The 57671-nt window shown below is 68.4% G+C and carries 42 protein-coding genes (1 of these 42 running past the window's edge); 21 read left to right on the plus strand and 21 right to left on the minus strand.

From position 1 onward, the window contains the following. The 3 genes from F8M74_RS06710 to F8M74_RS06720 form a co-directional block, all read left to right on the plus strand. Positions 1-795 (plus strand): EI24 domain-containing protein (locus tag F8M74_RS06710; protein WP_228565859.1); only part of this gene is annotated, 795 nt, incomplete at its 5' end. 214 nt (positions 796-1009) lie between these two features. Further along, positions 1010-4228 (plus strand): MXAN_5808 family serine peptidase, encoded by a 3219-nt coding sequence (locus tag F8M74_RS06715; RefSeq protein ID WP_141258288.1) that lies wholly within the window; start codon positions 1010-1012, stop codon positions 4226-4228. 179 nt (positions 4229-4407) lie between these two features. Continuing rightward, positions 4408-5304 carry a hypothetical protein gene (locus tag F8M74_RS06720; RefSeq protein WP_163884345.1) on the plus strand — a complete coding sequence of 299 codons (897 nt, stop codon included), beginning with the start codon at positions 4408-4410 and terminating at the stop codon, positions 5302-5304. Positions 5305-5307: 3 nt separating this feature from the next. On the opposite strand, the gene F8M74_RS06725 is transcribed toward F8M74_RS06720, so the two are convergent. Continuing rightward, positions 5308-6033 carry a glycerophosphodiester phosphodiesterase gene (locus F8M74_RS06725; protein WP_011555761.1) on the minus strand — a complete coding sequence of 242 codons (726 nt, stop codon included), beginning with the start codon at positions 6031-6033 and terminating at the stop codon, positions 5308-5310. A 69-nt stretch (positions 6034-6102) separates the two neighbouring features. On the opposite strand from F8M74_RS06725, the gene F8M74_RS06730 reads away from it, so the two are divergent. Further along, positions 6103-6372, plus strand: coding sequence for a twin-arginine translocase TatA/TatE family subunit (locus F8M74_RS06730; protein ID WP_011555762.1), 270 nt, complete (start codon positions 6103-6105; stop codon positions 6370-6372). A gap of 30 nt (positions 6373-6402) precedes the next feature. Here F8M74_RS06730 and F8M74_RS06735 read toward each other — a convergent pair whose 3' ends face one another. Then, positions 6403-7197, minus strand: coding sequence for a hypothetical protein (locus tag F8M74_RS06735; protein ID WP_141258286.1), 795 nt, complete (start codon positions 7195-7197; stop codon positions 6403-6405). A gap of 6 nt (positions 7198-7203) precedes the next feature. Further along, positions 7204-9342, minus strand: a complete 2139-nt coding sequence (locus F8M74_RS06740) for a zinc-ribbon domain-containing protein (protein ID WP_141258285.1) — start codon at positions 9340-9342, stop codon at positions 7204-7206. A gap of 166 nt (positions 9343-9508) precedes the next feature. On the opposite strand from F8M74_RS06740, the gene F8M74_RS06745 reads away from it, so the two are divergent. After that, positions 9509-10186, plus strand: coding sequence for a polyhydroxyalkanoate synthesis regulator DNA-binding domain-containing protein (locus tag F8M74_RS06745; protein ID WP_141258284.1), 678 nt, complete (start codon positions 9509-9511; stop codon positions 10184-10186). 10 nt (positions 10187-10196) lie between these two features. On the opposite strand, the gene F8M74_RS06750 is transcribed toward F8M74_RS06745, so the two are convergent. Together F8M74_RS06750 and F8M74_RS06755 are read right to left on the minus strand one after the other, a co-directional pair. Next, the gene (locus F8M74_RS06750) at positions 10197-10997 is read right to left on the minus strand and encodes a ParA family protein (RefSeq protein WP_141258283.1); all 801 of its coding nucleotides are present in this window, start codon (positions 10995-10997) and stop codon (positions 10197-10199) included. A 50-nt stretch (positions 10998-11047) separates the two neighbouring features. Beyond that, the gene (locus tag F8M74_RS06755; RefSeq protein ID WP_020478456.1) at positions 11048-11353 is read right to left on the minus strand and encodes a hypothetical protein; all 306 of its coding nucleotides are present in this window, start codon (positions 11351-11353) and stop codon (positions 11048-11050) included. Between the two features lie 168 nt (positions 11354-11521). Here F8M74_RS06755 and F8M74_RS06760 point away from each other — a divergent pair, with 168 nt between their 5' ends. From F8M74_RS06760 to F8M74_RS06775, 4 genes are all read left to right on the plus strand, one after another. Further along, entirely contained in the window at positions 11522-12436 is a 915-nt protein-coding gene (locus F8M74_RS06760) for an ArsA family ATPase (RefSeq protein WP_090490363.1), read from the plus strand. After that, positions 12433-13548 (plus strand): ArsA-related P-loop ATPase, encoded by a 1116-nt coding sequence (locus F8M74_RS06765; RefSeq protein WP_141258282.1) that lies wholly within the window; start codon positions 12433-12435, stop codon positions 13546-13548. The genes F8M74_RS06760 and F8M74_RS06765 overlap by 4 nt, the downstream gene beginning before the upstream one ends. A 278-nt stretch (positions 13549-13826) precedes the next feature. After that, a complete protein-coding gene (locus F8M74_RS06770; RefSeq protein WP_171410527.1) occupies positions 13827-14939 on the plus strand; it encodes a tetratricopeptide repeat protein in 1113 nt (370 codons plus the stop codon). 60 nt (positions 14940-14999) lie between these two features. After that, positions 15000-16193: a M48 family metalloprotease gene (locus F8M74_RS06775; RefSeq protein WP_141258280.1), complete on the plus strand. Its 1194-nt coding sequence runs from the start codon at positions 15000-15002 to the stop codon at positions 16191-16193. 160 nt (positions 16194-16353) lie between these two features. Here the strand turns inward: F8M74_RS06775 and F8M74_RS06780 are convergent, their stop codons facing one another. Both F8M74_RS06780 and F8M74_RS06785 read right to left on the minus strand, forming a co-directional pair. Next, positions 16354-16875, minus strand: a complete 522-nt coding sequence (locus tag F8M74_RS06780; RefSeq protein WP_141259090.1) for a tetratricopeptide repeat protein — start codon at positions 16873-16875, stop codon at positions 16354-16356. A 6-nt stretch (positions 16876-16881) separates the two neighbouring features. Further along, positions 16882-18354, minus strand: coding sequence for a hypothetical protein (locus F8M74_RS06785; RefSeq protein ID WP_141259091.1), 1473 nt, complete (start codon positions 18352-18354; stop codon positions 16882-16884). Positions 18355-18556: 202 nt separating this feature from the next. Here F8M74_RS06785 and ruvX point away from each other — a divergent pair, with 202 nt between their 5' ends. Beyond that, entirely contained in the window at positions 18557-19012 is a 456-nt protein-coding gene (gene ruvX / locus F8M74_RS06790; protein WP_141259092.1) for a Holliday junction resolvase RuvX, read from the plus strand. Between the two features lie 31 nt (positions 19013-19043). Here the strand turns inward: ruvX and F8M74_RS06795 are convergent, their stop codons facing one another. Then, on the minus strand, positions 19044-20714 hold the full coding sequence (locus F8M74_RS06795) for a glycosyltransferase family 39 protein (RefSeq protein WP_141607858.1): 1671 nt from the start codon (positions 20712-20714) through the stop codon (positions 19044-19046). Next, positions 20711-21556 (minus strand): hypothetical protein, encoded by an 846-nt coding sequence (locus tag F8M74_RS06800; RefSeq protein ID WP_228565781.1) that lies wholly within the window; start codon positions 21554-21556, stop codon positions 20711-20713. Before F8M74_RS06800 ends, F8M74_RS06795 begins: the two co-directional genes overlap by 4 nt. Positions 21557-22365: 809 nt before the next feature. Here F8M74_RS06800 and F8M74_RS06805 point away from each other — a divergent pair. From F8M74_RS06805 to F8M74_RS06820, 4 genes are all read left to right on the plus strand, one after another. After that, positions 22366-24429, plus strand: coding sequence for a PrkA family serine protein kinase (locus F8M74_RS06805; RefSeq protein ID WP_141258866.1), 2064 nt, complete (start codon positions 22366-22368; stop codon positions 24427-24429). A gap of 22 nt (positions 24430-24451) precedes the next feature. Then, complete coding sequence (locus tag F8M74_RS06810) at positions 24452-25561, plus strand: DUF444 family protein (RefSeq protein ID WP_090490373.1); 1110 nt, start codon at positions 24452-24454, stop codon at positions 25559-25561. A 35-nt stretch (positions 25562-25596) separates the two neighbouring features. Further along, positions 25597-27090: a SpoVR family protein gene (locus tag F8M74_RS06815; protein WP_141258865.1), complete on the plus strand. Its 1494-nt coding sequence runs from the start codon at positions 25597-25599 to the stop codon at positions 27088-27090. Between the two features lie 217 nt (positions 27091-27307). Continuing rightward, on the plus strand, positions 27308-28486 hold the full coding sequence (locus F8M74_RS06820; RefSeq protein WP_171410214.1) for a M23 family metallopeptidase: 1179 nt from the start codon (positions 27308-27310) through the stop codon (positions 28484-28486). Between the two features lie 47 nt (positions 28487-28533). Here the strand turns inward: F8M74_RS06820 and F8M74_RS06825 are convergent, their stop codons facing one another. After that, positions 28534-29118 carry a DUF2378 family protein gene (locus F8M74_RS06825; protein ID WP_141258863.1) on the minus strand — a complete coding sequence of 195 codons (585 nt, stop codon included), beginning with the start codon at positions 29116-29118 and terminating at the stop codon, positions 28534-28536. Between the two features lie 225 nt (positions 29119-29343). Between F8M74_RS06825 and F8M74_RS06830 the strand changes: the two genes are divergently transcribed. From F8M74_RS06830 to F8M74_RS06840, 3 genes are all read left to right on the plus strand, one after another. Beyond that, positions 29344-31848 carry a glycogen/starch/alpha-glucan phosphorylase gene (locus tag F8M74_RS06830; protein WP_141607777.1) on the plus strand — a complete coding sequence of 835 codons (2505 nt, stop codon included), beginning with the start codon at positions 29344-29346 and terminating at the stop codon, positions 31846-31848. After that, positions 31845-32321, plus strand: a complete 477-nt coding sequence (locus F8M74_RS06835) for a nuclear transport factor 2 family protein (protein ID WP_141254055.1) — start codon at positions 31845-31847, stop codon at positions 32319-32321. The genes F8M74_RS06830 and F8M74_RS06835 overlap by 4 nt, the downstream gene beginning before the upstream one ends. Positions 32322-32683: 362 nt before the next feature. Continuing rightward, on the plus strand, positions 32684-33754 hold the full coding sequence (locus tag F8M74_RS06840; protein WP_141254056.1) for a hypothetical protein: 1071 nt from the start codon (positions 32684-32686) through the stop codon (positions 33752-33754). A gap of 15 nt (positions 33755-33769) precedes the next feature. Here the strand turns inward: F8M74_RS06840 and F8M74_RS06845 are convergent, their stop codons facing one another. The 3 genes from F8M74_RS06845 to F8M74_RS06855 all read right to left on the minus strand — a co-directional run bounded on the left by F8M74_RS06845 (position 33770) and on the right by F8M74_RS06855 (position 42407). Next, the gene (locus F8M74_RS06845) at positions 33770-35722 is read right to left on the minus strand and encodes a M3 family metallopeptidase (RefSeq protein WP_141254057.1); all 1953 of its coding nucleotides are present in this window, start codon (positions 35720-35722) and stop codon (positions 33770-33772) included. Positions 35723-35871: 149 nt separating this feature from the next. Then, positions 35872-41436: a lamin tail domain-containing protein gene (locus tag F8M74_RS06850; RefSeq protein ID WP_141254058.1), complete on the minus strand. Its 5565-nt coding sequence runs from the start codon at positions 41434-41436 to the stop codon at positions 35872-35874. A gap of 167 nt (positions 41437-41603) precedes the next feature. After that, positions 41604-42407: an SDR family oxidoreductase gene (locus F8M74_RS06855; RefSeq protein WP_141254059.1), complete on the minus strand. Its 804-nt coding sequence runs from the start codon at positions 42405-42407 to the stop codon at positions 41604-41606. Between the two features lie 118 nt (positions 42408-42525). Here F8M74_RS06855 and F8M74_RS06860 point away from each other — a divergent pair, with 118 nt between their 5' ends. Then, complete coding sequence (locus F8M74_RS06860; protein WP_141254060.1) at positions 42526-45162, plus strand: U32 family peptidase; 2637 nt, start codon at positions 42526-42528, stop codon at positions 45160-45162. A gap of 18 nt (positions 45163-45180) precedes the next feature. On the opposite strand, the gene F8M74_RS06865 is transcribed toward F8M74_RS06860, so the two are convergent. The 5 genes from F8M74_RS06865 to dnaE all read right to left on the minus strand — a co-directional run bounded on the left by F8M74_RS06865 (position 45181) and on the right by dnaE (position 52209). Beyond that, a complete protein-coding gene (locus F8M74_RS06865; RefSeq protein ID WP_141254061.1) occupies positions 45181-46218 on the minus strand; it encodes a prephenate dehydrogenase/arogenate dehydrogenase family protein in 1038 nt (345 codons plus the stop codon). An 81-nt stretch (positions 46219-46299) separates the two neighbouring features. Beyond that, positions 46300-47127, minus strand: a complete 828-nt coding sequence (locus F8M74_RS06870) for a crotonase/enoyl-CoA hydratase family protein (RefSeq protein WP_141254062.1) — start codon at positions 47125-47127, stop codon at positions 46300-46302. A 5-nt stretch (positions 47128-47132) separates the two neighbouring features. Continuing rightward, the gene (locus tag F8M74_RS06875; protein ID WP_141254063.1) at positions 47133-47861 is read right to left on the minus strand and encodes a double-CXXCG motif protein; all 729 of its coding nucleotides are present in this window, start codon (positions 47859-47861) and stop codon (positions 47133-47135) included. Between the two features lie 6 nt (positions 47862-47867). Continuing rightward, complete coding sequence (locus F8M74_RS06880; RefSeq protein ID WP_141254064.1) at positions 47868-48611, minus strand: TIGR02269 family lipoprotein; 744 nt, start codon at positions 48609-48611, stop codon at positions 47868-47870. 40 nt (positions 48612-48651) lie between these two features. Beyond that, positions 48652-52209, minus strand: a complete 3558-nt coding sequence (gene dnaE / locus F8M74_RS06885; RefSeq protein ID WP_141254065.1) for a DNA polymerase III subunit alpha — start codon at positions 52207-52209, stop codon at positions 48652-48654. Positions 52210-52435: 226 nt separating this feature from the next. Here dnaE and F8M74_RS06890 point away from each other — a divergent pair, with 226 nt between their 5' ends. After that, entirely contained in the window at positions 52436-52879 is a 444-nt protein-coding gene (locus tag F8M74_RS06890; protein WP_228560107.1) for a Spy/CpxP family protein refolding chaperone, read from the plus strand. A gap of 93 nt (positions 52880-52972) precedes the next feature. Continuing rightward, complete coding sequence (locus tag F8M74_RS06895; protein WP_141254067.1) at positions 52973-53770, plus strand: M14 family metallocarboxypeptidase; 798 nt, start codon at positions 52973-52975, stop codon at positions 53768-53770. Positions 53771-53797: 27 nt separating this feature from the next. Here F8M74_RS06895 and F8M74_RS06900 read toward each other — a convergent pair whose 3' ends face one another. Then, on the minus strand, positions 53798-55000 hold the full coding sequence (locus F8M74_RS06900) for a substrate-binding domain-containing protein (protein ID WP_171410215.1): 1203 nt from the start codon (positions 54998-55000) through the stop codon (positions 53798-53800). 170 nt (positions 55001-55170) lie between these two features. On the opposite strand from F8M74_RS06900, the gene F8M74_RS06905 reads away from it, so the two are divergent. Continuing rightward, the gene (locus F8M74_RS06905) at positions 55171-56013 is read left to right on the plus strand and encodes a hypothetical protein (RefSeq protein WP_228560105.1); all 843 of its coding nucleotides are present in this window, start codon (positions 55171-55173) and stop codon (positions 56011-56013) included. A 67-nt stretch (positions 56014-56080) separates the two neighbouring features. On the opposite strand, the gene F8M74_RS06910 is transcribed toward F8M74_RS06905, so the two are convergent. Together F8M74_RS06910 and F8M74_RS06915 are read right to left on the minus strand one after the other, a co-directional pair. Continuing rightward, complete coding sequence (locus tag F8M74_RS06910) at positions 56081-56941, minus strand: WGR domain-containing protein (RefSeq protein ID WP_141254070.1); 861 nt, start codon at positions 56939-56941, stop codon at positions 56081-56083. Positions 56942-56944: 3 nt separating this feature from the next. After that, positions 56945-57671, minus strand: partial view of an NAD-dependent epimerase/dehydratase family protein gene (locus F8M74_RS06915; RefSeq protein ID WP_141254071.1) — the 3' portion only. The gene runs 269 nt beyond the window's last position; the window shows 727 of its 996 coding nt (coding positions 270-996); its start codon lies off the right edge, out of view — the gene reads right to left on this strand; its stop codon occupies positions 56945-56947.

Raw genomic sequence — 57671 nt, forward strand, 5'->3', positions numbered from 1 at the left:
ACCATCTCCCCCCAGCCCCGCCTGTCCGATTTCTTCCAGGGGATGGGGCTCCTCGCCCGGGCCTTCTCCCTCATCCTGCGCGACCGCCGGCTGTTCCTGCTGTCCGCCCTCTGTGCCGCCGTCACCGCCGCCGCCCTCGTGGGGCTCGTCTGGCTGCTGTGGCGCTACGCCCCCGGTACCCTGGAATCCGTCTGGACCCGCCCGGAGAGCTGGTACGGAAAGGCCGCCTGGACCACGGTGCTGGTGTTGTCCGGCCTGGTGCTCTGGGTCGTGGGCGCCAACGTGCTGCCACCCCTGCTGTTGGCCCCGCTCCAGGATCCGCTGTCCGAGCTCACCGAGGAAGCCTGTGGCGGCGGCCCGGGCACCCCCTTCACCCTGTCGGGTTTCATCCGGGGGCTCGTCACCGGCATCGCCCACACGCTCGCGCGGCTGTTCTTCCTCCTCGCAGGCCTGGCTGTGCTCCTGCCCCTCCACTTGATACCGGGGGTGGGCAGCGTGCTGTGGACGGTCCTCGCCAGCCTCTACACGATGACGTGGATGGCGGGTGAGTACCTGGCCGCCCCCATGACGCGTCACATGTATCCCTTCGCCGAGGTGCGCCGGATGCTGCGCGAGCGCCGGGCGCTCTGCCTGGGCCTGGGCGCGGGCATCTACGTGCTGCTCTGGGTCCCCATCCTCAACGCCTTCTTCCTCCCGGTGGCCATCGTCGCCGGCACCCTGCTCTATGGCGGGCTGCGCGAGGCCCGACTGCTGGCGCCCCCTCCTGGGGAGTCCACTACCGCTGCGTTGAAATAAACGCCCGAGCCGGGTGTCCAACCCGGGGAACCGGGAACGCAATGCCCGCCAGGGACGTTCTGCTCCACCAGCAGAGAGGCGATGCCTTGAAGCACCAGGAGCCCGTGATTAGGCTTGCCCGGCCGCTTACAGTGTTCGCCTACTCGGTATAAACGGTCGAAATCTCAAGGCTTCTCGCCACACCCGGGGTGCCGGACAGCGCGCCCCAGCTTGGATGAACCAAATGCCGCGTTTCCTCCGCCGAATCACAGCCGTTGCCGTGCTCCTCGGCGCCTGGGCCCTGGTGGGCAGTGACCGGGCTCCCTTGCCGCTGACCATGGGTGCAGCCGAGGCCGGGCAAGGCTCGTGGGACGGCAGTCTTCCTACCGTCAAAGGCGAGAAGGCCCCGCACGACCTCAACAGCCTGCGCGTCCTGACGAAGGTCATCCTCTACGTGAAGGAGAACTACGTCGACCCCAAGCGGGTGAAGCCGAAGGAGATGATGATCGCCTCGCTGGAGTACGTCGAGAAGAGCGTTCCCGACGTGCTCGTGGACGGCAACGCGGAGACGGGCAAGCTCAACGTCAACGTGAACGGCAAGCAGCGCGAGTTCGACATCGCCCACGTGGACTCGCTGTGGAAGATGTCCTTCGCGCTCAAGGACGTCTTCGACTTCCTGTCGAAGAACATGCGGCCCATCGAGGACACGCGCGACGTGGAGTACGCGGCCGTCAACGGCATGCTGTCCACGTTGGATCCGCACTCGGTGCTGCTGCGCCCGGAGCTGTACCGGGAGATGAAGCTGTCCACCAAGGGTGAGTTCGGCGGCCTGGGCTTCGTCATCCAGATGCGCGAGGGCAACCTCACCGTGGTCAAGGTGATCCCGAAGACGCCCGCGCACCGCTCCGGCATCCAGAAGGACGACCGCATCAAGAAGATTGGCGAGGAGTCCACCGTCAACATGGACCTCAACGAGGCCGTGTCGAAGCTGCGCGGCCCGGTGGACAGCCGCATCACCATCACCGTGGAGCGCGACGGCTGGGACAAGCCCCGCATCATGACGCTCTCGCGCGCCATGATTTCCATCGAGAGCGTGCAGCACAAGATGCTCTCCAACAACGTGGGCTACATCCGCCTGAAGAACTTCCAGGGCAACACCACCCGCGACCTCGAGGCGGCGCTGACGCAGCTGCGCAAGCAGGCGGACGCGAAGGGCGGCTTCAAGGGCCTGGTGCTCGACATGCGCGGCAACCCGGGCGGCCTCTTGGAGCAGGCCATCCAGGTATCCGACACGTTCCTGTCCAGCGGCACCATCGTCGCGACGGTGGGCCTGTCCGACAAGCTGCGCGAGGAGAAGCGCGCGCGCGCCACGGACGGAGAGGACAGCTACCCCATCGCCGTGCTGGTGAACGCTGGCAGCGCCTCCGCGTCCGAAATCGTCGCCGGCGCGCTGAAGAACCTCGACCGCGCGACCATCATCGGCCGTCAGACGTTCGGCAAGGGCAGCGTGCAGGTGCTGTACGACTTCCCGGATGACAGCGCGCTGAAGCTGACCATCGCCAAGTACCTGACCCCGGGCGACGTCTCCATCCAGGAGGTCGGTATCGTCCCGGACATCCAGCTGGTCCCCACCCGTGCCACCGATGAGCGCGTGGACGTGTTCGCGCCGCGCCGCTCCATGGGCGAGGCCGACCTGGACCAGCACTTCGGCAACCCGGACTCCAGCACCGTCGCCAAGAAGCGCGAGGACGTGCTCAACCGCGAGAAGCCGCTGGAGAGCCTCAAGTACCTGAAGGTGGACGAGAAGCTGGCCCAGGCCACCGCCAAGAAGGAAGAGAGCAAGGCCCCGCCGAAGACGGCCGCCAACGCCAAGAAGCACGGGGACAAGGACCCGCTGCTGGACGTGGACGTGGCCGGCATGGGTGAGGACCTGGACGACCAGCTCGACGCCGAGGCCCAGGAGGAGATCAAGGAGGACTTCGAGGTCCAGTTCGCCCGCGACTTCGTGCTGCGCGCTCCGGCCACCACGCGCAAGGAGCAGCTCAAGCAGGGCAAGGCGTTCATCGACCAGAAGCGCGCCGAGGAGGAGTCCCGCATCAACGCCGCCATCGCCGCGCTGGGCGTGGACTGGAGCGCGGGTCCCACGCCGAAGAACGTGCAGATGGCCGTATCGCTGACGCCGGGCCCGGACGCGAAGATTCTCGCGGGCGAGGTGATGGAGATGGCGCTGACCGCGGAGAACCGTGGCACCGAGCCGCTCAAGCGCGTGCGCGCCTGGACGGAGAGCGACAACGCCTTCCTGGACCGCCGCGAGTTCCTCTTCGGTGCGCTGGCGCCGGGTGAGAAGAAGACGTGGAAGGTGAAGGTGCGCCTGCCCAAGGACCTCACCAGCCGCCGCGACGACGTGACGGTGCGCTTCTTCGATGACCACGGCGCCCTGCCTGAGACGCGGGTGGCCGAGCTCAACTTCGTGGAGCTGCCCCGCCCCGCCTTCGCCTTCAACTGGCAGGTCATCGACGACTGCGCCACCTGCAACGGCGACGGCACCGTGCAGCGCGGGGAGACTGTCTCGGTGCTGCTCGACGTGACGAACGCGGGCACCGGCACGGCGCTCGACTCCTTCACGCAAATCAAGAATGGCGGCGACGCCAACATCTTCATCGAAAAGGGCCGCTTCAAACTGGGCGAGCTGAAGCCCGGTGAGACGAAGACGGCGCGCTTCCAGTTGGAGGTGAAGAAGGGCTTCAAGGGCAACACCTTCCCGCTGAAGCTGGCCATCATCGACGAGCCGCTTGAGGAGTTCGTGATGGAGAAGCTGGAGCTGCCCGTCACCGACGCCGCGGTCGCCACGATGGAGCCGAAGAAGGGCCTCGTCCGCGTGGGCGACAAGGTGGACCTGTATGGCGCCCCCGCGCAGGGCGCGCGCGCGGTGGCGAAGCTGAGCGGGACAACGGTGCTGCCCGCCGAGGCGGTCACCAAGGGCTACTACCGCGTGGAACTGGAGAAGGACCGCTTCGCCTTCGTGCGCAGCCAGGACGCGAAGGAACTGAAGACGGGCAAGGCCACCACGCCGAAGGCCACGCTGGTCACCAACCACCGCCCGCCCGACATCCGCCTGGACGTGGATCCGGCCGCTGGCGGCATGGTGGCCAACGGGGACAAGTTCACGCTCTCCGGCGTGGTGACGGACCCCCACGGGTTGCTGGACGTCTACGTGCTGGTGAACGACCAGAAGGTCTACTTCAAGGGCGTGGACCCCAAGGGCGCCGAGCCGAACACGCTGAAGTTCTCCACGGAGTTCGCGCTGAAGGAGGGCAACAACAACGTGCTGGTGGTGGCGCGCGAGGACAACGACTTCGCCAGCCGCCGCACGCTGGTCATCCGCCGCCGTCCGGCCGAGGTCGCCCAGAAAATGGCCTCGCCTGCCGGTAGCCCCGCCAACAAGCCGCAGTAGGCGCCCCGCGCCCACCTGGCGCGCCGCCTCCTTCCGGGCGGCCTTTCCAGCGGGACTCCTTGAGAGGAGACCGCGGGAGGGGCCGCCCGTTTTGTTGACGCTCCTCGCGAGCAGGCGTTACCGTCCGGCGCGGTGGGCGCCTTACCGGCCGGTCGCGCGCCCTGGAGGCGGTGACTCGAATGCGGACGTTCAGTCGGTGGGTGGCCCTCGCGGCCTGGGCGTCAGGTGCGTCCGTTGTCGCGGCGCCCAATGACCTGCAGATCGCGCGGTTCGGCAACCCCACGGGTGACAACCCAGTGGCGTCCGCTGACGCGGATTTCCAGGCCTTCGCCCGCATCATGGGCGCGGCCATCACCTCCGTGAACCTGATGCCCCCGGAGACGACGGGCCACTCGGCCTGGGCCATCAACGCGGAGCTCTCCGTGGTGTCCCTGCCCGGCAGCGTGAACATCCCCACGCAGAACGAGCAGCCCTCCACGGTGCTCATCCCCTCCTTCCACGCGCGCAAGGGCCTGCCCTTCTCGCTGGAGCTGGGTGGGCGCGTCGGCTGGGTGGAGAAGAGCAGCCAGGTGGTGGCCACCGGCGAGCTGAAGTGGGCCGCCAACGAGGGCTTCACCTACCTGCCCGACTTTGGCGTGCGCGGACACGTGACGAAGCTGTTCGGCGCCCGGGACCTGGGCCTCACCGTCATGGGCCTGGACTTCGGCGTGGGCAAGCAGTTCCCGCTGGGCGGCATGGTGACGCTGACGCCCTACGGCGGCCTGGACCTGGGCTTCGTCGGCGCGACGTCCAGCCGCATCGACTTCAACCCGGACCGCAGCTTCGATGACACGACGGGGGACGATTCGCGCGCGGCGCTGACGGATACCGCCGCGTACCGGAAGGTGTCCTTCGGCAGCAACATCAACCAGCGCGTCTACGGCGGCGTCCGCTTCATTGGCGGTGTGCTCCAGCTGGGCGCGGAGCTGTCGCTGACGCGCACGGGCAGCGTCTCCTACGAGGAGAACGGCAGCACCGTGGACCGGGGCCTGCCGGCCGTCTTCGCCTTCAACACCACGCTCGGCCTGGACTTCTGAGCGCTACGCGGCGGGGTGCAGGGCCTGACGGACCGCCCCCGGCCGGTTGGTGATGAGGTAGCTGACCCCCATCCGCTCCAGGACATGGGCGCGCTGGGGGTCGTCCACCGTCCACGCCGCCACGCTCATCCCGGCTGCGCGCCACGCGGCCACCCGCTCCGGGGTGCAGGCCTCGTGGAAGGGGTGGACCGAGTGTGACGACACGAGCGGGCTCACCCCGTAGGCCTGCAGGGCCCAGGACTTGTCCGGGTCGATGAGCAGCCCCCGGCGCAGTTCCGGTGCCGCGGCCGCCAGGCGGAAGAGACACAGCGGGTTGAAGCTGGAGATGACGACCCGGCCCGCCAGCCCGCGCCGGCGCACCAGCCGCGCCACCTGCTCCGCCAGGCCTCCGTCGTCGGCGCGCTCGCACTTGAGCTCGATGTTGACCAGGAACTGCGGCGGCAGGGCCTCCAGCACCTCTTCCAGCAGCGGGATTCGGGCGGGGGCGAAGCCCAGCGGCGAGCCGACGTCCGCCCGCTGGAGCTTCCACCACGGCGTGAGGCGAACCTCCCAAGGCAGCCGCGCGAGGCGCTCCAGGCGCTCATCGTGGCAGACGACGACCTCGCCCGAGCCACAGAGCATCGCGTCCAGTTCCACACCATCCGCGCCTTGGCGGACCGCCTCGGCGAAGGCTTCCAGGGTGTTCTCGGGGGCATCGGCGCTGGCGCCACGGTGGGCAAGCAGGAGCATGCCCTCCAGTCTGCGCGGGTGGCCGCCGCCGTGCATCAGAAGTCCAACCGGGCGTGCGGCGGTGGACGCATGGCTTGCCTCCCCCCGCCCTTTGCTGCACTGTGCTCCATCATGCTGGGCCTCGGCCTCGGAGAAATCATCGTCCTCGGCTTCATCCTGCTGGTGGTCTTCTCGGCCGCCCGCATGGGTCAGCTCGGCAATGCCGTGGGCAAGTTCGTGTACTCGTTCCGCAAGGCGTCGCGCGGCGAGGACCTGGTGGATGCGAAGCCGCTGCCTCCGGGCCGCCGCAGCACCACGGACGCCGAGTTCACGGAGCCCGAGCAGCCGCGCCGCCGCTAGGCCTCTCCCCTCCCCAGGATGTGAAGCCCATCAGTCGCGGCCGCGATGCCCGGGGATGAGTGATGCGGCCGCGAGCCCTGTTCCATTCCCTTCGGCGAGCAGCCGGGAGGCCTGCGCGCGCAGGGCGGGATGGAGGGCGGCGTTCGAGACGAGTTCCCTCAAGTCCGCCGTGTTGAGCAGCGGGACGATTTTCGCGCCCGTCTCCGGCGGCAGGTAGGGGTTGAAGACGAGCGCGCGCCGGATGGCGTGGCGCACGGACCAGCGCGGTGACTTCCAGATTTCGATGAGTGGCTCGGGCCGGGCCGGGCGGCGCGCGGCGATGCGGACCACCAACTCCTCGGTGAGCCGGGGGTTGATGAGCACGTTGCGCAGGACGGTGGGATTGCTGACGGTGGCCAGGCGGGACAAGGTGTCCGGGTCCCTCGTGAGGCGGGCCTGCTGCTTCAGGTGCCCGAGCGACTGGGAGAAGGCGTTGGCGTCCGCGCGGGCGGCGGCGTCCGGGTCCATCTCCAGCTTCGCGGGGCCCTGGGCGAACAGGTCCGCCACGGTGTCGAGCGACTGGACGTGCGCGAGCCGCCGCAGCGACTCCACATGGGGGATGTGTTCGGCCTCCTGCTCCAGCGCGGCCATGAAGTCCGACAACGCGCAGGAGGCGGGCCCCCACCCCGCGCGCGAGAGGGCGATGAGGTGGCCCACCAGCTCGTTGGAGTCGAGCGGATCTCTCCAGGCGAGCTCACGCGCGGCGGCCTTGCGACGGACCTCCGCCCCACCGCTCAAGGCATGAATGAAGCGCGCGACGGTCCGGGCATCCTCCTGCGTGGGCATGGTGGCTCACTCCGTCCGGGGGGCGGCCTCCGCCGTCTTGGAGCGCTCGGGCTCCAGTGTCAGCTCCAACCGGTAGCCCCCCGGGTCTGCGGGGTGCTCGGGGAAGATGACGACGAAGGGGGCCTTGGCGCCGGGCGCCACGGAGACGGCGGCCTCGTCGACGCGCTGGCGCAGGGCCACCGCCGCGTCGGGTGAGCCCACGCCGTAGAGCTCCTCGGGCGTGGGGACCCTGCCCGCGAGCGCATCGGCGGAGGCCACACGCTGGCTACCGTCATACAGCGCGGCGCGCACGCGGATGCGGGTGGCGGTGTCCGAATGGTTCGCCGCGTCCCCGCGGACGTAGAAGAGCGACCGGCCCTCGCGCGTCTCGTACAGCCCGTTCGTCACATCCACGACCACGAGCGGCTTCGGCGCGGGCACGAAGAGCGCGCGCAGGGAGTCCAGCGACAGGGCCGACACGTCGAGGCGGCCCTCGCGCAGGTACACCCGGCCGACCGTGCCCAGAACGGCCACCAGGGCCGCGGCCAACACGAAGTTGACGGTGAAGCCCAAGGCCTTGCGAAACCGGCTCGACGGCCGGCTCTGCGGGATGCCCACGTCCTCGGGACGCGCGGTGGGCTTGGCCACGGTGACCACGGGCTTCGACGGCAGCCCGTCCATGTCCAACACCTCGCGCTGGACGCCGCTGGGTGCCCCAACCCGGCCCAGGGTGACGCCAAAGGCCTCCGCGTCATCCACGGCGGGGGGGACATCGCCAAGCAGGGAGGCATCGGAGGCATCCGAGGTCCCGAACAGCGCGGCGCGGCCCGTGTCCGTGGGCAGCAGACCGGAATCCTCGCCGTGCCCGCCCACGTCCGAGCCAAGGTCGAACAAATCCCGGGGATTCGCGGAAGGCGGTATCGCGGCCGAGGAGTCGGCGTGGAGGTCGACGGACGCGAACGGGTCACTCCCGCCTGGAACAGGTCCGCTGCCAGACGCGGCGGAAGCGTCGGCATGGATGTCGATGGATGCAAACGGGTCGCTTCCGGCAGGCGGCGGCGCTGCCTTCCGAGTCGACGCGGCAGGTGCCCGCAGGTCAATGGCGGCGAAGGGATCGTTACTGCCCGCAGCGGCTGGCGACGACGCATGGATGTCGACCGCCGCGAACGGGGCGCTGCCCACGGACCGAGGCAGGCCGGGAGCCGCCGACGGAACCGTCGCATCGTCGATGTCGATGGACGCGAACGGGTCGTTCTCCACCGGTGGCGGCGCCCCCGATGCCATCGATGGCATCGCCGCCGCATCATCGATGTCGATGGACGCGAACGGATCGTCCCCGCCGTAAGCGGGCGGGGCAGCGGGAGGCTGAGCCGCCCTCGGGCGCATCGTCCCAAGCGCCACGGCGCCCGCGGGCGCGCCCCCCGGAGGCGGCGGCACCGCGCTTCGACGGAGCGCATTCGCAGCCGACGGCTCGGCAGGCGAAGGCGGCCCCAAGAGCTCTGAGAACGGGTCGGCCACTGGCGGCGGCGCGGCGGCGCGGCGAGCACTGGCCGGGGACACGGAGGGCCCAGCTGTCTCGGGGACGGGAGGCACCGAGCGGTCCTCCATGCCAGCGGGGCCACCCGCACCTCGGGCCCCCGCCGCTCGCGCAGGTGCGCTTCCCGGGCCAGGGGGCGCAGGCACCGCGGCGGGTGGACGCCCCGAACGCTCAGGACCTGGAACCACGAAGGCGCCCGGCGGTGGCGCGCGGCCAACCGGCGCATCGGGCGGACGCGCGGCGGGAGGCAGCGGCAGCGACGTGATTCGCGTGGGCTCCCGGAAAACGCCGTCTTCCGAGCCCAGGTCCCCGTCCATGCTGTTCCAGCTCGGCCCGGGAGGACTGGGGCGAGCAGGCATTGGCTTGCTCGCCTCGACGCCCAGCTCGAAGTAGCCCGGCTTGGTGACGTCCACCGACGTGGGGTCTGGCGCGACCCCAAATTGAGCGAAAGGGTCCACCTGCCCGTCCGTTGAGGGGGCTGGCGGCTCGCCCGGAGCGCCGGCAGCGGCCTCGCGGGTGACCCGGAACGTGTTCTGGCATTTGGTGCAGCGGACCTTGACCCCCTTCTCGGTCACCTTCTCGTCGGGGATCTTGAACCGCGTCTGGCACCGCTCACACTTGACGATCATTCAGCAGGCCCGGCTGGAAGCACGAGTATAGGACGACGGGGTAGGCACGGCGAGCCGGGTTCACGTTGCTTGCTCGCCCCCACCCCCTCTGCTACGAGAAACGCCCCTGCGAGACTCAGGCGGGGCACGTGGCTTGATGTCGAGCCCAAAAGGGGCGGAGAGACACATGAGCGAGGCTGAGCAAGCAGGCGCTCCGAGCAAGGAGCCGAAGATCATCAAGCGGTACACGAACCGGAAGCTCTACGACACCGTGGAGAGCCGATACGTCACCCTTGATGAGATCGCAGCGATGATCAAGGAGGGCACCGAGGTACGGATTGTCGACAATCGTACCAAGGAGGACCTGACCTCCGTCACCCTCGCTCAGATCATCTTCGAAGAGGAGAAGAAGAAGAACCAGATGCCGCTGTCGGTGCTGCGGGAAATCATCCGCCACCCCGGCGAGTCCATCTCCGGGTTCATCCAGAAGGAGGTCTCCCCGCGAGTCGCCTCCATCCGCGAGGAGGCCGAGTCCCGTCTCGACAAGCTCCTGCGCCGGGATGAGAACGCCCCCCGGGCAGAGGGAGAGCCCGAGGCCCCCGTCGCCACCGCCGAGGAAACCACCGCCGCGGACACCGCTGCCGCCGCGGGGCTCAGCCCGGCCGACCTGCTCAAGGCCAGCCAGCGCGCCTTCGAGGAGTGGCAGCGCCGAATCGACGAGCGCGTGAAGCACGTCGTGGAGAACCTCACCGGCAACCTGCCCGCGCTCGGCCGCGACATGGCTTCGCTCACCCAGCGCCTCGAGGAGCTGGAGAAGAAGCTGGAGCAGGCCGAGCAGCAGAAGGGCCCGCCGAAGCAGGAGTAGCCGCGCGGCTTCAGTCCTTCTGTGAGGCCCGCCTCCGCTTGGGGGCGGGCTCTCCGTGCAACTCCGCGGCGATGGCGGCCAGCATCTGCGCGCCCCGGCTGCGCGGCGCGTACTCCCAGATGGTCTGCCCGTGGCTCTGGGCCTCGTCGACCTTCACGTCGTAGCCCAGTGGCGTGGCCGCCAGCGCGTCCGGGAAGTAGGCCTTCAGGCGCTCCAGAATCGCCGTGGCCAGCGCCGTCTTCCGGTACAGCGTGGGCACCACCTTCGTGACGCGGAGGTCCGGCCGCCCTTCCGCCTCGCCCACCTGGCGCACGGTGTCCGCCACCTCCGCGCAGCCATCCAGCGCCAGGTACGTCAGTGCCACCGGCACCACCACCTCGGTGGCGGCCACCAGGATGTTACGCGTGGTGGTCCCCATGGAGGGTGGCGCGTCGAAGACGATGGCGTCGTAGCCCGCCGCTTCCGCCGCGCGCAGGCGGTCCGCCAGCCGGTGGGCCCGGCGTTCATCCGCGGCCACCACGACGGGAAAGTCCGCCATCTCCTTGTAGGCAGGCAGCACGTCCAGGCCATCGAGGGCCGAGCGCTGGACGACGTCCTCGAAGCGCACCGACGTGTCCGTCAGCAGGTGAAACACGTTGCGAGGCAAGGTGCGCACGTCCACGCCCAGGGCTTTGCCCGCGTGGCCCTGCGTGTCCAGGTCCACCAGCAGCACCCGCAGGCCGCGCTCCTTGGCCAGCCAAGCGGCGGTATTCACCGCCAGGGTCGTCTTGCAGGTCCCGCCCTTCTCATTGATGAACGCGATGCGCCTCATGCCTGGGCACTCCTCATCCACCGAGAAGGTGGCGGCTTCCGACGTGCGGACTACTTCTTCGGGGACTTCGCCGCCAGCAGCGTGTCGACCTTGCCCTCGACGGACGAGAGCAGACGCTCCAAGTCGTCCACCTTCGAACGAAGCTGCTCCAGGTCCGCGGTGGACGGCAGGTTCGCGGCGGACAGGGCCGTGCGCAGCGCGCTGTCCAGGGTGCCCTTCGCCGCCAGGGAGCGCGACACCAGCGTCTGCACCGCCGCCACGAACTTCTCGTTCGAGAGCAGTTGCTGCGCCAGCTTGCCGATGCGCTCCTCGCCCGTTTCCACGAGCTTCTTCATCACCGGGTTGTTCTTGAGCATGAAAACGCGCGTCCTCGCGAGCAAAGCCCTACCGGGCCATCTGGAAGTCTTGAAGAAAACGCCGCACTCTGCGAGGGGGCAACGCGACGTGTCAAGCAGAGCAACAAGCCGAGGCCAAACGCGTTGACTCCTGTGAACACGATTCCTACGGTTCGCCGCTCTCAACCTATGGCCGGACTACTCGACAAGCGCCTGTGGATCGTCTCCGGCAAGGGCGGAGTCGGCAAAAGCACCGTTGCAGCGGCCCTGGCCCTGCGTTCGGCGCGCGCGGGCAAGCGCACACTGGTGTGCGAAGTGAACACCCAGGAGCGCGTCAGCCGCTTCCTGGAGCGCCCCGAGGCCGGGCCCGAAGTGGCCCAACTGGAGCAGAACCTCTGGGCCGTCAACGTGCGGCCCCAGGAGGCCATGCGCGAGTACGGCCTCATGGTCCTCCGCTTCGAGACCCTCTACAAGACGGTCTTCGAGAACCGGCTGGTGCGCCAGTTCCTCCGCTTCATCCCGTCCCTGCAGGAGCTGGTGCTGCTGGGAAAAATCATGTTCCACCTGCAGGAGAAGCTCCCGGACGGGCGCTGGCGGTTCGACACCGTCATCATGGACGCGCCGGCCACGGGCCACGCCATCTCCTTCCTCAGCGTGCCGCAGGTGCTGATTCAGACGGTGCCGCCGGGGCCCATGGCCCGCGAGGCCCAGAAGATGCGCGACCTCCTCGTGGACCCGGCGGTGACGGCCGCCGTGCTGGTGGCGCTCCCCGAGGAGATGCCGGTGAACGAGGCGCTGGAGCTACACGCGGCGCTGCGGGACAAGGTGAGCCTGCGCACGCATGCGGCGGTGCTCAACCAAGCCTTTCCGGAGCGCTTCACCGAAGCGGACCTGGAGGCCCTGGGGGGCCATCCGGAGCTGCTCGCCGTGGCCCAGGCGCACCACGACCGCGCGGCACAGGCGGTGCTCGCCGGGACGAAGCTGGAGCGCAACCTGCACGCGCCCGTCTACCCCGTCCCCCGGCTCTTCACGCCCGAGTTCGGGCGCAAGGCGATTGAACAGGTCATGGAGCACCTCGAACCTCTCGTGACGGGGGCGGCGTGAGCACGACGGCCCTGTCGCCCGCGCTGGCGGGCAAGCGCGTCCTCATCTGCGTGGGCTCCGGCGGCGTGGGCAAGACGACGGCGGCGGCCGCATTGGCCCTGCGCGCGTCGGTGGATGGGCGCTCCAGCCTGGTGTGCACCATCGACCCGGCGCGGCGGCTGGCCAACTCGCTGGGCCTCACGGCGCTGGGCAACGCGGAGACGCGCGTCCCCGCCACCGCGCTGGAGCCACTGGGCGTCCAGCCCCGCGCGTCGCTGTACGCGATGATGCTGGACATGAAGCAGACGTGGGACGATCTCATCACCCGCGTCGCTCCGCCCGAGCAGCGCGAGCGCATCCTGTCCAACCGCTTCTACCAGTCGCTCTCCACGGCCCTGGCGGGCAGCCAGGAATACATCTCCATGGAGAAGCTGTGGGAGCTGCGCCGCAGCAGCAACTACGAGCTCATCGTCCTGGACACGCCGCCCACCGCGCACGCGCTGGACTTCCTGGATGCGCCCAACCGCGTGCTGGACTTCCTGGACAACGACGCGGCGAAGTGGCTCCTCACCCCGGCGCTCAAGGCCGGCAAGCTGGGGATGTCCCTGTTCAACCGCGGCGGCTATGTCATGCGGGGCCTGGCCAAGTTCACCGGCACGGAGATGCTCCAGGAGCTCTCCAACTTCATGCTCGCCATCTCCTCGCTCAACGAGGGCTTTCGCGAGCGCGCCCGGGGCGTGCGCCAGCTGCTGGAGGACCGGAACACCGGCTTCGTGCTGGTGACGAGCCCCCACCCCGAGCGAATGGACGAAGCCATCCACTTCCACAAGATGCTCAAGCAGCACCGCATGGAGGTGGTGTCGCTGGTGGTCAACCGCGTGCACCCCATGCCCACTGAGGCACTGTGGGCGGACGCGGCCACGCTGACGCCCAGCCGCCGCGCCAAGGTGGAAGAGACGCTGCGCGAGCAGCAAATCCTGGCCGAGCAGGACCGCACCGGCATCAACCAGCTCCAGGCCGCCTGTCCGGGTGTCCCCATCGTCCAGGTGCCCCGCTTCGCGATGGATGTGCACGATATCTCCGCCCTGTGGCGTACCGGACGCTACCTGGTGGGCGACGAGACACTCGGCTGACCACGGCCTGGGGCCCACACGCTTCGGGCCCACCGCCGCGTTTCCCTGTTTCGCACGGTGCTTGTGCGAAACCGCCACACTTCTTCAGTCCAGCCGTCCGCGGGAAGCAGGCGGCCGAGGAAGCGCGCACAGGTCGCGCGCATTAAGCTGGCGGACCCGATGACGGTGGTGGGAACCCCGCGGTGCCCGGTGCTGTCCGGGAGGGGGAGCCGGTCCAGGAGGATGATGTGGTGAACGGGAGAGCGCTGAAGCAGAAGCATGTCAGCCGGTGGTGGTGGATGGCCGCGCTGGGCGTCGTCGTGTCCGGGTGCCGGACGACGGGCTCCGCCGCGCGGGAGGAGCCGCAGGCGAAGGTGCCCAAGCAGGAGCTCCACTTCGACGCGGTGACGGTGACGGCGGACCTGGAGCTGGACAAGCTCAACGACGAGGAGCTCTTCGCGGGCGGCACGTCGGCCTTCGCCGCGAACGACTTCCAGCAGGCGGCGCGCTACTTCGGCCGGCTCGTGGACTTCTTCCCCGACAGCCGCCACCGTCGCGCGGCGCTCTACAACGCGGGCCTTGCCCACCAGCGCCTCAAGGAGTGGGAGGAAGCCGGCCACCGCTTCTCCGAGCTGTCGGACCCGACCAGGGGCCAGGGGGACGCGTTGGACGCGGCCTTCCGCGTGGCGGAGGTGGACTACCACCTGGAGCGCTACGAACAGGCCTCGAAGCTGCTGGGCATCATCGCCGCGCGCGAGGACCTCCCCCTCAATCGCCGCCTCGAAGCGCAGGTGCAGCAGGGCATCTGTCAGTTGGAGAGCGGCTCGCCGGAAACCGCCGAGGTCACCCTGCGCAAGGCGCTCTCCACCTATGACGCCCTTGAGGACAAGGGCGAGGTGGACGACTACTTCCCCGCCCAGGCCCACTTCTTCATCGGCGAGCTGTACCGGCTCCACTATGACGGCGTGAAGCTGGACCCGGCGAAGGGCGCGGACAAGCTCGCCCAGGACCTCAACTACAAAGCCGAGCTGCTCCTGTCCGCGCAGGGCCACTACCTGCGCTCCATCCGCGTGGGCAACGGCTACTGGGCCACCGCCGCGGGTACGCAGATTGGTTCGCTGTACGAGAACCTCTACGAGCACATGGTGAACTCGCCCGCCCCCGCTGAGCTGGATGCCAGCGAGGCGGAAATCTACCGGCAGGAACTCAGGAAGAAGATTCGGGTGCTGCTCACCAAGTCCATCAACATCTACGAGCGCACGCTGGAGACGGCCGAGCGCATCGGCTCGCAGAGCACCTTCGTGGACCGCACGCGTGAGAGCCTGGCCAAGGTGAAGGCCCTGCTGCTGGCGGACGCGGAGGGCGAGCCCGCGTCGGCGGCGCCTTCCTCCGAGAGAGAGCCGCATACCTGAGCGCGGCAGTAACGCCCCTGGCTGGGCAGGCCGGGGCGCACGGCGTAGCCTGGGGCTTCCATGGAGCCCCTCTTCACGCCCGAGCAACTGGCGGAGATTCACGCCTTCCACCAGCCCTATTACATCCGGGCCGCGGTGGGGCCTTTCGCCAACTTGGCCCTGATGCTGCTCATGTTGGGCGTACTCGTCCAACCGCTCCACCGTCTGGCCGTGGCGGCCGCTGCGGGCCTGGAGCGGCGGCTCGGCTTCCTCCGGACGGCGCCGGTCAGCCGCGCCTTCTTCCACGCCATGGACCGGCTGTGGGGCGAGCCCGGCTGGGGCGCGGCGGTGCTCTTCGCCCTCTTCACGGACCTGTTCGTGTCGCTCGTCTACCTGCCGGTGGACGTCTGGTTCAGCTACACGCTGGAGCACCGGCACGGCATGTCCACGCAGACGCCCGCCACCTTCGCCTATGACATGGTCAAGGCCCAACTGCTGGCGGCCTTCGCCATCTCCGCGCTCGTCATCGGCATGTTCGGCCTGGCGCGCAAGCTGCGCCACTGGTGGCTGGTGCTGGGCGTGCCCGTGGCCCTGCTGCTCCTCGTCTCCGGAACGCTGGACCCGTACCGCAGCCGACTCTTCTTCAACCAGAAGCCGCTGCCCGAGGGGCCCCTGCGCACCCGAATCGTGGACCTCATGGGACAGGCGGACATCACCTTCGCCGACGTCCTCGTGGAGGAGACCTCCGTCTCCTCGCGCCGGCTGCAGGCCTACTTCGCCGGGCAGGGCCCCACGCGCACCATCGTCCTCAACGACATCATCCTCAAGGAACTCTCCGAGGACGAAGTGCTGGCCGCAGTGGCCCACGAAGCAGGCCATGTGAATGAGTCGAAGTGGCCCGCCCGCATCGCCTCATCGCTGATGCTGGTGGCCCTGCTCTTCGCGCTCGACCGCCTCTTGCGCCTGTCCGCGTCGCGGGGCTGGTTCGGCGCCACCCACTTCGCGGACATCCGCAACCTGCCCCTCATCTCCCTGCTCTTCTTCCTCCTCGTGCTGACGGCCAAGCCCATCTCGGGTGCCTTCTCCCGGGAACGTGAGCGTGAAGCGGACCGCTATGCCCTGCGGCTCACGGGTGACGTGGACGCCTTTCGGCACATGCTGGTGAAGGCCGCACGCGTCAACAAGATGGACCCCGAGCCCCCCCGCTGGGTCGTCCTCAAGGGCATGAGCCATCCGCCCATCGGCGAACGGATTGCGTCGCTTCCCACGCCCTGAAACAGCGGTCGACAGGTGGGCTCCCCCCTCCCCTTCCGGCCACGCCTCTTCCCCGAGCCCACCCGCCGACTGCCTCCACCCGGCGACTCCCCGCCAGCCGGGTGGCCCCACTCCCCCCGACTCCGGCACTACGGCACTACGGCACTACGGCACTACGGCACTACGGCTGCGAGTCCTCCTTCAGCTTCTCCACCGCCACCAAGGTGATGGCCTTCACCAGCGCCCGCGCCCGGCGGCCGCCCGCCGTCTCTCCATGCGGGTCCGCCTCCACCGCGTTCGCCAGGTCGGTGAAGCCCTGGCGCTCTCCCTTGCGGAGGTAGAGCTCACCCCGGTTGGCCAGCGCCACCGGGTTGTCGGGCTCACGCTCCAGCGCGACGCTGTACTCGGCGATGGCGTCTTCCAGCTTGCCCAGCTTCTGGTACACGGTGCCCAGCGCCGCCCGCGCCGCCGCGTCCTTCGGGTTTCCCTCCACCAGGCCTTCGAAGAGGATGCGGGCTTCCTCCAGACGTCCCGCCGCCGCCAGGTCACAACCCACCTGGGCAATGGCCTTCGCTTCCTCGAAGGTCATCCCCTCCACTTCGGCCCACGTCGCCTCTCCCCGGGCGAACGCCTTCAAGCCCTGCACCGCGCCGCGCTGCATCCGCATGGCCACCGCTCCCTCGTGTTTGATGATGCGTCCCATGACGGCTCAGGCGCTCCGCAGGTTGGAGATGGCCGTCTTCGCCATCTCGTGGAACTTCGAAGACATGTTGCTCATCAGGTCGAACATCGCCTTGCGCTTCTCCACCAGCCGCTGAAGGCGCAGCTCCAGCTCCTGCATGCTGCTCTCCAGCTTCGCGCCGGCCTTCCGGTCCGACTCACCGTTGCCCAACGAGGCCCGCTGCTCGCGCACGTTCGCCATCTGCTCCATCACGTCGAGAATCTCCTCGTCCGTGTCGCTGGAGATGGACATCAAGATGGCTTGAATCTTGTCCTCGATGCTCATGTTGGGGTTGTCGACGATGCTCCGCACATTCGACGAAGCGCCGCCCACCGGCCGGCTTCCGCCAGAGCCACTCGCGGGCTGCGTTCCGGATGACGCCTGCGCCGTGTCTGCCTGTCGCAGCGCGGCCGTGACATCCGGCCGGCCCACGATGCCATCCCGCGGCCCCACGCCCGCGGCCATCTCCAGCCGGTCGTAGTAGGCGGGGTGGTCCTTGAAGAACTGCGCGGCGCGCTTCAGCGTCGACGATGCGGCCGGGCTGTTCAGGATGGCGTCCAGATTGTCGCGCGTGAGCACGTTGTCCCGGGCCCCCACCGCGGTATCGAAGGTGTCCCAGTTCGCGTTCAGCACGCGCAATGCGTCGTGGTACTCGTGAAAGTCCGGGTCCAGCGGGCTCGCCGTCGAGGTCGGCGGACTGCCCGGCACAGGCGCGGAGCCACCGCCGCCGGACGTGCCACCCGTCCCCGGCGCCGTCGTGCCACCACCGCCGGGCGTGCATCCCGTCCCGGGAGGCGTCGTGCCACCGCTTCCAGGGCGCACGGGCCGGCCATACCGCGCGAACTCCGCATCCACCGCCGTGAGTTCGCGCTGCAGGTCCTTCACCGAGAAGGTGTCGAGGTTGTACAGCGGAGAGAAGACGCCAATCCTCGCCAGCGGCCCCTGACGGTCGAGCCGCTCGAAGAGGGCCGTGTTGTCCACCATGAAGCGGGCCGCGTCCCGCAACTGAGGTGACAGGCTGGAGTCCGTGGAGATGCGCTGCAGGTCCTTCTTCGACAGCGAGCCGCTCTTCTTTCCATCCAGCAGGTCCAACTGCTGGAAGTTCGCCTCCAGCACCTTCAGTGCGTCTGAGTAGTCGAGCATCTTCGGATCCAACGGGCTGCTGCCCGGATTCAGGATGGGCGACGAGGACGCGGAGGGCGCGTAGCCGCTGCCAGCCTTCGAGCTGCCCGAGGAGGACGCGTGGTACTCCGTCTTCGCGGGCGGGTTCTTCGACAGCTCCTGCGCCACGCCCATGGCGCCACTGGCCGCCAGCATGACGTTGCCCGTCGCGGCCCCCGCCGCGGCCTTGATGGAGTTGGTGATGAGCGGCGGCAATCCCAGCGCGTTGCCCGCGAAATCCACCGCGGTGGACATGGGGCCAGCCAGCAGGTTGGCCGCACCTTTGAGGAAGTCGAGCATGAACCCTCTCGCGCGACGGGGTTGAAGTGGACGCCGCGCAGTCGTCCTTCGGACGGGACCGCTGGATTGCAGCGGCGGTGCCGTCCGTGGGCGTGGGAGGCACCCAGCGAATTCCGGCGGTTAGCACGCACCGAAGCAGGGGCACGTCCCCAGGCGCGGACGGAGCGGTCCACGACGAAGGATTGCGGTTAAGTTCCGCGGCATGCGCACCATGGGCCTGGACCTGGGCACCAAAACCATTGGAGTGGCCGTCTCGGACGGCCTGGGCCTCACGGCTCAAGGCGTCACCACCGTTCGCCGCACGTCGCTCAAGGCGGACCTCGCGGCGCTGGCCACCGTCGCGAGCGAACACGAGGTGACCCACGTCGTGCTGGGCCTGCCGCTCAACATGGACGGCAGCGAGGGCCCGCGCGCCGAGGCGTCCCGGAAGTTCGCGGACACCCTGGCCCAGTCGCTGGGGGTGACGGTGGAACTATGGGACGAGCGGCTGTCGACCGTGGCCGCCACACGGACCCTGCTTGAGGCGGACGTCAGCCGGGCCCGTCGCCGGGAGGTCATCGACCAGGTGGCCGCGCAGTTCATCCTCCAGGGATGGCTGGACGCCCACCGGCCGCCTGTTACCGACTACCACCCCGACGACTACGACTCGGAGCCCTGAGGGGGCTTGAGGGCCCCTCCAGGCACCCGCGCTACGGCTGACGCCGATACACGTGCAACGGCGCGGTGAAGCCATCCAGCTTCTGGTAGGCCACGCCGTCCAGCACCAGCGAGCGCTCCTCCAGCTTCACGCCCGCGTCATTCGCCAGTGCTCCACCGTCGAAGCGGACCAGCACCTCCGGACGGGCCTCCTGCATGCGCTGGCGGAAGGTGTCCCAGCGCACGCGCGCCAGCCGCTCCTCGGGAAGACCGGAGAAGAAGGCCAGCTGCAGGTCCATGTAGTCCGGGTCGATGTCGAGCGCGGCGGCCCCACCCTTGGCGGCGACCTCCGCCTTCAGGAACTTCGCCACCTGCATCAGCGCCACGGGATTCGTGGACGTGGGGCTGATGGGGCGCATCGTGGTCTGCAGCGGCCCGTCGGCACGGAACGTATAGACGCCCATCGCCACCGGCACGGCCACGGCGACCAGCACCGTCACGCCCGCCAGGGCCTTGCGCAGCACGGGCCCTCCACGCGTTGCCACCAGCCCGGCGAAGCCGAAGGCCACGAAGACGGGGACCAGCGCGACCTGCGTCACCGTGAAGCGGCCCAGCGGAACGAAGGTCAGCAGCACCGCCGCCCGGAAGGTGAAGTAGGCAGCGGGAAGCACCGCCGCGGCCACCAGCCAGCGCGTGTCCGGACGCGAGCGCCACGCGCGAACCATGCCCGCCATGCCCAGCAACGCGACGAGAGGCGACAGCGTGAGCAAGGCGATGCCGGGCCAGAACCCCAGCTGCTGCAGCCGCCAGAGCACGTTCGAGCCCGAGCCCAGGGACGACTTCACCCAGTTGCGGTGGAAGTCCTCCACCGCCGCCACCGGGAAGAACGGGTTGCCGTGCATCAGCTCATTTCCCTGCATCCACAACAGGGGGAACGGCAGGCACACCAGGCCGAAGCCCACGGCCCGGGTCAGCGACACCACCTTGTCCTGGCTGCTGAAGCACAACGCCACCGTAAGCAGCGGGATGTACATCCACGCGTCGTAGCGAAGCGCGCACGCCAGGTTGAGCATCAACGCCGCCTGGAACAGGGGCAGGAAGCGGTTGTCGTCTACGCCTTCCGCGTACAGCGCGAAGGTGGCCAGCATGAAGAAGAGGGACACCGCCTCGCTGCTGGCCGTGGTGGAGAACTGCATGTGCATGCCCCACGCCGCGAAGGACAGGCCAGCCACCACGCCCGCGCGCCAGCCGAAGAGCCGGCGCGTCAGCGCGAACAGCGGCACCACCGACAGCACGCCGAACAGCAGGCTCACCACACGGCCCGCGACCTCCCGGTCGAACACCGACAGCGCCGCGCCCACCAGGTACATGTGCAACGGACCGAACTGGTAGGCCCCGTCCCCATAGGCGGTGATGATGTGCGGCGCCCGCAACCAGCGCTCCGCCAGCTCCGTGCGCACCACCGCGTCACCGAAGAGGTTTTCGTTGACGAAGAACACGCCCAGCCGCGGCACCAGCGCCGCCACCAGCAACAGCCCGACGAGCAGCCAGGTGCCTGGCTCGTGCTGAGGGGCAGGCACCGCCGACAGGCCAGGTGCGTGGGGAGGCGAAACGGAGAGGGGGGCGGGGGCGGTGGCCATGACGCGCGGCAGGATACGCAGGCACGGCCCAAAGCCAAGCCAACGCCCATTGTTCCCTTGCTCGGGGAGCGCGGCCGATTTCACGGTGCGCGAACCTGCTCCCCTTCCGATATCCAGGGGGCTGCAATCATTTCAGGGTGCGCCGGGGCCAAGGGGCTGCCGGACTCCAGCGTCACCCGCGTGCGGCGGACCACCTCCAGCCGCCGGGCGCCCTGCGTCCCCAGTTCGGCGCGCGACGTGTAGCTGACCTCCAGCCGCTCGGGAAATGGGCGGCTCAGGTCGAAACGCAGCTCGCCCTCGGCCCTGGGGGTTGGAGGGCCGTCCGCGCCCTGGGACAGAAGGAGGAAGCGCACCCGGCCGCGGGCTCCATCCAGCTCCACCAACTCGTATCTGACAACGGCCAGCCCTCCCTCCATGGCTCGCGCCACGACCCAGCGCGCTCCTGCTCCCACGGGCTCTTCTGGAAACCGCGGGGTGACGAGCCAGTCCGAGGACAGCGCCGCCCGCACCAGGGTGCTCAATGCCGCGGAAGCCCCTTGCCCCAGTTGCATCCATGCCTGAACCGGCGTCCCCCGGTCGGAGAGCACCACGGCGCCATCCCGGCCACTCACCGCGCCCAGTTCCTCCGCCAACCGCCACGCGGGCTCCATCCCCTCATCGTCCACGGCGCGGACCTCGGGACGCCCCACCCGCACCTGGTAACGCGCCTGTCCCCGTCCCGCCCCCGCCTGCCATTCCACGTAGAGCGGCACCGCGACCTCGGGGCCGTACTCCGTTCGCAGCTCGCTGCTGGCCCCCGCGCCCAGCACCGTCTCAACCTCAGGTGACACCGACACCACCAGGCCCTGGCCCCACCCTGGCCGCTGCGCCAGCCGCAGCGCGCGGCGTGGTGCGCGCCCCGCATCGAGCAGCGCCGTCGCCACCACGTCTCCCTCCGCATGAGGGACTGTTGCTTGGACCCATGCGCCAAGAAGACAGGTTGCAACGAGCAGGACAGGCACCAGGAGACTCCGAGGAAGGACAGGCGCCGCGCCCCGTTGCATACGCCATGCTCAGAGGCCCTCCCTCCCGTGCACGCCCTTGCACCGTCCAGAATGGGAGACGCTGCAAGTGAAGCAGAGGCTGCACCGGGCCGGACACGGATGAACCGTGTCGCGTTTCATTCAGTGGAGGGCGCGCCAACGGCGAGCCCCCTTCCTGCACGCCCTGATGTCTCATCCGGTATGCCTGGTTGCGGCGAGCCCTTGGACTGCGGGCCCCTTTCCCGCGCGCCCGATAGGTACCCGACGCCCATCCCGCATGGCCGCTCGCCTGCTTTCATGCATGCGACGCCAGCCTCGTCCGTGAAGGCTCCGCGCCGACATGTCGAGTGAAAGGGCACGCTGCCCCACAACCCACACGAGCATTGCTGCTGCCGGGCGCCGAGGAAATAACCGTTCAGGCGTTCACTACCCCTCGTGCAGCCGGTGTGCGCCTACCCCCGTGGGCGAGGGCCCTTATAATCAAGATGCCTTTTCACCCCGTGGAGGGGGTGCGCCTCCGGGCGTTCCACCCCTGACACGAGCGTAACGCGCGGTCCCACTCCGCGGCGGGGTCCCGAAGGGGCAGCAGGGCTGTCGTGCCTGGGACCTCGTCGGGGTGGGTATGGAATGGCAGTCATGCCCTCCAGGTTGACCATTTTGGCCCCCCTGTCGGCGCGGCTTTCCGCGTCCCCGGGTGGCTCCGAGGGAGAGACATGAAGGACGCTGAGAAGGGTTCGTGGGTCTCCAGAATCGCCGCGTTGCAGGACGTGAAGACCTACGCGGAGCTCAACTGGGAAGGCTCGTTCGAGGAGTACCTCGAAATCGTCCGGCAGAACCCCAAGGTCACCCGCACCGCCTTCCAGAGGATCTACGACATGATCCTCAGCCACGGAAAGACGGAGTACATCGACAACAAGAAGAAGCTCATCCGCTACCACTTCTTCAGTGACGAGAAGTTCGGCGGCCGTGACGCCATCTTCGGGCTCGATGTCCCGCTCATGAAGCTGGTCAACGTCTTCAAGTCCGCCGCCCAGGGCTACGGCACCGAGAAGCGCGTCATCCTCCTCCACGGCCCCGTGGGCTCGTCCAAGTCCACCATCGCGCGCCTGCTGAAGAAGGGCACCGAGGACTACTCCAAGACGCCGGAGGGCGCCGCGTACACCTTCTCCTGGCTCACCGACAAGAAGAGCGCGGACGGCGCCCCGGTGAAGGAGAAGATGAAGTGCCCGATGAACGAGGAGCCGCTCAACCTCATCCCCCGGGAGTGGCGTTCCAATATCTACGCCGAGCTGTCTCCGCCCGAGTCCGGCTACACCATTCCGGATGGCTCCGAGCTGTGCCCCGCCTGCCGCTTCGTCTTCAAGGAACTGATGACGCAGTACCAGGGCGACTTCGCCAAGGCCATGGGCCACATCCGCGTCAACCGGCTCGTCTTCAGCGAGAAGGACCGCGTGGGCATCGGCACCTTCCAGCCCAAGGACGAGAAGAACCAGGACTCCACCGAGCTCACCGGTGACATCAACTACCGGAAGATCGCCGAGTACGGCTCCGACTCCGACCCGCGCGCCTTCAACTTCGACGGCGAGTTCAACATCGCCAACCGCGGCATCATCGAGTTCGTCGAGGTGCTGAAGCTGGACGTCGCGTTCCTCTACGACCTGCTCGGCGCGTCGCAGGAGCACAAAATCAAGCCGAAGAAGTTCCCGCAGACGGACATCGACGAGGTCATCCTCGGCCACACCAACGAGCCCGAGTACAAGAAGCTCGAGAACAACGAGTTCATGGAGGCCCTGAGAGACCGCACGGTGAAGATTGACGTCCCGTACATCACCAAGCTGTCCGAAGAGGTGAAGATCTACGAGAAGGACTTCAACTCCCGCGCCATCAAGGGCAAGCACATCGCTCCGCACACGCTGGAGATGGCCGCCATGTGGGCCGTGCTCACGCGCCTGGAAGAGCCCAAGAAGCACAACCTGTCGCTGCTCCAGAAGCTCAAGCTCTACAACGGAAAGACGCTCCCGAACTTCACCGAGGACAACATCAAGGAGCTGCGCAAGGAGAGCAACCGCGAGGGCCTGGAAGGCATCTCCCCGCGCTACATCCAGGACAAGATCTCCAACGCCCTGGTGAGCGACAAGGGCGAGGGCTGCATCAACCCCTTCATGGTTCTCAACGAGCTGGAGGCCGGCCTCAAGACGCACTCCCTCATCAGCAACGAGGACACGCGCAAGGGGATGAAGGAGCTGCTCACGTCCGTGAAGCAGGAGTACGAGGACATCGTCAAGAACGAGGTCCAGCGCGCCATCTCCGCGGACGAGGACGCCATCGCCAAGCTGTGCGGCAACTACATCGACAACATCAAGGCCTACACCCAGAAGGAGAAGGTCAAGAACAAGTACACCGGCCTCTACGAGGAGCCCGATGAGCGGCTGATGCGGTCCATCGAGGAGAAGATCGACATCCCCGATACCCGCAAGGACGACTTCCGCCGCGAAATCATGAACTACATCGGCGCGCTCGCGGTGGAGGGGAAGACCTTCAACTACCGGACCAACGAGCGGCTCCACAAGTCGCTGGAGCTGAAGCTGTTCGAGGACCAGAAGGACAGCATCAAGCTCAAGAACCTGGTGTCCTCCGTCGTCGACAAGGAGACGCAGGAGAAGATCGACCTGGTGAAGGACCGGATGATGAAGAACTACGGCTACTGCGAGATCTGCTCCACGGACGTGCTGAACTTCGTGGCCAGCATCTTCGCCCGCGGCGACGCGAAGGAGTAACACCAGAGAGGGGCGAGCCGTCGTGACCTTGAAGATCCACCAGGACCACTCCCGCTTCAAACAGATCGTCCGGGGGAAGATCAAAGCCAACCTGCGCAAGTACGTGCAGAAGGGCGAGATGATTGGGAAGAAGGGGAAGGACGCCATCTCCATCCCCATCCCCTTCATCGACATCCCCCGCTTCAAGTACGGCCACAAGGAACAGGGTGGCGTCGGACAGGGTGACGGCGAGGTCGGCCAGCAGCTCGGCCCCGGGGCGGTGGAGCCCGGGGAAGGCAAGCAGGCCGGCCAGGGCGAAGGCGACCACGCCATGGAGGTGGACGTCACGCTCGACGAGCTCGCCCAGATTCTGGGCGAGGAGCTGCAGCTGCCCAACATCGAGCGGCGGCAGAACGAGCGCATCATCACCCAGAAGATCCGCTACACCGGCGTCAACACCACCGGCCCGGAGTCGCTGCGGCACTTCAAGCGGACCTTCAAGCAGGCCCTGCGGCGGCAGATTGCCGCTGGCACGTATGACCCGGCGCGGCCCGTCATCATCCCCACGCGCGAGGACCGCCGCTACCGCAGCTACAAGCTCCAGGACCTGCCCGAAACGAACGCGGTCATCATCTACATGATGGACGTATCCGGCTCCATGGGTGACGAGCAGAAGGAGATCGTCCGCATCGAGAGCTTCTGGCTCGATACGTGGCTGCGCCACCAATACAAGGGCCTGGAGGCGCGCTACATCATCCACGACGCGGTGGCACGCGAGGTGGACCGCGACACGTTCTTCCACACCCGCGAGTCCGGCGGGACGATGATCTCCAGCGCGTACAAGCTCTGCCGGGACATCATCCTGGCGGACTACCCGAAGAGCGCGTGGAACATCTACCCGTTCCACTTCAGCGACGGGGACAACTGGAGCGCGGACGACACGCGGCAGTGCATTGAAATGCTGCGCAACGACGTGCTGCCCAACGTCAACCAGTTCGCCTACGGCCAGGTGGAGTCACCCTACGGCAGCGGCCAGTTCATCAAGGATTTGCGCGAGGCGGTGGGGGACACGCCCAACGTCGCGCTGAGCGAAATCGCGGACAAGGACGCCATCTACGCGTCCATCAAGGACTTCCTCGGCAAGGGCCGCTGACTTCAGCGGTCCTTTCCCACCGGAGCGACTGCCCGATGCCCAAGAGCCTCTCCCCTCGCCTCGCCTCGCTCCGGGACGAAATCCATGGCTACGCCAAGGAGTTCGGCCTGGACTTCTTCGACACCCTCTTCGAGATGGTGTCCTACGATGAGATGAACATGGTGGCCGCCTACGGCGGCTTTCCCACCCGCTATCCCCACTGGCGCTGGGGCATGGAGTACGAGCAGCTCGCCAAGGGCTACGAGTACGGGCTGAGCAAAATCTACGAGCTCGTCATCAACAACGACCCTTGCTACGCCTACTTGATGGAGAGCAACCCGGAGGTGGACCAGAAGCTCGTCATGGCCCACGTCTACGGTCACTGCGACTTCTTCAAGAACAACTTTTCCTTCCGGCACACCAACCGCCGGATGATTGATGAGATGGCCAACCACGCCACGCGGGTGAGGCGCTGGGTGGACAAGATTGGCGTGGAGAAGGTCGAGGACTTCATCGACCGGACACTGAGCCTGGAGAACCTCATCGACCAGCACGCGCCGCACATCCGGCGCAACCCGGACCCGAAGAAGGCCGAGGACGAGCTCAAGGCCAACGAGCGCGTGGAGGGCTTCAAGGTGGGCCGCGAATACATGCGCGGCTACATCAACCCGTCCGAGTTCCTCGACTCACAGCGCAAGAAGGTGGAGGACGAGAAGCAGCGCGCCAAGAAGTTCCCCGAGCGCCCACAGCGCGACGTGTTGCTCTTCCTGCTGGAAGAGGCGCCGCTGGAACCGTGGGAGGCGGACATCCTGGCCATCCTTCGCGACGAGGCCTACTACTTCGCGCCCCAGGGCCAGACGAAGATCATGAACGAGGGGTGGGCCAGCTACTGGCACTCCACCATCATGACGCGCCGGGCCCTCAAGGACGACGAAATCATCGATTACGCGGACCACCACTCCGGCACCATGGGGACCCGCCCTGGCGCCATCAACCCGTACAAACTGGGCATCGAGCTGTGGCGGGACATCGAGGAGCGGTGGAACAAGGGCCGCTTCGGCAAGGAGTGGGACGAGTGCGATGATTTGCGCGCGCGCCGCTCCTGGGACAAGAAGCTGGGCGCCGGCCGCGAGAAGATCTTCGAGGTCCGCAAGCACTACAACGACATCACCTTCATCGACACGTTCCTGACGCCCGAGTTCGCGATGGAGCAGAAGCTCTTCGTGTACGGCTTCAACGACAAGCGCAACTCGTGGGAGATCCTCGACCGCGAGTTCAAGAAGGTGAAGAACAAGCTCCTCCAGGGACTCACCAACTTCGGCCAGCCCATCATCGAGGTGGTGGACGGCAACTTCGAGAACCGCAGCGAACTGCTGCTGGCGCACCGCCACGACGGACAGGACCTCAAGGGCGACTACGCCCGAGAAACGCTGCGCAACCTCCAGTCCCTGTGGCGCCGGCCCGTCAATATCCTCACACGGTACGACAACAAGGGCGCCATTCTGCGCTTCGACGGGCAGAGCCACTCCGAGCGGAAGGTGGAACTCTGAGCAGCCGAGCCCGGCCCCGGGCGGTGCGTCAAAGGTTCACCGACGGCATCGCCTGTTCGAGGTAGCCCGGGCCCGCGGACACAGGCCTCGTCGATGCGCCGGAGGCCGGGCCAAGCGCTCCTCGGTGGCTTCAAGCAGCCAGGCAGCCGAGCCCGGAAATTTCCCGGCCCTTCGCTGGGCGAGCGCCAGGGTGTCCACTACACTCGGCCGCCGCCCCATGAGAATCGCTCCCCTGCTCTGCCTGGCCGCCGCGCTGCTGGCTTCGACGTCCGAAGCCGCGGTCCATCACGTCATCAAGAACCGCCGTATCGAGCCGCGCCAGACGCTCGCGCAGGCGTTGCACGACGCGAAGCTCCCAGACGCGCAGGTGGCCGCCGTCATCTCCGCGCTGGAGGGCGTGTTCGACTTTCGCAAGTCGCGCGTGGGCGACCAGCTGCGGCTCGTCATGCGCGACGGGGAGCTGGACTTCTTCGACTACCGCCAGAGCATGGTGGACGAATGGCAGGTCCGCCGCGACGGCGAGAAGTACGTAGGCAGCAAGCGCGCCATCGAGGTGGAGAAGCAGGTCGCCGTGGTGGCGCTGGAAATCCAGTCGTCGTTGTACGAGGCGGCGGTGGCCGCCGGCGAGGACCCGGCCATCGGCATGGTGCTGGCGGACGTGTTCGCCTGGGACATCGACTTCTACCGTGACGTGCGCAAGGGCGACACGGCGCGCGCGCTGGTGGAGAAGTTCGTCTCCAAGGGCCGCCTTCTGCGCTACGGCGACGTGCTGGCGGCGACGTACGCGGGCGGCCTGGTGGGCAACAAGAAGGTGTACCGCTACGTGCTCCCGGACGGGCAGCCCAACTACTTCAACGAAGAGGGCGCCAGCGCGAAGAAGACCTTCCTCAAGACGCCCCTGAAGTACGCCAACGTCACCAGCCGCTTCGGCTCGCGCTTCCACCCGGTGCTCAAGTACCTCAAGGCCCACAATGGCGTGGACTACGGCACCCCCATTGGCACCCCGGTGTGGGCGGTGGCGGACGGCACGGTGACGCAGGCGGGCTACTCGGGCGCCGCCGGCAACATGGTGGTCATCCGCCACGCCAACGGCTTCGAGACGCAGTACATGCACCTGTCGCGCTTCGGCGAAGGCGTCCGCGCGGGCGCCCGCGTGCGGCAGAAGCAGGTCATCGCCTACTCCGGCAACACCGGCCGCTCCACCGGGCCGCACCTGCACTTCGGGCTCAAGCGCAACGGCCAGTACACCAACCCGCTCAACCAGCAGTTCCCCCGCGCGGACCCGCTGCCCAAGGAGCTGCTGCCGGACTTCCTCGCCAAGGCGCAGGAGCTGACGGGGCAGATGGAGGCCGTGTCCGTGGCCGCCGTCGCCGGGCAGGCCGCGGCGATGCCGTGACGCTGTGACGCCGTGCGCGTCCCCTCCGTGGGACGCGCGCCGCGGGTCTACTCCCAGGTGATGACGTAGTCAGCGCCCGTCACGCCGCGAGGCGTGCCCACCACCCGGCTCTTGCAGCCGACGACGCTCAGCGCCTCCTTCAAGACGCCCTCGTGGTACTGCACCGGCTGCATGTCCCCGTGGAAGGCCAGGCGCACCTGCTTGTCTCCCAGCACGGCGAATTCGCGCCGGCCGTAGTTCACCAGCGTCGAGTACGCGGTGGGCGCGTGGGAGAGGAGCCGCTTGGGGTCGCCCTTGCCGATGAGCCGGTTGAGCGTCTGCCCCACCGTAGACTGGAAGAAGTGCGTGACGGCCGCGGCCCCGCAGGCCCGCACCGCGTCCTCCATGGTGCCGTAGACGGGCGTGAGCGCTTCCGACGTCGCGTACAAGAGGCGCAGGGCATCCACGGCCGGGTAGGAGAAGAAGTCCACCGGGGAGCGCTTGAAGAAGGGCTCACGCAGGCGCGTGGCCGCCTCCGCGCCCAGCTTCTTCTCTGTCAGGTTGAACACCGCGTTGAAGACGAGCCCACGCACCGTGTCGTCGGGACGGATGACGGCCAACCGTTGTTCGAGGTCGTTCTGCGGAAAGCCCATGGCGGATTGCTCTCTACATCAATCCGTCTCCGGGTTGGCGCGCCATCCACCGGCAGGCAGTCCGCCGCCCTTCCAGGTGAGCTGTCCCGAGGGGCCGGGACGCGCTTTACCGGTGCGATGCGAGACACGGCTGCGCTAGCCTGACGCACCTTCGCGAACCCGGGAAACCCCGGGGCCCGCGAAACCATGAACCCGCAGCAACTCCGTCCAGAGATACCCAGCGCCATGGCCCCTCCTGCCTCCGCCTCCCAGCCGCCCCGCCCCGCCCAGCCGGCCACGACTGACGACAGCGGGCTCGGGCACGACGCTGCCAGCTTGCGCCGTTCCTTCCTCGACCACGTCCGCTATTCGCGCGGAAAGAACTACGAGTCGTCCACCCCCCACGACCGCTTCATGGCGCTGTCGCTCGCGGTGCGTGACAGGCTGGCGGACCGGTGGGTGAAGACGTCGCGCACGTATTACGAAAAGGACGTCAAGCGCGCCTATTACCTGTCCGCCGAGTACCTGCTGGGTCGGGCCCTGGGCAACAACCTGCTGAACCTGGGGATGTACGAAGCGGCCGCCGAATCGATGCAGGAGGTGGGAGTGGACCTCACCAACCTGCTGGAGATGGAGCCGGACGCGGGCCTGGGCAACGGCGGCCTGGGCCGCCTGGCCGCGTGTTTCATGGAGTCGCTGGCCACACTGGCCTACCCCGGCATGGGGTACGGCATCCGCTACGAGTTCGGCATCTTCACGCAGGACATCGTCGACGGGTACCAGGTGGAGCGCGCCGACGAGTGGCTCAAGTTCGGCAACCCGTGGGAAATCGTCCGGCCGGAGAAGGCGGTGCCGGTGCGTTTCTTCGGGCGCGTGGAGCACCACCAGGGCCCGGATGGCCGTCCCGTCGCGCGCTGGGTGGGCGGCAAGACGGTGGTGGGCGTTCCGTATGACACACCCATCGCCGGGTACCACAACAACACCGTCAACACGCTGCGGCTGTGGCAGGCGCGCGCCTCCGAGGAGTTCGACCTGCTGCTGTTCAACGCGGGCGACTACGAGCGCTCGGTGGTGGAGAAGAACGACTCGGAGGTCATCTCCAAGGTCCTCTACCCCAACGACGCGTTCCAGGCCGGCAAGGAGCTGCGGCTCAAGCAACAGTACTTCTTCGTCGCGTGCTCCATCGCGGACATCGTCCGCCGCTATCTGAAGAACCACACGGACTTCAAGGACTTCTCCCGCAAGGCAGCCATCCAGCTCAACGACACGCACCCGGCCATTGGCGTGGCGGAGCTGATGCGCGTGCTGGTGGACGAGAAGCGCCTGCTCTGGGACGAGGCGTGGACGATTACCCAGGAGACGTTCGGCTACACCAACCACACGCTGCTGGCCGAGGCGATGGAGAAGTGGCCTGCGACGCTCTTCGAGCGGCTGCTGCCCCGCCACCTGGAAATCATCTACGAAATCAACTCGCGCTTCCTGCGGCAGGTGCAGATTCGCTACCCGTACGACCAGGAGAAGATGCAGCGGATGAGCCTGGTGGAGGAAGGGGCCGAGAAGAAGATTCGCATGGCCCACCTCGCTGTCGTCGGCAGCCACAGCGTCAACGGCGTGGCCGCGCTGCACACCGACCTGCTGCGCCGGGACGTGCTGACGGACTTCGCGTCCATGAACCCGGAGCGGTTCAACAACAAGACGAACGGCGTGACGCCGCGCCGCTGGCTGGCATGGTGCAACCCCCGCCTGTCCAAGCTGATTACGTCCCGCATCGGCGAGGGCTGGGTCACGGACCTGGACAAGCTGACGAAGCTGGAGGCGCATGCGGAGGACCCGGAGTTCCGCAAGGCCTTCCGCGAAGTGAAGCGCGCCAACAAGGAAGACCTGGCCCGACACATCCGTGACTTGCGCTGGGTGCAGCTCAATCCGGACGCCATCTTCGACGTGCAGATCAAGCGCCTGCACGAGTACAAGCGCCAGCTCCTCAACGCGCTGCACATCGTGGCGCTGTGGATGAAGGCGCGCAGGGATCCGTCCACCATCATCCACCCGCGGGCGTTCATCTTCGGCGCCAAGGCGGCGCCGGGCTACCACCTGGCGAAGCTGACCATCCGACTCATCAACGGCATCGCCGAGGTGGTGAACAGCGACGCGGGCACCACGGGCCTGCAGGTGGTCTTCGCCCCCAACTACCGGGTGAGCCTGGCCGAGCGCATCATCCCCGCCGCGGACGTGTCCGAGCAGATCTCCACCGCGGGCATGGAGGCGTCCGGCACCGGCAACATGAAGCTGATGCTCAACGGCGCGCTGACGCTGGGCACGCTGGACGGCGCCAACGTGGAGATTCGCGACGCGGTGGGCGACGAGAACTTCTTCCTCTTCGGCCTCACGGCGGACGAGGTGATTGCTCGCAAGCGCGAGGGCTACCGCCCGCGCGACGTGTACAGCCAGCACCAGGAGCTGCGCGAGGCGCTGGACCTGATTTCCACCGGCTTCTTCTCGCCGGAGGACAAGCACCTCTTCAAGCCGCTGGTGGACAGCCTCCTGGAGGAGGACCGCTACCTCATGCTGGCGGACTTCCCGTCGTACATGGCGAAGCAAGAGGACGTCGCGCACGCCTACAAGGACGCCGACGGATGGGCGCGCAAGTGCATCATCAACGTGGCGCGCGGCGGCATCTTCTCCTCGGACCGGACCATCAAGCAGTACGCCGAGGAGATCTGGCGCATCCAGCCGACGCCGGTGGATCCGTGAGCGCAGGGCCCGCATCCCCTTCCCTCCCGTCCGGTGACGACGCCGGCCGGAGGGCGCTGGAGGACGTGGTGCGGGCCTTCACCGACGCCTTCAACCGCGACGACCTCGATGCGGTGATGGCGTACTTCACGCCGGACGCGCTGTACGAGACGTACGACGGGAAGCTGTGCCGGGGCCTCGCGCAGGTGCGCGAGGCCTTCGCCGCGCAGTTTCGCGGTGACTTCGGGCGCATTCGCTTCCTCACCGAGGACATGGTGGTGGATGCGCCCGCGGGCAAGGTGGTGCTGCGGTGGCGCTGCCAGCACGAGGTGTCCGCGCGCCGCGGCCCGCGCCAGCTCATGTACCGGCTGATGTATGGCCAGCACTTCGGCTGGTACGGGCTGGACGTCCTGCACTGGGAAGCAGGACGTCTGCGCGAGAAGCGGACGTATGCCCAGGCCGGGCTGCCCCTGGTGCGACGTGGGAGGCCTTGAGGTCAGGCCGGGATGGGCTCAGTGGATCCAGCAGGCGCCGTAGGCCGTGCGCCCGCCTCTGGAGTTCGCCACGTTCTGACAATTGCCCCAGTCGACGCCACCTGCGAACTCCCACGGAGCAGATGGCGCCAGGAGATGGGGCTCGACGACGAAGCGCTGGCAACCAAGGGCACCACACTGCCTTCGAAGCGAACAATCCAAATCAGAACATAAATACCCCACGGACTCGCCTCTCACCTGCGTTGTACGGAAAACACCCGCGGCGTCCGCTGCGCTTCAGCGGACGTCCGAGGCATCCGGCTCCGCTCAAGGGACTGGAGGGTGATTGGCATTGGAGTCGCCACGTCCGAGGACCTGGCGGCATGAGATTGCAAGCCAACCGGGTGCTGGGAGCGAGTGCGGCCATCCTGGGTCTGCTCTTGGGATGGCGGCTTCTCCCCGTGGGCCAGACTTCTGGCGTGCCCCCCGCCCCTGGCCCCTCGAGTCCCCAGGGCCGCAGCCGTCCAACGCTCGCGGGCGCCCCGGCGACCCGTCCGCCCATGCCAGGCACCGTCAACGCAGCCGGCTCAGCGGCGGAGTCCCTGGACGAGGAGTGGGAGGTGCTGCGGCTCTCACTGCTCGAGCGCTTCGGCTCGCGCCTGCACGAGCCCTCCGTCCAGCTTCGGATGCTGGAGCAGCTCATGCGGTATTTCCAGACGCGCTCGCCGGACCGGTGGCGAGAAGAACTCCAGACATTCCTCCGCAGAGCCTTTCCCGGCCAGTACGAAGCGCTGGCCGCCCTGCTGCGCGACCGTCTGGACTACGAGAAGTGGGTGAAGGACAACGACGCCTACCTGCGAGGGTTGGACTCGAAGCAGCGCCGTGCCGCCATTTCGGATGCGCGCAACCGCCTCTTCGGGAAGGAGACGGCGCAACGCCTCTGGGCTTCGGAGTTGAAACACCAGGCGCTGTTGGACGCGCTCCAGGTGATTGATGCGAGGCAGGACCTGCCTCTCTCGGAGAAGCTGTCTGACTACAAGGCGCGGCTAGGCGAGGTCTACGGAGACGGGGCACAAGCGCAGCTCGCCCGGCATCCGCAGGAGACGATGAATCGCTTCCTGGCGCTGCCCTCCGTCCAACGTGAACTGACGGGCATGACACCGGCCGAACGCGCGCGCAGCCTGTGGACCGTGCGCCAGGAGATGGGGCTCGACGACGAAGCGCTGCGGCGATGGGGCGTGCTGGACCAGACTCGGGATGCCCGCTGGGAAGCGGGCATCCGGTACATGGCGGAGCGCGCGACCCTGGCACGGACGCTCTCCGGCGATGCGCTGGAGGCCCGGCTCCAGGAGGTGCGCGCCCGCTACTTCGGCACCGAGGCGGACGTCATCGCCCAGGAAGAGGCCAGTGGCCTCTTCCGCTTCACGCGCCCCCGGCAGTGGGGGCGCAACTGAAACGCGGACGGGACGTCACGCCGCCTGATTGAGCCACTCCTCATAGGCGCGGAAGTCGTAGTCGCGCCCCAGGAAGGCATTCACCAGCCGGGCCGCGTCGTCCGAGCCACCCGGCTCCAGCACCGCGCGCCGGTAGGCCTGAGCGGGCTCCGGGGCCAGCATCCCCTTCTGCTGGAACACCGTGAACAGGTCCTTCGCGATGACGAGCGACCACATGTACGTGTAGTAGTTGGACGAGTACCCGTCGAGGTGGCCGAAGGAGAGGTGGAAGTAGGTGCCCTCCACGTACGGGAAGGGCGTGAACTTCCCCTGGAGCTCGCGCACGAGCGACACCGCGTCCACGCCCTCCGGCTTGCGCCGGTACAGCTCCAGGCTGAGCGCCGCGTAGAACATCTGCTGGCGCACCCACAGGCCCTTGCCGAACTCCTCCGCGCGACGCATGCGCTCCACCACATCCGCGGGGATGGGCTCGTTCGTCTGGTAGTGCTTCGCGAACGTCTGGAGGCTGGCGGTGTCACGCGCCCACTCCTCCAGCATCTGCGACGGCGCCTCCACGAAGTCCCACTCCGTGCGCACGCCGGACACGCCCGCCCAGCGCGTGTGCCCGCCGAAGATGTGGTGCAGCAGGTGGCCGAACTCGTGGAAGAAGGTCTCCACGTCGCTGTGCTGGAGCAGCGCGGGCTCCGCGCCAGGACGGGGGAAGTTGCAGACCAGCACCCCTTCCGGCAGCCGCCGGCCCGACTTCCCGCTGGTCAGCGTGAACTGGGCCGCGTGCTTGTACTTGTCGTCGCGCGGGTGCATGTCCAGGAAGAAGCGCCCGCGCAGCGTGGCGCCCTCGAACACGTCGTAGGCCTCCACGTCCGGGTGCCACACCGGCGCGTCCGCGACGCGGCGGTAGGTGACGCCGAACAGGCGCGCCGTCAGGTCGAGCACGCCCTGTTTCACGCGCGTGTACTCGTAGTAGGGCCGCACCACCTGCGAGTCGAAGGCGTACTGCTCCGCCTTCACGCGGTCCTCCAGGTACGCCTGGTCCCACGGATTGACGCGCTCGGCGCCAGGGACGTCACGGCGCTTGCGCTCCAACAGCGTGGCGTAGTCGCGCTCCATGCGCGCGCCGGACGCGGCGGCGATCTTCTCGATGAAGTCCGAGGCGGCCCCCTCGTCCCGAATCATCTTGTCCTCGGTCGCGTAGGCCGCCCAGTTCCGGTAGCCCAGCAGCGTGGCCAGCTCGTTCCGGCGAGACACCATGCGCTGCAGGACATCCGCGTTGGCGGGATGGCCGCGCTGGCGGAACACGCGCCACATCTGCTCGCGAGCCTGGGCATCCCGCGAGTACGTCATGAAGGGGACGATGTCCGGGTAGTCCGTGGTGATGCGCACCTTGCCGTCCGGCCCGGGCGGGTGGGCGCGCACGTAGTCGTCGGGCAGGCCCTCCAGCGCCGATGGAGCCAGCGCTTCCGTGCGCGTGTCCTGGCGGATGTTGCGGCTGAACTCCTGGCCGATGCGGACCAACTCCTCCTGGAGCGCCTTCACCCGGGCGCGGGTGGCGTCATCCCGGTCCACGCCCGCGCGGCGGAACTCCCGCCGCACCTTCTCCATCCACTTCCGCGTGGCGGCGTCCTCGCCGGACAAATCCAGCGCGGCCAGCACGTCATAGACGCCCCGGTCCATGCGGATGTCGTTGCTGAGCGTCTCCAGGGCCTGCTCGGCGGCCTCGGCGGCCTCGCGCATGGCGGCGTCCGGGTGCGCGTGGCGGGCGACGCTGGCGCGGGCTCCCGCATCGTCGAGCGCGGCCGTGGCCTCGTCGTAGATCTCCAGCACCTCGCGCGTGACGTAGGGGGGGCGGAGGGCCTTGAGCTGGGCGATTCCCGCTCGGGCGGCGGCCATGGCCTCCTCACCGGCACGCGTGAATTCGGCCGGTGGGCAGGTGACGAGGCGGGCGGCGTCGGGGACTTGGCTCTCTGACACAATCTGCTCCTGGACGTGATGACGGCGAATATACGGCCGCAAAGGTAATGCGCCGGACGCCGGGGGGCAGCAGGGATTGGCGGCGGAAATGCGAGAGGCCGCCCGGCGCATGCACGCCCGGCGGCCTCCGTGGGAAACGCGGTGCTTCCCTACGGCTGCTCTATCGGGCTCTGGGAGTTCTGTGGCTGACGACTGGCCCGGGTGACGACGTCCGCTCTGTTGTTGTTCGAGTCCCAGCCGTTGCCGAAGGACGCGTCAGCACTGCCATCCGCCATGGTGGCAGGGGTCGAGGTGCTCAGGGCCTTCCGCTCCAGGCTGCCACCCGCCGCGGGGTGATTGGGCGCGGCGGTGCCCTCGGGCGAGTTACCGGTGCCCCACGCCACCTTGTCTACCGCCACGTCATTGACGGCGTTCGTCAGGCCAGGACCGATACGAACATGGCCACCAGCCGTCGTGGACGACGAGACGTCGAACGAATAGCCCAGATCCCGCACCACGGGGCCGCTGTAGTTGGCGCCCCCCAGCAGGAAGTACCCGTGGGCGCGGATGACAGTCCCGGCGGGGATGGTGACAGTGCCGGAGTACGAAGGCCCTGTCGCAGACTTGTACTGCACCAGCCAGCCGCCGATGTTCACGTCGGCGTTCGTCGGGTTGTAGAGCTCGATGAACTCATCGGTCATCCCGGGTCCGGATCCGTTTCCGCCACTCACCTCGCTGATGACGACGTGATTGGCCACGGCCGGCGGCGGCACCACCGTCACCGTGCCGTAGTTGCCCGTGCTCCCCTCCGCGACGACGCCGTCCTGGTCGCAGTACACCCACGCCTGAGCCGCCGCGGGCCCCTGGGTGAAACGGTAGCGGAAGCCGTAGATGTAGTTGCCCGGCGCCGCGATGTTCAGGGGCGCCACCAGTTCGTCGTTGTTGCCCGGCGTGGCGAAGCCCGCGTTCGGCTCCGCCGCCACCCACGTCCACGAGGCGGGTGACGAGGCATCGGTTCCGTAGCCCAGCTCCGCCACGAGGTGCGGGAAGCCGTCGTTGCCATTCTGGTTCCGAGTGCTCGCCTGGGGCGCATAGAACTGGCTGGAGACGGACTCCGCGCGGCCCGCCCGGATGGGGGTAGCGAAGGACTTCGGATACTGAATGGCGCAGTGGTCCACCGGGCCGGTGATCTCCACACCGCAGGACGCGTTGGCGCCGCCCGGCGTGCCCCGTCCACCGCCAGGAAGCACCTCTTCCGAGTCACACCAGTACCAGGCGTGCTGGCTGGCCCGCGTGCCCACCACCACGGACGACAGGTTCATCGAGCGCCCCGTCGTCTGCGGGAAGGAGGCCGAGTACGCCACGTCATCCACCACGGTGGCGCCCATCTCGACGAAGAGGTGCCCCGAGTGGCCAAGCTCGAAGAGCGTGCTCCCGTAGCCGTACTGCGCCACCACGCCGCCGTTGGTGGCCTCATCCGTGTTGCTCGCGAGGACGAAGGTGCCCCGGCCCGGGACGACGAGCGGCCGGTCTCCGGTCGTCAGCACGCTGAAGTCCGTCTCACTGCCTGCGCCATTGTCGAAGCGGATGCGCAGGTTCGCGATGTCCCGCGGTCCGTCGACGGTGCTGGTCAGCTCGATGTATTCGGTGGTGTTCGCGTCCGGGCGGTGCATCACCTCGCTGATGACCAACTCACCCGCCACGGGCGCGGGCGCCGTGTCACACGCCCCCGCGACACAGACGCCGTCCTGCCCCGGGCAGACCTCCGGGGTGGCCGTGTACTGGCACTCCGCCAGGCCCGCCGTCACCACGCACGCGTCCTCGTAGGTCACGCGCTGCACACCGTCCTCGTCACACTCCGGCGCGCGCGGCGCGCAGACGATATCGCCGCAGGGGCCCGGCACTGAGATGGAGACGAACGCCACGGTGCTGCCGTTGTTCGCGCCGTCGAAGACGCGGAGCGCGAAGTACCAGGTGGCCGCCTGGGACGGCGGCAGCGCGTGAGTCACTTCCTCCGCCTGTCCCGGCGCCCGTGGCGCCGCCGTGGGCACCTCGCTGGCGAGCGCGAAGCTCTGCGGGTCCATGGGCCCCGCGCTGTAGCGCAGCTCGTAGCGCGCGGCGTTGCCCACGACGCCGTTGTCTCCCGTGGCCAGCCACGTCAGGCGAACCGTCGTGTTGTCCACCAGGCTGGCGCTCAAAACGGGCTCGGCGGGCGCGACGTCGTCGGTGATGGTGACCATCGTGTCGACTGATGGCAGCGACGGGTTCTCCGTGGTCGCGGAGAGGACGAAGCTGCCCGCCTGGTCCACCGTGAGGTCGCTGAAGTCGGCCACGCCCGCCACCGGCGCCACCGTCAAGGTGCCGCCCAGCGTCACCCCGACCGCCCCCACCAACTGGAGCGTCACGGACGGCGCCGTGACGTTCGAGACGTTGCCGAACGCATCCTGCAAGGCCACCCGCGTCTCGGACAGCGGCTCCAGGACGGTGCCCGGCTCCGGAGGCGCGACGAACGCGAGCTGCACGGGCGCGCCCGCCTCCACGGTGAAGTCGGACGTACCGGACACCGCGGCATCGCCGTCCGTGAACGTCACCGACTGCGCTCCCGCCGTCTCGAAGGTGATGGTGAAGGTGTGCGCTCCCTGGTCCGCCTCGGTGTACACGTGCGCCGCCAGGGGCGCAGCCTCCGGGTCCGTGGACGCGGGCGCCACCGTTCCCTGGTACGCCGTCAGCACGTTGCCGAAGCGGTCACGCGCGGAGACAGTGAAGGATTGGGGCTCGCCCGCGACGATGGACTCCGTCGGCCCCACCACGGACAACGCCGTGAGGAGTCCGGGCTGCACCGTCACAGAGGCAGTCTCCGTCAGCGTCGCCGCCGTGGTGTCCGTGACGGCGAGCTGACCAGTGCCCACTGTGGCGAACGTCACATTGAAGAGGCGCTGGCCAGCGTCCGACTCGGTGAAGGTGTAGTCCGAAGGCACGGTGGCCTGGGCGTCCCCTGGAATCTCGAAGTGGACGGTGCCTCGATAACCCGAGGCGAGGTTGCCGTGGACATCCCGCACCGACACGGTGGCCGCCACGGGCTCGCCCGCGAGGACCGTCGAGGCGGTCAACTGCACCGTCAACTGCACGGCGGGACCCGACAGGACCTGGGTGTTCACCGTCGCCGCCAGCCCCGCGTTGCCCGCATCCCGCACCGTCACCGAGCGCGCGCCGGAGGTCACCAGCGTCACCGAGAACGTGCGCTGCCCCGCATCCTGCCCGGGAACGAAGGTGTAGTTCGCGGGCAGCGTCGCCTCCGGGTCATTCGATTCGAAGTGCACCGTGCCCGTGTAGCCCGTGACGATGTTGCCGAAGCCGTCGCGCGCCGTGACGGTGAGGCTCTGCGCCTCGCCGGCCGCCACTTCCGCGGGAAGCGCGCTCAGCTCCAACTCGGCGGGTGCACCGGTGCTCACCTCCACCTCGAGCGTGTCAGTCAGCTCCGGCCGCGCCGTGTCCACCACGGCGACGCTCTGCGGCCCAGAGGTCAGCAACCTCACGTCGCTGAAGGTCCGCCGGCCCGCATCCGCCACAGTGAACGTGTAGTCGCCAGGCAGCTCCGCCTCGGCGTCAGTGGACGAGAAGCGCACCGCGCCGGTGTAACCCGTGGCCACGTTGTCGAAGGCGTCATGGGCCGTCACCACGACGCTGCCCTCGGCGCCCGCGGCCACCGGCGAGACCAGGCCCGCGAGCGACAGGCGGACGGCGTCGCCCGGCGCGATGGTGAACGCGTTGCTGGGCACCGGAGCCACCCCCGTGGCCGACGCGATGAAGCGGTGCGTTCCCGCCTGCTCCACCACCACGCCCGAGAAGGTCGCCACGCCCGCGACCGCCGCTACCTGCAACGGCGTGAAGCCGGGCTCATCCTCCAGCGTGAGCGTCACCGGCGAAGTGGCCGTGGTGACGACCTGTCCGTCGTCATCCAGCAGCGAGACGCGGATGTCCGGCTGCGTATCGCCCGCGTCACCATCCACGGGCTGCTGGGAGAAGACGAGCCGCGTGACGCCCTGCACCTGCGTCTGCACCATCAAGCTGGAGGAGCGGACCGCGTTGCCCTGGTTGTCCGCCACGCGCAGCGCCACGTGGTAGTTCGTGCCGGGCTGAAGGCCCGTGAGGACGGCGGACTCCTGCGTGCCAGCCTCCGCGGGCTCGCTCAGGCCGCCCACCGGCGTCGCCTGGTTGAAGTCCGCATCCGTCTCAATCGGATTCAGCGAGTAATGCAGGGCATGCGACGCGGCCCGTCCCTGGTCACCGTCATCCCCCACCGCCGTCCAGGACACCGTGACGCTGTCGGGCGTGGCCACGGTCGCGGCGAGGACAGGGACGGCGGGGAACACATCATCGACGATGTCGATGTCCGTGCTCGTGGCGGGCGTCAGTCCATCCGCGGTGGCCTGAAGCTGGAAGCGGCCCTCCGTGTCCACGTGCACGCTGGAGAACGACGCCAGCCCCTCCACGGGCGCCACCTCGGTGACACCACGCAGTGGCGAGCCACCCGCCGGCACCAGGGACAGCGTCACCGAAGGTGCGCCCACGGGCGTCCGGTTGCCATGCGCATCCTGGAGCACCACCTCCACGGCGGTCAGCGCGGCGCGAACGGACGCATGCGAGGGCACGCGCGCGAAAGCCAATGCCGAGGTCCGGTCCGCCGAGACGCGCACGTCCTGGCGCCCCGCCAGTCCCGCTTGCGCGGCGTCCTGCACGTCGACACGCTGGGTGCCCGCCCGCCGCAGGGTGATGCCCGTGAAACGGAAGCGGCCCGCGTTCACCTCCGTGAAGGTGTGCCCGCCCGGCAGCGTGGCCGTGGCGTCCGAGGACTGCACGCTCAGCGTGCCGCGATAGCCACTGGCGACGTTGCCGAACGCGTCACGCACCGTCACCTCCGCATCATGCGTGGAGCCCGCGATGGCGGTCTGCGGCAGCCCCGTCACCTCGACGGTGGCGGCGGCGGCCGGCGTCACGTCGAACGAAGGGCTGACCGCGCCCTCGACGCCGGTGGCCTCGGCCTTGAGCTGATAGCCCAGGCCCGCGCGCGTCAGCACCACTTCCTGGAAGCGGGCGACGCCGTCCACGGCCCGAGCCCGGAGCGTGCCTCCCAGGGAAGCCCCACCCGGGCCAGCGGCCAGCGAGAGCGTCACCTCTCCCGTGACGGACGGAACCGGGCGGCCGTCGGCGTCCCGGAACTCGACGTCCAGCCCGCCAATAGGTGCACCGGCTCGGGCCGACAGCGAGGCCGCCGCGAAGGCCAGCCTCGAGGCCCGCAGCACGGTGAAGTCGACGACGGGACGCGAGCCCAGCACCACCGCGCCTCCCTCGGCATCCACCGAGGCCGTCACCCGCTTCGAGCCGCCTCGCGTGGACACCACGGACGCGGTGGCCACGCCCTGGGCATTCGTCCGGTCCGCGGGCTGCGTCACGGTGTTCCCGTCGCCGGAGACCTCCACCCGCACCGTGCGGCCCTCCATGGGAGCGCCGTCCTTCTGCCGCACCGTCACGGTGATGATGACCCGGTCCACGCCGTCCGCCAGCACCTGCTCCACCCGGTCCACCTGCACCGTGGAGAGCGCCGCGTCGGGCAGAGACTTCGCTGACGGCGGGAGCGGCGACGTGGCGCTGTCACCACACCCCACCAGCACAACGCCGAGGCACAGCACGCCCAACCCCAGCAACCGGGTGAGCGCGAGAGGACAACGGGACATGAGCGGCTCCGGGAACGAACGGACCCCGCACGGAAGAGAGCACTCGCGAGGTCCCAGTGCCTTCTACCAGACAAGTCCCTTCACCACGTAGACCCTCACCAGAGCTTTGCATCCCGGGTGGAACCCACGGGGCTATCGTGACCCATGCCCCGTTGAGTGCGTCCCCGTTACATGCCGAGCGCGGCCATGAGCGCGCCGCCGCCCAGCAGGGACTGACCACCGTCGCAGACCATGATGGAGCCGGTGATGTAGGACGAGCCTTCCGACGCCAGGAAGAGCGCGAGCTGGGCAATGTCCTGCTTCTTCCCGAAACGCTGGAGCGGCAGGGCCTGGGCGAGCTTGTCGCGGCCCTCGTCGCTGGGGGCGAGCCGGCGCATGCCTTCCGTGTCGTCGATGGGGCCGGGGGTAATCGAGTTGACGCGCACGCCGGAGCCACCCCATTCAATGGCCAGCACGCGGGTGAGCATGTCCACGCCGGCCTTGGCGGCACAGACGTGGGCCTGCATGGCCATGGGGAGATAGGCCTGGGGCGCGGAGATGTTGATGAGGGACGCGCCCGGCTTGCGCAGGTGCTCGAAGGCGGCGCGGCTGATGTTGAAGGTGCCCAGCACATCGATGTCCATGACGGCCTTGAAGCCGTTGGAGGACATGCCCAGCGCGGGCGCGGGGAAGTTGCCGGCGGCGCCACACACGACGACGTCCAGCTCTCCGTAGGCCTCGCGCACCGTCTGGAGGGCCTTCTCCACCGCGGCATAGTCCCGGACGTCGGCGGCCACGCCCATGGCGGTGCCGTGCGCCTGAAGCCCCTTCACCGCGGCCTCGAGCTTCTCCACGTTGCGGCCGTTGATGGCCACCTTGGCGCCCGCCTTCACGAAGGCCTCGGCGATGCCGAGGTTGATGCCACTGCTGCCGCCAGAAATGAACGCCACCTTGCCCGCGAGCAGCCCGTCCCGGAACACGCCATCAGCCATTTGGACCCGTCTCCTGTGGAAGCAACCGGGCAGGGACTTGAACAAACCTGCCGCACTGCGTCCATGACGTTCGCCGGACGGACAGCGGAACCCGGGGCCGTGTGTTAGAGGTCGCGCCATGACCCGCCGCCGCCCCGAAATCCTCGCCCCCGCTGGGGACCTCGACTCGATGAAGGCCGCGCTCGCCAGTGGCGCGGACGCCATCTATTTCGGACTGGACGAAGGGTTCAACGCACGCGCACGCGCGGAGAACTTCTCGCTCGCCACCCTGCCGGGGACGCTGGCGCTCGTGCACCGCGCCGGCGCCCGCGCCTATCTGACGCTGAACACCCTGGTCTTCGAGCCCGAGCTCCCGGTGGTGGAGAACATCCTGCGCCGCATCGCCGAAGCCGGCGTGGACGCGCTCATCGTCCAGGACCCCGCGATTGCGCTGGTGGCCCACGCGGTGTGTCCGCAGATGGAGGTCCACGCCTCCACGCAGATGACCATTTCGAGCGCGGAAGGCGCGCGCTTCGCGAAGGGCCTGGGCGCCACGCGCGTGGTGGTGCCGCGCGAGCTGTCCGTGGCGGAGATTCGCCGGCTGGCGTCGGAGACGGACGTGGAACTGGAGGTCTTCATCCACGGCGCGCTCTGCATGTCGTGGAGCGGTCAGTGCCTCACCAGCGAGGCGTGGGGTGGACGCTCCGCCAACCGGGGACAGTGCGCGCAGTCGTGCCGGCTTCCGTACGACCTGGTGGTGGATGGCCAGACGCGCGAGCTGGGCGACGTGCAGTACCTGCTCAGCCCCAAGGACCTCGCGGGTGTAATGGCGGTGCCGCAGCTGGTGGAGATAGGTGTCCACTCGCTGAAGATTGAAGGTCGGCAGAAGGGGCCTCAGTACGTCGCCACGGCGGTGCAGGGCTACCGGCGCTGGGTGGATGGCGTGTCCGCGGGGACGCCGGACACGGGGGCGCTGCGCAAGGACCTGGCGGACATGACGCTGTCGTACAGCCGGGGCTTCTCGCACGGCTTCTTCGCGGGCTCGGACCACCAGACACTGGTGGAGGGGCGCTTCCCGAAGCACCGAGGTGCATACCTGGGCCGCGTGGAGTCCGTGCACGGTCGTGACGTGCGCGTGGTGGACGACACGGAGGGCCGTCCCTGGACGGGCGGGCTGGGCCAGGACGACGAGAAGGCGCGCCCGGATGCGCCCGTGGGCAAGGTGTCCTCCCCACTGGAGACGGAGACACCGGTGGCGGCGGAGGTGTCGCCCCGGCCCGGCATGGGCGTGGTGTTCGACGACGGGCACCCCGAGGACAAGCACGAGCCCGGCGGCCCGCTGTTCCGAGTGGAGCGCAAGGGCCGTGGATGGGTGCTGGGCTTCGGCAATCCCGGTCCGGACATGGGCCGGGTGAAGCCGGGCCAGCGCGTCTGGATGACGAGCGACCCGGCTCTGGCGAAGCGCACGGAGGAACTGCTGGGGCGCGGCGAGCCCGAAGGCCGAGTGCCGCTGGAGCTGACCGTGACAGGCGCCGCCGGTTCGCCGCTGACGGTGCTGGGCCGGGCGCGCGGTGGACACGTCTACTCGGTGTCCAGCGAGGTTGCGCTGGCCGAGGCGCGCGGTGGTGGCATCGACGAAGCGCTGCTGCGGGACAAGCTGGCGGCGCTGGGCGGAACGCCTTTCACGCTGACGGGGCTGGATACGTCCGGACTGGCGGCGGGGCTGCACCTGCCGGTGTCGGAGATGAAGGCGCTGCGTCGCCAACTGGTGGCGGAGCTGTCGGAAGCCGTGGCGCGCGGTCCGGTGCGGACCGTGAACGAAGGCTCCACGCTGGAGTCCCTGCGCGCGTCGCTGCGTGAGCGTGTGCAGCCGACGCCCCGCGCCGTGGAGGACGTGCGCTTGCTGCCGCTGTGCCGCACGGACGAGCAGCTCGAAGCGGTGATTGCCGCGGGGCTGCCCGAGGTCGAGCTGGATTGGATGGAGCTGGTGGGCCTGCAGCGCGCGGTGGAGCGAGCGCGCGCGGCGGGGCTGCGCGTGACGATTGCCACGGTGCGCGTGCAGAAGCCGGGCGAGGAAGGCTACGACGCGCGCATCGCGAAGCTGAAGCCGGACGCGGTGCTGGTGCGGCACTGGGGCGCGATGATGCACTTCCTGGAGCGTCCGCCCGCGCCCGGGGAGACGCGCCCTGCCCTGCACGCGGACTTCTCGCTCAACGTCACCAACTCCGTGACGGCGCTGCATCTGCTGGGGCTCGGGCTGGACACGCTGACGTTCGCGCATGACCTGGACGCGGCACAACTGGGGGCCATGCTGGAGCACCTGCCGGCGGAGCGCTTCACGGTGACGGTGCATCACCACATCTCCACGTTCCACACCGAGCACTGCGTGTATTCCCACACACTGTCCCACGGGCGTGACTACCGGAGCTGTGGTCGTCCGTGCGAGAAGCACCGCGTGTCCCTGAGAGACCACAAGGGGCTGGAGCATCCGGTGGTGGTGGACGTGGGGTGCCGGAACACGGTGTTCAACGCGCAGGCGCAGAGCGCGGCCTCGCTCGTGCCGTCGCTGCTCGCGAGGGGCGTGCGGCGCTTCCGGGTGGAGTTCGTGCGCGAGTCTCGCGAGGAGGCTTCGCGCGTGCTCTCCGCGTATCAAGAGCTGCTGGCCGGTCGCATCTCCCCTGCGGAGGCCGTGCGCCGCGCAGCGGTGCATGAACAGTTCGGCGTGACGAAGGGAACGATGAAGGTGCTCAACCCCACGTTCACCGTGCAGCGCTGACACTGAAGCCCACTGCGTTCAGCGAGAGCGCGTGGGTACGGCACGGCGTGAGAAGCGCAGGACGGCACGGAACACGTCTTCCGTGTCGTCCGCGTCCATCCCCTGCTCCGCGGCCCACTGGCGCCGGGTCTCCAGCAGGCTCGCCTCGCGCTCCGCGTCTGGCAGCGGGAGTCCGTGCCCGGACTTCAGGTGTGCGGCTTGCTGGATGAGCTGGGCACGACGCTCCAAGAGTTGCACCAGCTCACGGTCCAACGCATCCACGCGCTCCCTGACTTGCGTCAGCCCCGGCGGCACGGCGACAGGCTCCGGCTCGCCCGAGCGCCCTGCATCGCAGCCCAGGTGGAGTTGCGTGAGGGCATCCAGCAGGCGCGCCCGTGCGTCTCGCGCGTAGGGATTTTCCGACTGCACGACGCCGAAGAGGTGGGGCACCTCCAGCCGTGCGTACTCCTCCAGGCGGGCCACCGGCTGGAAGCTGGGCGGCGCGAAGGGAAGGTCCTTTCCGGCCTCCGCCTTGAGCAGTCCGTGGGCCAGGAAGAAGGTGAGCACGTGCGTGCGCGCCATCAGCGCGTCGTGCGCATCCGGCGACAGCTCCGTCACTTCACAGCCGATGCGTTCGAACAGTACCCGGGCCTTGCGCACAGCCTCTGGGTGCAGTTCGTTCGGGCACACCACCGTGCGGCGAGGCAGGTCGCCCCTCGCCAGACTGGCCGGGCCGAACAGCGGATGCGTGCCCACCCAGGGGATGTTCCGCCCCAACACGGAGGCCAGCACTTGCACAGGGCGCACCTTGACGCTTCCGACGTCGAGCACCGTCTGCGCGGGCGATAGGCGCGGGCGAAGCTCCTCCAGCACCGAGCGCATTCCAGACACGGGCATGGCGAGCACCACCAGCCCCGCGCCCTCGACAGCCTCCGCGAGCGTCGCTGCCTTCAGTGCGTCGGGGACGTCGTCCTGGCGTGGCTCGAACACCCGATGCGGGATGCCCGCTTCCAGCAGGAGGCCAGACAGGGCACGGCCGAAGCGGCCGTACCCCAGCAGCGCGATGCTCTCCGTCATGTCGCCGGACTCCGAATCCCAGGTGCTCCTGGAATTCTCGCATCGCCAGCGCAAACGGAGGAAGCCCCTCGGCCCGGGGGCTCAGCGCCCTTGGAAGTGAGGGGGGCGGCGTTCCACGAATGCGGAAAAGGCTTCGGCCAGGTCATGGGACTGAAGGAACGCGGAGTTCCACACCGCCACATAACGCAGGCCATCGGCGATGGATTTGTCCGCGCAGTACTCCATGACCTGCTTGGCGCCCTGGACGACGAGCGGGGCATTCTCGGCGATGCGCTTCGCGGTCGCTCGGGCCTCCTCCAGCAGGGCCTCCGGCGTGGGGAACACCTCGTTCACCAGCCCCATGCGCAGGGCGCGCGCGGCGTCCACGTCACCACCGGTGTAGGCCAGCTCGCGCGTGTGGCCCTCGCCGATGATGCGAGGCAGGCGCTGGAGCGCGCCCAGGTCGGCGACGATGCCCACCTTCACCTCACGCAGGGAGAACTTCGCGTCCTCGGAGCAGTACCGGAAGTCACACGCGGCGATGAGGTCCATGCCCCCACCGATGCACCAGCCGTGCACGGCGGCGATGACGGGCTTGCGGCAGCGGGCCATGCCCTCGGTGGCCTGCTGCATGTCGCCAATCAGCGACAGCAGCTTCAAGCGCTCCAGGGCCAGGTTGCTTTCGCCGGTAAGCAGCGGCCCCAGGGACTCCATCATCCCCATGAGGTCCAGGCCGAAGGTGAAGTGCTTGCCCTCTCCGCGAACCAGCACGACGCGGACGGAGTCATCCGCATCCAGCGCGCGGATGGCCTCGGGCATCTCCCGCCAGAAGTCCGGGCCCATGGCGTTGCCCTTGCCAGGGCCGGTGAGCACCAGTTCGGCGACGCCTTCATTCTTCTCGATGCGCAGCGACTTGTAGGTCCCGTCCATTCAGCTCAGCCCTCCCGGACTTCGAGTTCCTCGAACGTCACGCCATCCAGCTCGAGGTCATTCACGGCTTCGACGAAGCGCTCGCTGACGATGACGGTTGCCCAGCCCTGCCGGTGACGAAAGACGTCCCGGTCTCCCGGCAACGAAGCTGCGTCGAGGACGACGGTGCGGGGCCAGGCCTGTTTGCTGGCGCCGCATGCCGGGCATGGTGGTTCGCGCTCTTTCGGCAGACAGGCTTGATGCAGCAGTCCATGCAACTCCAGTTGCAGTTGGAGCAGTTCGGGCGGAGCCTTTCCACGGAAACGCACCTCGACCGACGCCCCTTGAAGCCCTCGCACGCCCGCGGCGTTCAATCGCTCGAAAGCGGCCCGCTGAACAAACAACGTGGGTGCGTCCTGCATGAAGAGCGGGCCGAAACGGCCAGCGCCCTTCCCTTCACACGGTCCGAATTGGGCCCCCGGCTCCAGCAATGCCCACGGCGGAGCCATTGGCGCAATCAACGCCTTCAATCGCGAGAACTCCTCGCGAGAGACCGGCCAGGGGTCGGACAGCTTCTTCAACTCATCGCGAGGAAGGCTGGACAGGTCCACGCACGGGTATGCGAGCCAGGGAGCCCCTCCGCCCGCGCGGCACACGGGACAGGGATGCACGCCAGGAAGACACCACTTGTTCACCGCGTCCAAGGAGCCCGTGTAGCCCGACGCCGTGTCTGGATGAACTCGGTAGAACTTCAAGGTTCCTCACGGAGCACGGATGGACGGCGCTGCTTGATAGGGCGCGACCGGCGCATTGTATGGCACGACGGGCCCCGTCAACTCGAAGCGGAAGATCAACTCCACCGCCTTGCGGTGCAGTTCCTCTGACGTCATCGAACGCCCCTGCTGGCTGTCCCGAAAATCCCGCCACGCCTGGTTCCACATACCACCCCGGCCCTTGCCGCTATGGAGTTGGCGGTGGATGTGCTCGGGGATGAGGATGGTGAACTTGTGGATGTCGACGCCGTGCGACCTGAACCACCTCGCAAGCTCTGGCTGTTGAGGAAACAGGTGGTGATGCACCAACTTGCCGGGACCTCTAGGCAGCGCGGGAAGAAAGCCCTCCCGGTAACGGAAGTGGAACGTCATCCGTGGCCGTGAACCGGAGCGAATCCCAAGGTTCCGCCAGTGGCGAAACGAGGGAACTCCACGTGCCGGTGGGCGAAACGCTCCAGCCAGCACCGGCCTGAATGCGGCCTGCGCCTCTTCCTCCAGCGCGACGTCCTCGCAATCGAACAGCCCACACGTCCCGCTTTCGCAAGCGAGGACCACGCAGGCACCCTCATCCGAGCGCGCGCACTCCAGCGAGGAAGGAGGTTCGCTTAGCGAAGCGAGCCCAGGCGCCGTCGACGCACAGCCCACCAACAGCAGGCTCACGAGCCCAGACAGCAGCAGCCATCCACGACACTCAAGCTCCATGGGCCAGCCACTGTACTGGCACTGGCCCATCAGCCGTCATGGAATCCGGCTTTTAGAAATCAGCCCCGGCTCAGCCGAACTCCACCACCCGCATGCCGAACAGGCGGTCCACCGCGAGCAGCAGGTCGTCATTCACCTGCACCTTGATGGACGTGTTGCCGATGAGCGCCTCGCCCTCGCCCTTGAAGAGCACGCTCACCGCCACGGGCGTGGCGCCGGCGTACTTCTTCGCCAACTCGTGCAGCTTCGCCACCCGCTCTTCCGTGAGCAGGTCCGCCGGCACGCGCAGTTCCAGGCGCTTGGTGCGCTTCTCACGCACCGCCTTGAGGCTCTGGATGTCGTCGACGATGAGTTCCGGCGTCGGCGAGTCCTCGTCACGCTGGCTGATCTGCACCGTGCCCGACACCAGGATGGGGTCGTCCGACTTGAGCAGGTGCTCCCAGTTCTCGAAGCCCGGCTTGGGGCCCTGCTTCGCCCACTTGCCGTCCCGGCCCATCACGTTGCGCGTGCCATCCTTGCCCGGGAAGCACACCAGCTCGATGGAGCCGGACAAGTCCTCAATCGTCACCCACGCCATGCGCTTGCCCGTCTTCGTGGGCCGCTCGCGCAGCACCGTGACGATGCCCGCCACCGTGAGCTTGTCGTCCTTGCGCGCGCGCTGCACCGCCGTAATCGGCCGCGCGTAGCGCTTCAACTCCTTGTCGTACTGGTGCAGCGGATGGCCGGACACGTAGAAGCCAATGGCCTCCTTCTCCAGCGACAGCCGCTCCTTCTCCGACCAGTCCTCCACCTCGACGTAGTCGTCCTTCAGCCCGCCGCCACCACCGTCCGAGGACGGACCCGCCAGCATGCCGAACAGCGAGCTCTGGCCGGCCGCCTTGTCCTTCTGGCTGGACGAGCCGCGGTTCATCGCCCTCTCGATGGTGTCGAAAACCTGCCGACGCGAGCGCTTCTCGAAGTCGAAGGCCCCCGCCTTCACCAGCGCTTCCATCACCTTCCGGTTCACCTTGCGGCTGTCCACGCGCTCGCAGAAGTCGAACAGGCTCTTGAAGGAGCCATCCTTGCGCGCCTCCAGGATGGACTCGATGGCGCCCTCGCCCACGCCCTTGATGGCGCCCAGGCCGAAGCGAATCTTCCCGCTCACCGCGCCGAATTCCATGTCGGACTGATTCACATCCGGCGGCAGCACCTCGAGGCCCGACTCACGCGCCTCGCCGATGTGCTTCACCACCTTGTCCGTGTTGTCCTTCTCGCTGGAGAGAAGGGCCGCCATGAACTCGCAGGGGTAGTGCGCCTTCAGCCAGGCCGTGTGGATGGTGACCAGGCCGTAGGCCGCCGAGTGGCTCTTGTTGAAGCCGTACTCAGCAAACTTCTCCATCAGGTCGAAGATTTCACCGGCGACCTTGAGGTCGACGTTGTTCTTCGCGCAGCCCTCGAGGAAGCCGGCCCGTTCGGCCTGCATGACCTCGGCCTTCTTCTTGCCCATGGCGCGGCGAAGCAGGTCCGCGCGGCCCAGGGTGTAGCCACCCAGGACCTGCGAAATCTGCATCACCTGCTCCTGGTACACGATGACGCCGTAGGTGTCCTTGAGCACCGGCTCCAGCGCGGGGTGCGGGTACGACACCTTCTCCCGGCCGTGCTTGCGGTTGATGAAGACGTCCACCATGCCGGAGTCCAGCGGACCCGGGCGGTAGAGCGCGCCGGCGGCGATGACGTCTTCGAAGCAGTTCGGCTTGAGCTTCACGACCATTTCCGTGAAGCCGCTGGACTCCATCTGGAAGATGCCGGCCGTGTCGCCCTTGGCCATCAACTCCCAGGTCTTATCGTCATTGAGCGGAATCTCGTGCCGCGGGATGTCCTTGTCGTGGTTGCGCTTCACCAGGTCCAGCGCGTGCTGAATCACGGTGAGCGTCTTCAGACCGAGGAAGTCGAACTTCACCAGGCCGGCCGCTTCCACCTCGTCCTTGGCGAACTGGGTGATGAGCGTCTTTTCACCCGGCGGCTGGTAGACGGGCACGAACTCCCACAGCGGCTTGTCGGCAATCACCACGCCTGCGGCGTGCATGCCGGGCTGGCGGTGCAGGCCCTCCAGCGCGAGCGCGATTTCGAGCACATCCTTGGTGGTGACGGGCTTGCCCTCCACCTCGCCGATGTTGGAGGGCGTCTCCATCATCTCCTTGAGGCGAGGCTCCATCTCGATGGCCTCCCTCAAGGTGATGTTGAGCACCTCGGGAACCAGCTTCGCGATGCGGTCACCTTCGCTGAACGGCAGCGCGAACACGCGGCACACGTCACGCAGCACGCTCTTCGCCTTGAGCGAGCCGAAGGTGATGATCTGCCCCACGTTCATCTCGCCGTACTTCCGGCCGACGTACTGGATGACCTCGTCCCGGCGGTCCTGGCAGAAGTCGATATCGAAGTCGGGCATCGACACGCGTTCCGGGTTCAGGAAGCGCTCGAACAGGAGGTTGTACGGGATGGGGTCCACGTCGGTGATGCGCAGCGCGTAGGCGACGAGGCTGCCGGCGCCGGAGCCACGGCCGGGGCCCACGGGGATGTTCATCTTCTTCGCCCAGTTGATGAAGTCCTGGACGATGAGGAAGTAGCCGCAGAACCCCATCTTCTGGATGACGCCAATCTCCAGCGCCAGCCGCGCCTGGTACTGCTCGCGGTCGATGGGATAGGTGACGGTGGCCGCCAGTTCGGTGAAGCGCTCGCGCAGGCCCTCATACGCCAGCTCCGCCATGTAGCTGTCCGGCGTGTGGCTGTCGGGCACCTTGAAGGTGGGCAGCATCGGCTTGCCCAGCTTGAGCTCCAGGTTGCACTGCTCGGCGATGCGCTGGGTGTTGTGGACCGCCTCGGGGATGTCCTTGAAGAACTCCAGCATCTCCGTGGGGCTGGTGACGTAGAGCTTGTCCGTGGAGTGCTTCATGCGCTTGCCGTCCGCCAGCGTCTTGCCGCTGGCGATGCACATGAGCAGCTCGTGGGCGCGCGCGTCCTCGCGCTTGATGTAGTGCGCGTCCGCGGTGGCGCACAGCGGGATGTCCAGATCGCGCGAGAGCTGCTTGAGGTTCTCGTTCGCCTTGTCCTGCTCCGGCATCCCGTTGGACTGCACCTCCAGAAAGAAGTGCCCCGGGTCGAAGATGTCCTTGTACTCCTGCGCCGCGCGTCGGGCGTGGTCCATGTCGCCGCGGAAGCACGCGCTGGTGACTTCACCACCCAGGCACGCGGTGAGCGCGAACAGGCCCTTGCTGTGCTCGGCGAGCACCTTCTTGTCGATGCGCGGGTGGTAGTAGAACCCGTGCATGTACGCGGTGGAGGAGAGGTAGCGCAGGTTGGCGTAACCCTCCGCGTTCTTCGCCACCAGGATGAGGTGGTGGGAGACCTTCTCGGAGCGGTCCTCACGCCCCTTGGGTCCGGCGACGTAGGCCTCCATGCCCAGAATCGGCTTGATGCCGGCGTCCTTCGCCTTCTTGTAGAAGTCGATGGCGCCGAACATGTTGCCGTGGTCCGTCACGGCAACGCTGCTCATCCCCTTCTCCTTCACCGTCTTGATGAGGTCCTTCATCCGGATCGCCCCATCGAGGAGCGAGTAGAGGGTGTGCAGGTGGAGGTGGGTGAAGGACATGTGCGCGTTCCGCTCCTGGAGGCCGGGGGGCCGCCGAACACTAGAGCCCAGCTCTCCTGCTCGCCAGTCCAGTGTTGTTCCCAGGCCCGGTGAGCGTACGGGCGGCTTCATACTTCTTCACGCCTCGTACAAGTCCCAGCAACGGCGGGCCGGCACATTGCCCACCGTCGCCGCGAGGGGTGGCGACTTCACGTGGAGCCGTCCGCGCTCCACCCAGGAGAAGGCCATGATGAAGAGGTTCGCCGTCGTCGGTTCCGCGATGCTCGCCGTCGCGCTGCTCAGCGGCTTCGCGCTGCGGGGAGGCCCCCGCTGGGGCAAGGACCCAGAGCGCGTGAAGCAGCTGGTGACGTGGAAGCTCGACGACAAGCTGGACACGCTGGACGCCACTGAGTCCCAGCGCCAGTCCATCCACGCAGTGAAGGACCGACTGTTCTCCGACGGGGTGCAGCTGATGCAGGAGCACCACGCGGTGCGCGAGGAGGCCTTCCAACAGCTCGCGTCGGACACGCCGGACCGGCAGAAGCTCCACGCCCTGGTGGACGCGCGCATCGAGGCCATGCGCGCCTTCGCTCACCAGGCGACAGACGCCGCCCTGGAGGTCCACGGCACGCTGACGCCGCAGCAGCGCAAGGCGCTGGCCGAACAGTTCCGCGAGCACGTAGGCCCGTAGTCCGCGCGCACGCCACCGTGGCGTCAGGACAGGTGGGGTGTGTGCTTGCGGGAAAGGGTGGGCGGGGCGGCGGAGCACGGCTAGTTTAGGTGCGTGAATTACACCGACTACGCAAAGCGGATCCGCGCCCACGCCCAGGTCGCGGACGTCTCCGAATACGGCCGCGTGACGGAGGGGGACCAGGACTACCCCCTCTTCCGGCTCGTCGTCCCGGGAGAGCGTTGGCTGGTCATCACCTCCGGTTTCCACGGGGAGGAACCCGCCGGTCCCCTCACCCTGGCCGAGCACTTCCCGGCGGTAGCGGCGTACGCGGTGGAGCGCGGCGTGGGGCTGCGCGTCTACCCCTGCATCAACCCGTCCGGCTTCGAGGCGGGTACCCGGTACAACCGCAGCGGCGAGAAACCCAACAACGACTTCCTCCGCTACGAAGTCGCCCCCGGGGAGTGGGTGGGCGAGTTGAACGTCGCGCGCCCCATCCTCCGCTGGGCGCTGTATGACGGAGGCCCCAAGGAGACGCGCGCGATACGCAGCGAGCTGGCGCGCTATGCCGCTCCGGCCGCCGCGCTCGACATCCACCAGGACGACTACCTGGGCGGGGCGTCGACGTATGCGTACACCTTCGGAGACAAGGCCGCCTACCGCCCGCTGGTGGAAGCCAGCGCGAAGCACGTCGCGGTGGTGCGCAGCCAGAAGGTGGACGACCACAGCTTCGCCGACGCGGACGGCCTCATCGAGTACCACGACGGCAGCGTCACCGACTGGTACTCGCGCCAGGGCGTGCCCTACACGGCCGCGCTGGAGACGACGACGCCGACACCGCGTGACGCCTGCGACGCGGTGAATCTCATCTGGATTCGCGGCTTCATCGACCTGGTGGCGCGCGGCGGCTGATGGCGGAGCACCGGACGAAGCGGCGGGCTACGGCGACCGCGCGTTGCCCACCCGCCGCGTCCACAGCGTGAGGAGGTTGCGGACCACCGCGCCCTCGGGGACTGCCGCGCCGTCCGGCACATCCACCTGGAGGCCCCGCGCGGCCAGCGGGGGAAAGAGGCTGTCCTCTCCGGGGGGCGTCAGCGGCACGGAGGCATCCGCGGGGCGGAAGCCGAAGGCCAGCGCGCGCTGCTGCACCGGCCGGCTGTGCAGATAGCGCAGCCACTCCAGCGCGGCCTCACGCTGGCGGGGCAGCACCCAGTCCCCGTGCAGCACCGCCGCAGGATGGTCGCTCCAGGACGTGAGCGTCGGGTACAGGACCTTCAGCGCCCCCCAGTTCCCCGGCGGTTGGGAGAGCTGGGCGATGGCCAGGTTCTCGTACACCACGGCGATGTCGTAGCGGGACGGGCCGAAGCGGACCATGTCCGCCATCAGCGCGCCCGTGGACTGCTCGAAGCGGCCCGTGCCCCGCTCCAACTGGCTCAGCCACGTCTGGAACCGCGGCTCCAGCAGGTCGGCCACCGTCAATCCGCTCTGCTTGCCGTAGAACTCCAGCGACGCCAGCAGCAGCGCCTGGAGCCCGGAGTTGGAGCGCGTGGGGTCCGTGTGGCCCAGCTTCACGAAGCCCCACTCCGGCTGGCCGCCCACCGCGGGCCAGCCCTGGTCACTGGCCACCGCGTCGTGGATGACCTTCCAGGACACCGCGCCCCCGCCGCTGGCGCGCTGGAGCACCTCCGCCCGGTCCTCCCACGCCACGAAGACGAGCGGCGTCTTCACCAACGGCCGCGGCGCCGCTTCGCCCTCCGTGGCGAACAGCGGCTCACGCGTGGCATCCGTGGCCCAGTCCGACTCCAGCATCCGCAGCACCGCGCTGTCGGCGGGGCTCCACACGGTGGGCCGCTCACTACCTTCGAGGATGGCCCGCGCGGCCTCCAGCGAGCCCCGGCCCACCAGGTTCACCCGGATGAGCGGATGCACCTTCTGGAAGTCCGCCGCGGCCTCCTCCACCCACGCCTTCTTCTCCGTGCTGTAGAGGAACGTGATTTCCGTCCGCACCGCGCGGGTGGATACGGGCGCCTGCGCCGCGGGACGCGCCTCTGCCGTTCGCTCCGCGGCGCGCCGCGAAGACAGGTAGAGGGCCCCACCCAACGCAGTGAGCACCCCGATGATGATGAGGACCGCGGGCTTCATGTACCGGCTCGCACTTCTGGGAACGGGTGCTCTGCGCCTGAGCATCCTTGTAGGCAACCTCCGCGACGCCGTACAGGGGCGGCACGTCCGCCTCGGAACCCAGGCCTGGAACCCGAAGTGTTCGCTTTCGCACGTTTGTTTGAACACAAATGACATGCCAGAATGGGCGGATGACGCCAAACATTCGGCAGCTCGTGCTTGCGGGCCTGGGCACGGCGCTGAGCGCGTGCGCGACCAAGCCCGCTCCTCCGGTGGAGCATTATTCGCTCGGCATGTCTCGGGCGGAGTACCGGGACTACAAGAAGGCGAAAGCGGACCCCTGTGCGTCCTCGGAACCGCGGTGGCTGGCGGACGAGCTGACGACGGTGAACAGTACGATGGCGCGCTTCCTCCGGGAGACGGAGCAGCTCTCCAAGCTGGACGCGCCGGACCACGCTCGCCAACTGGCGATGATGCGGGAGGCCACCGGCTCACTTCCGCCCATCATGGAGGTGCACCGCTACACGCTCAACCGGCTGAAGGAGTGCCGCTTCCGCGACACCGGGGCCTTCCCGGAGATTGCCCGTCGTGGCCAGGAGCTGCTGACGGAGGTGGATGCCCGGCTGGAAGAAGGGCCCAAGGTGCTGGCCGCCGTGGCCCTGAAGGATGCCCGCCGGCAGTGGCGCGAGGAGATGCCCGAGCGGGAGGAGGCCGCCCGCCGCACCTGGTGCCCGCCCAACCCCCAGGTGGGGCAGACGGACCTGTTCTACGCGCGGCAGGAGGTGGACGGCCGCAAGCTGTGGCGCTTCTGCGACGGACACCTGGTGGAGCAGCGCTCCGAAGGTGAGCCCGTGCTCGTGCAGCCCGACAACCTGACGTCGCGCATGCGCCGGCGCATCAAGCCCCAGTCCTACCTGGATGCCGCGCGCGCCTATCCGATGGCGGAGATGGACCGTCAGCCCGACAGCGTCCCGTCCTCGGGCCAGGGCGCCGCCAAGAAGTCGTCCGCGCCCAGCGACGGCGGCCCGGGCTAGCCCACCGCCTCTCGCGGAGCGCGGGGGGCACTCCCACGCGCTCCTGAAAGCCAGCGACGCCGGCGCCTCACGCCTCCAGGCGGGCCAACCGGCTGGCCAGGTGCGCGTCCTTCGAGGCATCGACGGACTGGGCCCAGGTGGCCAGCGAGCCGCCGCTGGAGGACAGCTGCTCCTCCACGTGCGGCCGCAGTCGCGTCCACCGCTTGCTCCACCCCTCCTCGGAAGGCGCGCCCGCCTGACCGGGACGCTCCGCCAGCAGCATGCCCATGCGCAGCGCCAGCTCGGGCTGCCCCAGCGCCGACGCCTGCCGGGCCACGGTCGTCGCGGCGGGGACGGCGTCCGGCGCGGCGAGCCACACCTCGGCCGCTCGGGTGAAGGCAGCCACGTCCAGCTCGCCCAGCAACGCGAGCGCGTGCCGAAGCGGGAGCCGGCCGTCCTTCTTCGGAGCGACGACGCGCTCCATCAACGCGGTGAAGGTGCCCGCCAGCTCCGAGTGGGCCGCGGGGTCCACGCCGCCCAAGGCCCGCAGCGCGCGCTTCGCACGCCGGGCCCGCGACGTCACCTCCCAGCTCCGCCACCCCAGCCGGGCCCGGAGCGCGGCCAGGGCCTCGGCGGCGGCCTTCAGCGACTCGGGCGTGGGCATGGCCGCGGGTACGCGGCGGGGAAGCTCCACCTTCTTCGGCGCGGGCGGTGGCACGGGCGCAGCCTCCGCGGCGCCGCCCTCCGTCACCTCGAGGTAACCCTCGCGCAGCTTCTCAGCGACCTTCTTCTCGTATTCCTTCCGGGCGCCGGCTTCGTCCGCGAAAGCCTTCTCCCGCCGCTGACCGGCGGTGCCGATGCGGCCGAAGGTGACGATGAAGGTGTTGCCCTTGAGCTCCGGCTCCCAGAACTTGGAGCTGGAGCCTTCCACGAACTCGAACCTTCGCATGCCTCAGAGCATACGCGACGCCGTGCCCTGATGCTCCGCCTTCATCTCCCGGAGCCCTTCTTCACGGGAGCGGCGGCCCTCGTACCCCAGCTCCCGGCGGGCCTTGTCGTCCCGCACCGTCACCTCCCGCCCCATGAGCAGCACCTCGGTGCGGGTGAGCGGAGGTCTGCCGCCCAGGCCGAAGGTGCCCCACAGCAAGTCCCCCACCGTGGCCACCGTCGCGGCCACCCCGTATGGCAGGGTGCGCTCGCCCGCGTCCACGCCCTGCGTCGCGAGCATGGCGGTGATGAAGCCCCGGAACTCCACGGGTTCCCCGTCGGTGAGGAAATAGGCCTCGCCGCCACGACCCTTCTCCGCCGCCAGCAGCATGCCCTCCACGCAGTTGGCCACGTGGCAGGTAGACGTCAGGTAACGGCCGCCGCCGAACCACCGGAAGCGCCCGGTCCGCACCGCCTCCTGGAACTGCGGCAGCAGCGACGTGTCACCGGCGCCCCAGATGAAGCGGGGACGCACCGCCACGGTGACGAAGTCCGGCGCATTCACGCTGAGCACCCGGCGCTCCGCCTCGCCCTTGGTGGAGGGGTAGTCGCCAATGGGACGCTCGGGCAGGGGCATCGTCTCATCCACCCGCTCCAGAGGCGAGCCATCCGCCAGCACCGCCTCCGTGCTGACGTGGACCAACCGCTTGACGCCCGCGGCGCGCGCCGCCTCCAGCACCCGCTCCGTGCCG

The organism is Myxococcus sp. CA023 (assembly GCF_010998615.1).
Classification (GTDB): Bacteria; Myxococcota; Myxococcia; order Myxococcales; family Myxococcaceae; genus Myxococcus.

Bases quoted from the DNA above. Each gene is read 5' to 3' on its own strand.
- F8M74_RS06715 (WP_141258288.1), top strand. From the start codon at position 1,010: ATGAACCAAATGCCGCGTTTCCTCCGCCGAATCACAGCCGTTGCCGTG.
- F8M74_RS06720 (WP_163884345.1), top strand. From the start codon at position 4,408: ATGCGGACGTTCAGTCGGTGGGTGGCCCTCGCGGCCTGGGCGTCAGGT.
- F8M74_RS06725 (WP_011555761.1), bottom strand. From the start codon at position 6,033: ATGCTCCTGCTTGCCCACCGTGGCGCCAGCGCCGATGCCCCCGAGAAC.
- F8M74_RS06730 (WP_011555762.1), top strand. From the start codon at position 6,103: ATGGCTTGCCTCCCCCCGCCCTTTGCTGCACTGTGCTCCATCATGCTG.
- F8M74_RS06735 (WP_141258286.1), bottom strand. From the start codon at position 7,197: ATGCCCACGCAGGAGGATGCCCGGACCGTCGCGCGCTTCATTCATGCC.
- F8M74_RS06740 (WP_141258285.1), bottom strand. From the start codon at position 9,342: ATGATCGTCAAGTGTGAGCGGTGCCAGACGCGGTTCAAGATCCCCGAC.
- F8M74_RS06745 (WP_141258284.1), top strand. From the start codon at position 9,509: ATGAGCGAGGCTGAGCAAGCAGGCGCTCCGAGCAAGGAGCCGAAGATC.
- F8M74_RS06750 (WP_141258283.1), bottom strand. From the start codon at position 10,997: ATGAGGCGCATCGCGTTCATCAATGAGAAGGGCGGGACCTGCAAGACG.
- F8M74_RS06755 (WP_020478456.1), bottom strand. From the start codon at position 11,353: ATGCTCAAGAACAACCCGGTGATGAAGAAGCTCGTGGAAACGGGCGAG.
- F8M74_RS06760 (WP_090490363.1), top strand. From the start codon at position 11,522: ATGGCCGGACTACTCGACAAGCGCCTGTGGATCGTCTCCGGCAAGGGC.
- F8M74_RS06770 (WP_171410527.1), top strand. From the start codon at position 13,827: ATGGCCGCGCTGGGCGTCGTCGTGTCCGGGTGCCGGACGACGGGCTCC.
- F8M74_RS06775 (WP_141258280.1), top strand. From the start codon at position 15,000: ATGGAGCCCCTCTTCACGCCCGAGCAACTGGCGGAGATTCACGCCTTC.
- F8M74_RS06780 (WP_141259090.1), bottom strand. From the start codon at position 16,875: ATGGGACGCATCATCAAACACGAGGGAGCGGTGGCCATGCGGATGCAG.
- F8M74_RS06785 (WP_141259091.1), bottom strand. From the start codon at position 18,354: ATGCTCGACTTCCTCAAAGGTGCGGCCAACCTGCTGGCTGGCCCCATG.
- ruvX (WP_141259092.1), top strand. From the start codon at position 18,557: ATGCGCACCATGGGCCTGGACCTGGGCACCAAAACCATTGGAGTGGCC.
- F8M74_RS06805 (WP_141258866.1), top strand. From the start codon at position 22,366: ATGAAGGACGCTGAGAAGGGTTCGTGGGTCTCCAGAATCGCCGCGTTG.
- F8M74_RS06815 (WP_141258865.1), top strand. From the start codon at position 25,597: ATGCCCAAGAGCCTCTCCCCTCGCCTCGCCTCGCTCCGGGACGAAATC.
- F8M74_RS06820 (WP_171410214.1), top strand. From the start codon at position 27,308: ATGAGAATCGCTCCCCTGCTCTGCCTGGCCGCCGCGCTGCTGGCTTCG.
- F8M74_RS06825 (WP_141258863.1), bottom strand. From the start codon at position 29,118: ATGGGCTTTCCGCAGAACGACCTCGAACAACGGTTGGCCGTCATCCGT.
- F8M74_RS06830 (WP_141607777.1), top strand. From the start codon at position 29,344: ATGGCCCCTCCTGCCTCCGCCTCCCAGCCGCCCCGCCCCGCCCAGCCG.
- F8M74_RS06840 (WP_141254056.1), top strand. From the start codon at position 32,684: ATGAGATTGCAAGCCAACCGGGTGCTGGGAGCGAGTGCGGCCATCCTG.
- F8M74_RS06850 (WP_141254058.1), bottom strand. From the start codon at position 41,436: ATGTCCCGTTGTCCTCTCGCGCTCACCCGGTTGCTGGGGTTGGGCGTG.
- F8M74_RS06855 (WP_141254059.1), bottom strand. From the start codon at position 42,407: ATGGCTGATGGCGTGTTCCGGGACGGGCTGCTCGCGGGCAAGGTGGCG.
- F8M74_RS06860 (WP_141254060.1), top strand. From the start codon at position 42,526: ATGACCCGCCGCCGCCCCGAAATCCTCGCCCCCGCTGGGGACCTCGAC.
- F8M74_RS06865 (WP_141254061.1), bottom strand. From the start codon at position 46,218: ATGACGGAGAGCATCGCGCTGCTGGGGTACGGCCGCTTCGGCCGTGCC.
- F8M74_RS06870 (WP_141254062.1), bottom strand. From the start codon at position 47,127: ATGGACGGGACCTACAAGTCGCTGCGCATCGAGAAGAATGAAGGCGTC.
- F8M74_RS06880 (WP_141254064.1), bottom strand. From the start codon at position 48,611: ATGGGCCAGTGCCAGTACAGTGGCTGGCCCATGGAGCTTGAGTGTCGT.
- dnaE (WP_141254065.1), bottom strand. From the start codon at position 52,209: ATGTCCTTCACCCACCTCCACCTGCACACCCTCTACTCGCTCCTCGAT.
- F8M74_RS06890 (WP_228560107.1), top strand. From the start codon at position 52,436: ATGATGAAGAGGTTCGCCGTCGTCGGTTCCGCGATGCTCGCCGTCGCG.
- F8M74_RS06900 (WP_171410215.1), bottom strand. From the start codon at position 55,000: ATGAAGCCCGCGGTCCTCATCATCATCGGGGTGCTCACTGCGTTGGGT.
- F8M74_RS06905 (WP_228560105.1), top strand. From the start codon at position 55,171: ATGACGCCAAACATTCGGCAGCTCGTGCTTGCGGGCCTGGGCACGGCG.
- F8M74_RS06910 (WP_141254070.1), bottom strand. From the start codon at position 56,941: ATGCGAAGGTTCGAGTTCGTGGAAGGCTCCAGCTCCAAGTTCTGGGAG.